This window comes from Paenibacillus gallinarum (assembly GCF_014836635.1).
GTDB classification, from domain to species: Bacteria; Bacillota; Bacilli; order Paenibacillales; family Paenibacillaceae; genus Paenibacillus; species Paenibacillus gallinarum.
The window spans coordinates 115,343-173,013 of sequence record NZ_JACSQL010000001.1; the positions used below are offsets into that span (position 1 = coordinate 115,343).

At 42.7% G+C, this 57,671-nt stretch carries 58 protein-coding genes, 6 tRNA genes and 2 riboswitches (2 of these 66 running past the window's edge); of the genes, 46 read left to right on the forward strand and 18 right to left on the reverse strand.

All coding sequences use genetic code 11. The annotated features are described in order from the left end of the window. Positions 1–811, forward strand: partial view of a Tex family protein gene (locus H9647_RS00500; protein ID WP_191797195.1) — the 3' portion only. Its footprint begins 1,403 nt before the window's first position; 811 of the gene's 2,214 nt are visible here — the last part of the coding sequence; its start codon lies off the left edge, out of view; it ends in the stop codon at positions 809–811. A gap of 68 nt (positions 812–879) precedes the next feature. Here the strand turns inward: H9647_RS00500 and cmpA are convergent, their stop codons facing one another. Together cmpA and H9647_RS00510 are read right to left on the reverse strand one after the other, a co-directional pair. After that, positions 880–1,023, reverse strand: coding sequence for a cortex morphogenetic protein CmpA (gene cmpA / locus H9647_RS00505; protein ID WP_191797197.1), 144 nt, complete (start codon positions 1,021–1,023; stop codon positions 880–882). Between the two features lie 126 nt (positions 1,024–1,149). Continuing rightward, complete coding sequence (locus H9647_RS00510; RefSeq protein WP_191797199.1) at positions 1,150–1,518, reverse strand: hydrolase/acyltransferase; 369 nt, start codon at positions 1,516–1,518, stop codon at positions 1,150–1,152. Positions 1,519–1,632: 114 nt separating this feature from the next. On the opposite strand from H9647_RS00510, the gene H9647_RS00515 reads away from it, so the two are divergent. The 5 genes from H9647_RS00515 to H9647_RS00535 all read left to right on the forward strand — a co-directional run bounded on the left by H9647_RS00515 (position 1,633) and on the right by H9647_RS00535 (position 3,843). Continuing rightward, positions 1,633–2,103, forward strand: coding sequence for a SprT family protein (locus H9647_RS00515; protein WP_191797201.1), 471 nt, complete (start codon positions 1,633–1,635; stop codon positions 2,101–2,103). A gap of 27 nt (positions 2,104–2,130) precedes the next feature. After that, positions 2,131–2,874, forward strand: a complete 744-nt coding sequence (locus tag H9647_RS00520) for an ABC transporter ATP-binding protein (RefSeq protein WP_225228975.1) — start codon at positions 2,131–2,133, stop codon at positions 2,872–2,874. Then, positions 2,875–3,624, forward strand: a complete 750-nt coding sequence (locus H9647_RS00525) for an ABC transporter permease (RefSeq protein ID WP_191797205.1) — start codon at positions 2,875–2,877, stop codon at positions 3,622–3,624. It begins immediately after the preceding gene. Positions 3,625–3,671: 47 nt separating this feature from the next. Further along, positions 3,672–3,747: transfer RNA gene (locus H9647_RS00530), tRNA-Asn, on the forward strand. 7 nt (positions 3,748–3,754) lie between these two features. Next, a tRNA-Ser gene (locus tag H9647_RS00535) sits at positions 3,755–3,843 on the forward strand. 225 nt (positions 3,844–4,068) lie between these two features. Here H9647_RS00535 and H9647_RS00540 read toward each other — a convergent pair. Together H9647_RS00540 and H9647_RS00545 are read right to left on the reverse strand one after the other, a co-directional pair. Next, positions 4,069–4,941 carry a Cof-type HAD-IIB family hydrolase gene (locus tag H9647_RS00540; protein WP_191798586.1) on the reverse strand — a complete coding sequence of 291 codons (873 nt, stop codon included), beginning with the start codon at positions 4,939–4,941 and terminating at the stop codon, positions 4,069–4,071. Beyond that, complete coding sequence (locus H9647_RS00545) at positions 4,941–5,723, reverse strand: DeoR/GlpR family DNA-binding transcription regulator (protein ID WP_191797207.1); 783 nt, start codon at positions 5,721–5,723, stop codon at positions 4,941–4,943. The genes H9647_RS00540 and H9647_RS00545 overlap by 1 nt, the downstream gene beginning before the upstream one ends. Before the next feature lie 228 nt (positions 5,724–5,951). Here H9647_RS00545 and H9647_RS00550 point away from each other — a divergent pair. From H9647_RS00550 to H9647_RS00560, 3 genes are all read left to right on the forward strand, one after another. Further along, a tRNA-Glu gene (locus H9647_RS00550) sits at positions 5,952–6,023 on the forward strand. Between the two features lie 72 nt (positions 6,024–6,095). Continuing rightward, positions 6,096–6,171 (forward strand) — tRNA-Lys (locus tag H9647_RS00555). Positions 6,172–6,186: 15 nt separating this feature from the next. Continuing rightward, positions 6,187–6,269, forward strand: a tRNA-Leu gene (locus tag H9647_RS00560). 187 nt (positions 6,270–6,456) lie between these two features. Here H9647_RS00560 and H9647_RS00565 read toward each other — a convergent pair. Continuing rightward, positions 6,457–7,299 carry a DegV family protein gene (locus tag H9647_RS00565; protein ID WP_191797209.1) on the reverse strand — a complete coding sequence of 281 codons (843 nt, stop codon included), beginning with the start codon at positions 7,297–7,299 and terminating at the stop codon, positions 6,457–6,459. A 228-nt stretch (positions 7,300–7,527) separates the two neighbouring features. Here H9647_RS00565 and H9647_RS00570 point away from each other — a divergent pair, with 228 nt between their 5' ends. From H9647_RS00570 to urtE, 6 genes are all read left to right on the forward strand, one after another. Next, positions 7,528–7,920, forward strand: a complete 393-nt coding sequence (locus H9647_RS00570) for a helix-turn-helix domain-containing protein (protein ID WP_191797211.1) — start codon at positions 7,528–7,530, stop codon at positions 7,918–7,920. 427 nt (positions 7,921–8,347) lie between these two features. Further along, complete coding sequence (gene urtA, locus H9647_RS00575) at positions 8,348–9,610, forward strand: urea ABC transporter substrate-binding protein (RefSeq protein WP_404822561.1); 1,263 nt, start codon at positions 8,348–8,350, stop codon at positions 9,608–9,610. 44 nt (positions 9,611–9,654) lie between these two features. After that, positions 9,655–10,560: an urea ABC transporter permease subunit UrtB gene (gene urtB / locus H9647_RS00580; RefSeq protein ID WP_191797212.1), complete on the forward strand. Its 906-nt coding sequence runs from the start codon at positions 9,655–9,657 to the stop codon at positions 10,558–10,560. Between the two features lie 14 nt (positions 10,561–10,574). After that, a complete protein-coding gene (urtC, locus tag H9647_RS00585) occupies positions 10,575–11,675 on the forward strand; it encodes an urea ABC transporter permease subunit UrtC (RefSeq protein WP_191797214.1) in 1,101 nt (366 codons plus the stop codon). Beyond that, a complete protein-coding gene (gene urtD / locus H9647_RS00590) occupies positions 11,629–12,447 on the forward strand; it encodes an urea ABC transporter ATP-binding protein UrtD (protein WP_191797216.1) in 819 nt (272 codons plus the stop codon). The genes urtC and urtD overlap by 47 nt, the downstream gene beginning before the upstream one ends. Further along, a complete protein-coding gene (urtE, locus tag H9647_RS00595) occupies positions 12,425–13,120 on the forward strand; it encodes an urea ABC transporter ATP-binding subunit UrtE (RefSeq protein WP_191797218.1) in 696 nt (231 codons plus the stop codon). The genes urtD and urtE overlap by 23 nt, the downstream gene beginning before the upstream one ends. Positions 13,121–13,204: 84 nt before the next feature. Here urtE and H9647_RS00600 read toward each other — a convergent pair whose 3' ends face one another. Together H9647_RS00600 and H9647_RS00605 are read right to left on the reverse strand one after the other, a co-directional pair. Continuing rightward, entirely contained in the window at positions 13,205–13,828 is a 624-nt protein-coding gene (locus H9647_RS00600) for a PAS domain-containing protein (protein WP_191797220.1), read from the reverse strand. 234 nt (positions 13,829–14,062) lie between these two features. Continuing rightward, positions 14,063–14,782: an urease accessory protein UreF gene (locus tag H9647_RS00605; protein ID WP_191797222.1), complete on the reverse strand. Its 720-nt coding sequence runs from the start codon at positions 14,780–14,782 to the stop codon at positions 14,063–14,065. A 340-nt stretch (positions 14,783–15,122) separates the two neighbouring features. Between H9647_RS00605 and H9647_RS00610 the strand changes: the two genes are divergently transcribed. Next, positions 15,123–15,205: transfer RNA gene (locus H9647_RS00610), tRNA-Leu, on the forward strand. 61 nt (positions 15,206–15,266) lie between these two features. On the opposite strand, the gene H9647_RS00615 is transcribed toward H9647_RS00610, so the two are convergent. Next, positions 15,267–15,749, reverse strand: coding sequence for a glutathione peroxidase (locus H9647_RS00615; RefSeq protein ID WP_191797224.1), 483 nt, complete (start codon positions 15,747–15,749; stop codon positions 15,267–15,269). Positions 15,750–16,114: 365 nt separating this feature from the next. Beyond that, a riboswitch (cyclic di-AMP (ydaO/yuaA leader) is annotated at positions 16,115–16,333 on the forward strand. Between the two features lie 92 nt (positions 16,334–16,425). Next, positions 16,426–16,595: riboswitch (cyclic di-AMP (ydaO/yuaA leader) on the forward strand. Between the two features lie 145 nt (positions 16,596–16,740). Here H9647_RS00615 and H9647_RS00625 point away from each other — a divergent pair. Next, a complete protein-coding gene (locus H9647_RS00625; protein ID WP_191797228.1) occupies positions 16,741–17,154 on the forward strand; it encodes a hypothetical protein in 414 nt (137 codons plus the stop codon). A 220-nt stretch (positions 17,155–17,374) separates the two neighbouring features. Further along, positions 17,375–18,028 (forward strand): HAD family hydrolase, encoded by a 654-nt coding sequence (locus H9647_RS00630; protein ID WP_191797230.1) that lies wholly within the window; start codon positions 17,375–17,377, stop codon positions 18,026–18,028. A gap of 71 nt (positions 18,029–18,099) precedes the next feature. Here the strand turns inward: H9647_RS00630 and H9647_RS00635 are convergent, their stop codons facing one another. Next, positions 18,100–19,407 (reverse strand): Nramp family divalent metal transporter, encoded by a 1,308-nt coding sequence (locus tag H9647_RS00635; RefSeq protein WP_191798588.1) that lies wholly within the window; start codon positions 19,405–19,407, stop codon positions 18,100–18,102. A gap of 314 nt (positions 19,408–19,721) precedes the next feature. Beyond that, on the reverse strand, positions 19,722–20,510 hold the full coding sequence (locus H9647_RS00640) for a serine hydrolase domain-containing protein (RefSeq protein ID WP_225228977.1): 789 nt from the start codon (positions 20,508–20,510) through the stop codon (positions 19,722–19,724). Between the two features lie 551 nt (positions 20,511–21,061). Between H9647_RS00640 and H9647_RS00645 the strand changes: the two genes are divergently transcribed. The 3 genes from H9647_RS00645 (at position 21,062) to H9647_RS00655 (ending at position 22,530) form a co-directional block, all read left to right on the forward strand. Then, positions 21,062–21,481 (forward strand): organic hydroperoxide resistance protein, encoded by a 420-nt coding sequence (locus tag H9647_RS00645; protein WP_191797232.1) that lies wholly within the window; start codon positions 21,062–21,064, stop codon positions 21,479–21,481. Positions 21,482–21,719: 238 nt separating this feature from the next. Continuing rightward, positions 21,720–21,995 (forward strand): hypothetical protein, encoded by a 276-nt coding sequence (locus tag H9647_RS00650; protein WP_191797234.1) that lies wholly within the window; start codon positions 21,720–21,722, stop codon positions 21,993–21,995. 97 nt (positions 21,996–22,092) lie between these two features. Further along, positions 22,093–22,530, forward strand: a complete 438-nt coding sequence (locus tag H9647_RS00655; protein WP_191797236.1) for a thiol-disulfide oxidoreductase DCC family protein — start codon at positions 22,093–22,095, stop codon at positions 22,528–22,530. Positions 22,531–22,633: 103 nt separating this feature from the next. On the opposite strand, the gene H9647_RS00660 is transcribed toward H9647_RS00655, so the two are convergent. Beyond that, on the reverse strand, positions 22,634–23,512 hold the full coding sequence (locus H9647_RS00660; RefSeq protein ID WP_225228978.1) for a thermonuclease family protein: 879 nt from the start codon (positions 23,510–23,512) through the stop codon (positions 22,634–22,636). A 289-nt stretch (positions 23,513–23,801) separates the two neighbouring features. On the opposite strand from H9647_RS00660, the gene H9647_RS00665 reads away from it, so the two are divergent. Genes H9647_RS00665 through H9647_RS00710 form a run of 10 tightly spaced genes read left to right on the forward strand, consistent with a single transcriptional unit; the run spans position 23,802 to position 34,443 of the window. After that, positions 23,802–24,974 (forward strand): nucleotide-binding protein, encoded by a 1,173-nt coding sequence (locus tag H9647_RS00665; protein WP_191797237.1) that lies wholly within the window; start codon positions 23,802–23,804, stop codon positions 24,972–24,974. After that, a complete protein-coding gene (locus H9647_RS00670) occupies positions 24,971–26,206 on the forward strand; it encodes a CpaF family protein (RefSeq protein WP_191797239.1) in 1,236 nt (411 codons plus the stop codon). The genes H9647_RS00665 and H9647_RS00670 overlap by 4 nt, the downstream gene beginning before the upstream one ends. Then, the gene (locus H9647_RS00675; RefSeq protein ID WP_191797241.1) at positions 26,193–27,023 is read left to right on the forward strand and encodes a type II secretion system F family protein; all 831 of its coding nucleotides are present in this window, start codon (positions 26,193–26,195) and stop codon (positions 27,021–27,023) included. Before H9647_RS00670 ends, H9647_RS00675 begins: the two co-directional genes overlap by 14 nt. 10 nt (positions 27,024–27,033) lie before the next feature. Continuing rightward, positions 27,034–27,909 (forward strand): type II secretion system F family protein, encoded by an 876-nt coding sequence (locus H9647_RS00680; RefSeq protein WP_404822574.1) that lies wholly within the window; start codon positions 27,034–27,036, stop codon positions 27,907–27,909. A gap of 12 nt (positions 27,910–27,921) precedes the next feature. Continuing rightward, a complete protein-coding gene (locus H9647_RS00685) occupies positions 27,922–28,110 on the forward strand; it encodes a Flp1 family type IVb pilin (RefSeq protein ID WP_191797243.1) in 189 nt (62 codons plus the stop codon). Beyond that, complete coding sequence (locus H9647_RS00690) at positions 28,091–28,765, forward strand: TadE family protein (protein WP_191797245.1); 675 nt, start codon at positions 28,091–28,093, stop codon at positions 28,763–28,765. Before H9647_RS00685 ends, H9647_RS00690 begins: the two co-directional genes overlap by 20 nt. Positions 28,766–28,789: 24 nt before the next feature. Then, positions 28,790–30,994: a hypothetical protein gene (locus tag H9647_RS00695; protein WP_191797247.1), complete on the forward strand. Its 2,205-nt coding sequence runs from the start codon at positions 28,790–28,792 to the stop codon at positions 30,992–30,994. A gap of 36 nt (positions 30,995–31,030) precedes the next feature. Beyond that, positions 31,031–32,032 (forward strand): pilus assembly protein, encoded by a 1,002-nt coding sequence (locus H9647_RS00700; RefSeq protein WP_191797249.1) that lies wholly within the window; start codon positions 31,031–31,033, stop codon positions 32,030–32,032. Next, positions 32,029–32,571 (forward strand): A24 family peptidase, encoded by a 543-nt coding sequence (locus H9647_RS00705; RefSeq protein ID WP_318245238.1) that lies wholly within the window; start codon positions 32,029–32,031, stop codon positions 32,569–32,571. Before H9647_RS00700 ends, H9647_RS00705 begins: the two co-directional genes overlap by 4 nt. 60 nt (positions 32,572–32,631) lie before the next feature. Further along, entirely contained in the window at positions 32,632–34,443 is a 1,812-nt protein-coding gene (locus H9647_RS00710; protein WP_191797251.1) for a DUF6382 domain-containing protein, read from the forward strand. On the opposite strand, the gene H9647_RS00715 is transcribed toward H9647_RS00710, so the two are convergent. Both H9647_RS00715 and H9647_RS00720 read right to left on the reverse strand, forming a co-directional pair. Continuing rightward, positions 34,440–35,333, reverse strand: coding sequence for a TIGR01777 family oxidoreductase (locus tag H9647_RS00715; protein WP_191797252.1), 894 nt, complete (start codon positions 35,331–35,333; stop codon positions 34,440–34,442). The two genes, H9647_RS00710 and H9647_RS00715, sit on opposite strands and share 4 nt — an antisense overlap. Positions 35,334–35,657: 324 nt before the next feature. Beyond that, positions 35,658–36,128 carry a DUF2621 domain-containing protein gene (locus H9647_RS00720; RefSeq protein WP_191797254.1) on the reverse strand — a complete coding sequence of 157 codons (471 nt, stop codon included), beginning with the start codon at positions 36,126–36,128 and terminating at the stop codon, positions 35,658–35,660. Positions 36,129–36,477: 349 nt separating this feature from the next. Between H9647_RS00720 and H9647_RS00725 the strand changes: the two genes are divergently transcribed. The 3 genes from H9647_RS00725 (at position 36,478) to tkt (ending at position 41,077) form a co-directional block, all read left to right on the forward strand. Continuing rightward, positions 36,478–37,605 (forward strand): deoxyribonuclease IV, encoded by a 1,128-nt coding sequence (locus tag H9647_RS00725; protein ID WP_191797256.1) that lies wholly within the window; start codon positions 36,478–36,480, stop codon positions 37,603–37,605. 36 nt (positions 37,606–37,641) lie between these two features. Next, the gene (purU, locus tag H9647_RS00730) at positions 37,642–38,535 is read left to right on the forward strand and encodes a formyltetrahydrofolate deformylase (RefSeq protein WP_191797258.1); all 894 of its coding nucleotides are present in this window, start codon (positions 37,642–37,644) and stop codon (positions 38,533–38,535) included. A gap of 490 nt (positions 38,536–39,025) precedes the next feature. Beyond that, positions 39,026–41,077 carry a transketolase gene (tkt, locus tag H9647_RS00735; RefSeq protein ID WP_191797260.1) on the forward strand — a complete coding sequence of 684 codons (2,052 nt, stop codon included), beginning with the start codon at positions 39,026–39,028 and terminating at the stop codon, positions 41,075–41,077. A 78-nt stretch (positions 41,078–41,155) separates the two neighbouring features. Here tkt and H9647_RS00740 read toward each other — a convergent pair whose 3' ends face one another. After that, entirely contained in the window at positions 41,156–42,055 is a 900-nt protein-coding gene (locus H9647_RS00740) for an NAD(P)-dependent oxidoreductase (protein ID WP_191797262.1), read from the reverse strand. A gap of 284 nt (positions 42,056–42,339) precedes the next feature. Here H9647_RS00740 and H9647_RS00745 point away from each other — a divergent pair, with 284 nt between their 5' ends. The 7 genes from H9647_RS00745 to H9647_RS00775 all read left to right on the forward strand — a co-directional run bounded on the left by H9647_RS00745 (position 42,340) and on the right by H9647_RS00775 (position 49,566). Continuing rightward, entirely contained in the window at positions 42,340–43,695 is a 1,356-nt protein-coding gene (locus H9647_RS00745; protein ID WP_160032245.1) for a glucose-6-phosphate isomerase, read from the forward strand. A gap of 203 nt (positions 43,696–43,898) precedes the next feature. Continuing rightward, positions 43,899–44,531 carry a YigZ family protein gene (locus H9647_RS00750; protein ID WP_191797264.1) on the forward strand — a complete coding sequence of 211 codons (633 nt, stop codon included), beginning with the start codon at positions 43,899–43,901 and terminating at the stop codon, positions 44,529–44,531. A gap of 3 nt (positions 44,532–44,534) precedes the next feature. After that, entirely contained in the window at positions 44,535–45,116 is a 582-nt protein-coding gene (locus H9647_RS00755; RefSeq protein WP_191797266.1) for a TetR/AcrR family transcriptional regulator, read from the forward strand. Between the two features lie 215 nt (positions 45,117–45,331). Then, positions 45,332–46,399 carry a sulfate/molybdate ABC transporter ATP-binding protein gene (locus H9647_RS00760; protein WP_191797267.1) on the forward strand — a complete coding sequence of 356 codons (1,068 nt, stop codon included), beginning with the start codon at positions 45,332–45,334 and terminating at the stop codon, positions 46,397–46,399. A 157-nt stretch (positions 46,400–46,556) separates the two neighbouring features. Further along, entirely contained in the window at positions 46,557–48,164 is a 1,608-nt protein-coding gene (locus H9647_RS00765) for an ABC transporter substrate-binding protein (RefSeq protein WP_191797269.1), read from the forward strand. Positions 48,165–48,301: 137 nt separating this feature from the next. Then, entirely contained in the window at positions 48,302–48,748 is a 447-nt protein-coding gene (locus tag H9647_RS00770; RefSeq protein WP_191797271.1) for a hypothetical protein, read from the forward strand. A 32-nt stretch (positions 48,749–48,780) separates the two neighbouring features. Then, positions 48,781–49,566, forward strand: coding sequence for an MBL fold metallo-hydrolase (locus tag H9647_RS00775; RefSeq protein WP_225228980.1), 786 nt, complete (start codon positions 48,781–48,783; stop codon positions 49,564–49,566). A 19-nt stretch (positions 49,567–49,585) separates the two neighbouring features. Here the strand turns inward: H9647_RS00775 and H9647_RS00780 are convergent, their stop codons facing one another. Then, the gene (locus H9647_RS00780; protein WP_225228981.1) at positions 49,586–51,094 is read right to left on the reverse strand and encodes an aminotransferase-like domain-containing protein; all 1,509 of its coding nucleotides are present in this window, start codon (positions 51,092–51,094) and stop codon (positions 49,586–49,588) included. Between H9647_RS00780 and H9647_RS00785 the strand changes: the two genes are divergently transcribed. After that, complete coding sequence (locus H9647_RS00785) at positions 51,088–52,206, forward strand: DMT family transporter (protein WP_225228982.1); 1,119 nt, start codon at positions 51,088–51,090, stop codon at positions 52,204–52,206. The genes H9647_RS00780 and H9647_RS00785 overlap by 7 nt on opposite strands. A gap of 35 nt (positions 52,207–52,241) precedes the next feature. Further along, positions 52,242–52,298 carry a hypothetical protein gene (locus H9647_RS25620; protein ID WP_225229049.1) on the forward strand — a complete coding sequence of 19 codons (57 nt, stop codon included), beginning with the start codon at positions 52,242–52,244 and terminating at the stop codon, positions 52,296–52,298. A 130-nt stretch (positions 52,299–52,428) separates the two neighbouring features. Here the strand turns inward: H9647_RS25620 and H9647_RS00790 are convergent, their stop codons facing one another. Continuing rightward, positions 52,429–52,896, reverse strand: a complete 468-nt coding sequence (locus tag H9647_RS00790) for a hypothetical protein (protein ID WP_225228983.1) — start codon at positions 52,894–52,896, stop codon at positions 52,429–52,431. 223 nt (positions 52,897–53,119) lie between these two features. Beyond that, positions 53,120–54,145 (reverse strand): ABC transporter substrate-binding protein, encoded by a 1,026-nt coding sequence (locus H9647_RS00795; RefSeq protein WP_225228984.1) that lies wholly within the window; start codon positions 54,143–54,145, stop codon positions 53,120–53,122. Between the two features lie 213 nt (positions 54,146–54,358). On the opposite strand from H9647_RS00795, the gene H9647_RS00800 reads away from it, so the two are divergent. The 3 genes from H9647_RS00800 to H9647_RS00810 are packed head-to-tail and all read left to right on the forward strand — an operon-like array spanning position 54,359 to position 57,245. After that, complete coding sequence (locus tag H9647_RS00800) at positions 54,359–55,345, forward strand: FecCD family ABC transporter permease (protein WP_191798596.1); 987 nt, start codon at positions 54,359–54,361, stop codon at positions 55,343–55,345. Continuing rightward, the gene (locus H9647_RS00805; RefSeq protein WP_191797276.1) at positions 55,342–56,385 is read left to right on the forward strand and encodes a FecCD family ABC transporter permease; all 1,044 of its coding nucleotides are present in this window, start codon (positions 55,342–55,344) and stop codon (positions 56,383–56,385) included. The genes H9647_RS00800 and H9647_RS00805 overlap by 4 nt, the downstream gene beginning before the upstream one ends. 38 nt (positions 56,386–56,423) lie before the next feature. After that, positions 56,424–57,245 (forward strand): ABC transporter ATP-binding protein, encoded by an 822-nt coding sequence (locus tag H9647_RS00810; protein ID WP_191797278.1) that lies wholly within the window; start codon positions 56,424–56,426, stop codon positions 57,243–57,245. Positions 57,246–57,353: 108 nt separating this feature from the next. Here the strand turns inward: H9647_RS00810 and H9647_RS00815 are convergent, their stop codons facing one another. Then, positions 57,354–57,671: the 3' portion of a hypothetical protein gene (locus H9647_RS00815; protein ID WP_191797280.1), read on the reverse strand. It continues 285 nt past the right edge of the window; the window shows 318 of its 603 coding nt (coding positions 286–603); its start codon lies off the right edge, out of view; the stop codon is at positions 57,354–57,356.

Here is a 57,671-nt window from a genome sequence, read left to right on the forward strand (position 1 = left end):
TCCAAAAGCCATTGGTGTAGGTCAATACCAACATGATGTATCTCAAAAACATCTGGAGGAAAGCCTGAAAGCCGTAGTAGAATCTGCCGTTAACCATGTTGGCGTCGATGTGAATACAGCTTCTCCTTCGTTGTTGTCTTATGTAGCAGGAGTAAACTCCACAATTGCTAAAAATATTGTGAAATACCGTGAAGAGCATGGTAGGTTTTCTTCTCGTAAAGAATTGCAAAAAGTACCGCGTTTAGGTGCGAAGACGTTTGAACAATGTGCTGGGTTTATGCGTATTTCGGAAGGTGATAACCCGCTGGATAAGACAGCAATTCACCCGGAATCTTATTCTGTAGTTGACCGGGTCTTTGCAGAACTCAAAGTGGACCTGGATAAACTGGGAACGGAAGAACTGACACGGATCTTGGAAGAACAAAGCGCACAAGAACTTGCTGACAGAGTAGAAGTCGGTCTGCCGACACTGCGCGATATTCTTGAGAACTTACAGCGTCCGGGTCGTGACCCGCGTGAAGAGTTGCCGCTTCCTATTTTCCGTACCGATGTACTGAAGATTGAAGATCTGGAACCGGGAATGGAACTGCAAGGTACCGTTCGTAATGTAATTGACTTCGGTGCTTTTGTAGACATTGGTGTGAAAAGTGATGGACTAGTTCATATCTCGCAGCTTAGCAACGGTTTTGTAAAGCATCCAATGGATGTGGTATCTGTAGGAGATAATGTAACGGTATGGGTACTTAGCGTAGATTTGAAAAAGGGCCGCGTCGCTCTTACGATGAAGGACCCAAATCAAAACAATCAGTAAAAATTCGTAAGGACAGCAAAAGCCGATGATGAGAATGTTCTATTTTTGATTCACCGGCTGGCAGCTGTTTAAAGATCAGGTTCATTAGCCATACCATGATGAGCGCCTGGGCGATTACGATAGAAGAACCAGCATTCGTTCAGCAGCCGAATCTGCCTTCGATCTTTCTTATGGAAAGCACGCATGAGTTGGTTACTAAGCCATTGGGGCACTGGGAAATCCCTCCTCCATAGGTTCATTTCTGTACGTTAGCATATGGGGAGAGAGCCCGAATTGTGCCAGTTCACATGAAAATAACCGTTCTACAAGGGATGTAGAACGGTTATTTGTGTCGTTTTTTATAGTGGATGAGTTAGCGTAAGTTCTTCTTCTTCGTACCATTGTTCAAGCTGTGCCTGAAGGGCACGAATCTCGGTTAACAGGGCGATCAGTGGATAGTGTTCTTCTTTTATAGCTGCAAAGGATTTCTCTAGATCGTTAATATAGGCAAGACCTTGTGTAATCGCATAGCGTTCTTCCAGCAGGTCCAGCTGATCACATTCAGCAATGGCTCTAGGAAGTGTAGGAACAATATCGGCGGTCAGCTTATCGATCTCTTTATTCAGCCTAAGATTAAGTGCGCTGAGCTGATAAGCATAATCGGAAGGCATTTCCACAAATTCTAACTGATCGGCGTGTTGCAGAATAACGTATCGCATTTTAGACATACGTGCATTTCTCCCCTTTAGTTCGGTCAGTGGTTCCTTGACAGTGTATCCCAAGGTATACTTACAATCAAGTAGAAACAACGAAAGAAAGAGAGCTGAGCATATATGAATTCCATGACGAACGAAGAACTTCAGACATGGATTGAGCGCATCTCACTTGAAAGTTTTGGCGTTCCATTTCAGCATGAAGCCACGTTTAACAGCAGGCTAACCACGACAGGCGGCAGATACATGCTCCGCAGTCATCGAATAGAGATTAACCCGCATCAGCTTAAGGCTTATGGCAAAGAAGAAGTCGAGAAGATTATTAAGCATGAACTATGCCATTATCATCTACATATACGAGGGAGGGGCTACCGCCATCGCGACCCTGAATTTAAACAGCTTTTAGCAAAAGTAGGGGGAAGTCGTTTTTGTCAGTCCTTGCCAGATGGAAAAGGCCGGAGAACCCTGCCCTATAAATATAAGCTTGTCTGCCAGAAGTGCGGGCAAACGTATCAGCGTAAGCGCAAGGTAGATGTTAAAAAGTATCGGTGCGGCAGATGCGGCGGTCCGCTTGTCATGTCGGAGATAGTCACTCCCTAAGTTTCATAGATGAAGGAGAGTATTCCATTGCAACCTATTTTACGTGTAGAAAACTTGAGGAAAAAGTACGTAGGTCTAGATCGACCTTGGTTATTTGAGCAGGTGACAACAGATGTTTACCCAAATGATCGAATTGCACTGATTGGTGTATCTGGTCAAGGGAAGAGCACTTTGCTCCGCATTTTATCGAGATTGGACAAGCATGACGATGGTGTCTTGGAGTACAGCGGCGTTTCATATGAACAAGTGGACCCGAGAGAGTGGAGGACTCATATTGGTTATGTAGCGCAGCAGGCTGTGATGATCGAAGAAACAGTAGATGATAACCTTCGGCTGTATAGCTCCCTGCATCAGAAAACATATAATGAGGAACTGGCTCATCTTTTGCTAGAGAAGGTGGGTCTGTCTACCCTAGATCTTACTCAAAATGCAAAAAGTTTGTCTGGTGGGGAGAAACAGCGTATTGCGCTTGTGCGATCTTTACTGATGCAGCCTGAGGTTCTCCTTCTTGATGAGATTACGGCTTCGCTGGATCAAGGAAGCAAGAAAAGGGTAGAAGAGCTTCTTCATGATTGGGCGGATACTCACCAAACTGCGATGATCTGGGTTACTCACGATCTGGAGCAAGCTAGACAGGTTTCAAATCGGGTATGGTTTATGGCCCAAGGAACATTGCTTCATGACCAAGGTTCTACTGAATTTTTTAAATATCCGGCAGATGATGAGGTTGCCCGGTTTCTGAATGCAGCGGGGGAAGGCAGGAACATATAAATGTCGATTGTAGCACTTAGTTTTACTCTAATCTTTGTCATGATTACAATGCTTGCTTCGGTATGGCAAAAGGTCGGTCTAGAAAAAGAAATTGCCATCGGAACCATTCGCTCTGCTATACAGCTTTTGCTTGTCGGATATGTTTTGCAATATATTTTTAACACTAAAAATCCTTTGCTCCTGCTGCTCATCATTTCAATCATGATCCTCGTGGCATCTTATAATGCATCGAAACGAGCGAAGGGGATAACCGGGATTGTCTGGCGGATCTTTGTATCGATTGCACTCACGGAGCTGCTGATGATGGCACTCGTACTTGGTCTAGGTATTGTTGAGGTGTCTCCGCGTTACATTATTCCCATCAGCGGGATGACCATTGGGAATGCGATGGTGGTAGCTGGGTTATTCTTAAACCGAATGAAGGAAGAAGTACAATCATCAAGACCAGAGATCGAAACTTTGCTCGCGCTGGGGGCAACAGCCAAGCAGGCAGTACATTCTCAATTGAAAAAAGCGGTAAAATCAAGCATGATTCCTACCATAGATAGTATGAAGACGGTAGGGATTGTTCAGCTTCCCGGTATGATGACCGGGATGATTATAGCTGGTGCAGACCCAGTAGAAGCGGTAAAGTATCAAATACTTATTGTGTTTGCTTTTACAAGTTCTGCGGCAATTACGGCGATTACGTTGTCACTACTGAGCTATAAATCGTGGTTTACAGCTGATTTAAGAGTCAAGGAAATTTGAAGCTTGACTCTTCTTTAAAGTTTTGATAAATTATATGTAGTTAATGTTCCCTGATAGCTCAGTTGGTAGAGCACTCGACTGTTAATCGAGTTGTCACAGGTTCGAGCCCTGTTCGGGGAGCCATTCTTTTGGAGAGATACCCAAGTGGCTATAAGGGGACCCTCTGCTAAGGGGTTAGACTGCGTAAGCGGTGCGAGGGTTCGAATCCCTCTCTCTCCGTTCGAAGAAAACATGGAAAGCCCGAGAGGGCTTTTTTTGTTGTCTAAATTCTAGAGCTGAATGTTTGTATGCTATAATTGAAGGTCTATATTCTAGAATGTATAATTTCGTATTGTTATAAGAATGAGACGATACGAATGTAACTTTATAAAAATTATAAAAAGACGTGATTTATAAAAAGAGCACATGGAATTCGGAATTCCATGTGCTCTTTTTTCATTATATTTACCGATTGTTCACCGGTAGGTTTTTTAATTTTTGTTCAATGGCGTAGGCAACGCCATGTTCTGTATTTTTTAAAGTAACTTCTTTAGCAATTTCCTTGATCTTCGGATTCGCATTACCCATAGCTACAGAATGATGGACCATGGACAACATCGACACATCGTTAAAGCTGTCCCCGATCGCCATTGTATCTTCCATGGATACTCCAAGACGGGATGCCAGTTTACTTAGCGCATTTCCTTTGGATGCTTCGGGATGTTCTACCTCAAAGTTATGATCTGCCGAAATGACCATGGCTACATTCTCGTCGTTTCGGAACTGAGCTCGGCCTTTCTCCAGTTTCTCGGAGTCAAATGAAAGAGAAAGGATATTGTAAATTTCGGCACTCTCCGGGATGTTACGGTAACTCGGAATACGGACGATTCCCGTTTGTTCATATTGTTTCTCTGCGAGCCTTAGCAAACGATCCATACTCTCCTCCGGGTTCGCACTAAGAGCCCGGTCAATTTCTATAGACATGAGTTGATGTCCCTGATTGGGAGAATAGATTGCTTGATCGGTGAGTACTTCATAATAAAATTCGTTCGCTTCCAGCCATTCGAGTATGCTAAACGCGATATTTCGATCCATAGGAATAGATTCGATTTTATTCTCATTTTCATCGTGGGTGGTAGCTCCATTAGCCGCAATAACGGGTGTAACAAGTCCAGCCTTTTTACAGATGGCTCTTACATCAGCATGGGCCCTTCCTGTAGCGATGACTACATGGACCCCATTATTTTGGGCCAAACGGATCGCTTCTGCATTTTCGGAACTAATCTGACTTTCGGTATTCAGCAGTGTTCCATCTAAATCAATCGCAATAAGTTTAATCATGATAATTCCTCCTGTTCTTCACTAGAATCCGGCACTAAAACTTCCACTTGATGTTGTTCAAAGAAATCCATCATGGCTGCGCTCGGAAGTTGATCTGTGATAATGACATCAACTAGGGACCAGTCTGCAAATCGGTAAAAATAATTTCGACCAAATTTAGAATGATCCGCAAGAACGATGACCATTTCGGCTTGCTCCATCATCTTGCGTTTTACTTTTCCTTCTTCATCATCTGCACTGAGTCCGTCTGTAGTAATTCCGCCGACTCCAATAAATGCTTTCTCAACATAATAATTAGATAGAGCTTCGATCACAGAAGAACCATAAACATAGCGGTGTTCCTTATGAAGAATGCCGCCCAGAAGTCGGATATGGACCGAGTCCTTTTCGGATAGCAAATCAGCTGAGTTGATGGAGTTCGTAATCACGGTGCAATGATCGGCATGTAAAAATTCAGCACAGGCTTGAACCGTGGTAGAAGAGTCAAGAATGATACGGTCACCTTTGCGAACCAGAGCGGCAGCAAGTTTCCCGATCTTTTTCTTTTCTTCTGATACAATGACTAGTCGATCTTTATAATTTTTGAATTCCTGAATCGGGGAGGGGAGAAGCGCGCCTCCGCGAGTACGGACAATAAGGTCTTGTTCTTCGAGCTTAATGAGATCACGTCTCGCTGTATCTCTAGATACATCGAACTGATGACAAATCTCTTCAATAGAAATTCGCCCCGCGTTAGCAAGGTGATCCATAATAAGTTGCATTCGTTCTTCCTGATACAATTGGAAACCTCCTAACAATGTGCATCAATATAAGTCATTTTAATGTTTTGTAAGTCAAATTGCAATATTTAAAACAAAATACCTTAATATAATAGGATTGAGCGCCATTTTTATAAGGAAACATAAGTTTTTATTTTTTTAATAAAAAATTTTAAAAAAGGGGTTGTCATGGCTATTTATATTATGTTATACTCTATCTTGTCGCTGAAGAGCACAGAATGTTAATAAGGCCCGTTGGTCAAGGGGTTAAGACACCTCCCTTTCACGGAGGTAACAGGGGTTCGAATCCCCTACGGGTCACTTTTTCTCTTAATGATTTATGAAGAAACCAATCCGTGTTATGGCAAATAACATCATGGAACTTCTCATCAAGAGCCATTAGCTCAGTTGGTAGAGCACCTGACTTTTAATCAGGGTGTCGAAGGTTCGAGCCCTTCATGGCTCACCAGTTATAATCTTATATGCGGTCGTGGTGGAATGGCAGACACGCTACCTTGAGGGGGTAGTGGGTGTATACCCGTGGAGGTTCGAGTCCTCTCGACCGCATCATATCGAAGAAGAGCCTTATGCTTTTAGCATAAGGCTCTTTTTTATATCTTCTCATTGATTTTCATAGTAAGAGGGATCATTTGGCATTAAAAAAGGACTGTTTCCGGAACCGAATGAAGTATACGGGTCAAGAAAAGTCCTATGAGATTAGAAAGGATAATATTAAATTATATTGAAATGAAATTTACTCAAAATAATACATAAACCCAATTGCACCGACACCGGTATGTGTACTGATGATAGGTGAGGTATAACTGATCTCTACATCTTCATAACCAGTAAGCTCATGAATTAAATCTTTCAGCTGAGAAGCGAGTTTATGGTTTTCGGCATGAGCAATTCCGACTTTGTGGATTGTTTTTCCTTTAACATCTTCGGCAAACTGCTTGGCCAAATGTCTTGCGATCTGAGCTTGGCTTCTAAGATTTACGACGGGAGTATACTCTCCGTCAATAAGACAAGCAACAGGCTTGATATGCAGGAGGGAGCCGATCAGTGCTTTTCCTTTACCGATTCGTCCGCCTTTTACCAAGTTATCAAGTGTATCTACCGCGACAAACAGTTTCGTATTCTTTTTGACCTCTTCTATTTTACTTATGATTTCTTCCACTGTTTTGCCTTGCTCTGCCATTGTGGCAGCTTCAATTACTTGATAAGCGAGTGCTTTAGAAGTGAATTCGGAATCGATGACAGTTACTTTAGCATCTGACATGTCGGCAGCCATTTGCGCTGAACGTACAGTGCCGCTCATGCCTCCGGTCATATGAATGGATATGATCTCGTATCCTTCTTCATGAAACCGGTTATATCTTTCTAAAAATTCGCCGGCAGCCGGCTGAGAACTCTTAGGCAGTTCATCGCTTTGGATCATTTTTTGAATGAATTCTTCAGGTGTAATATCTATTTGGTCAAGATAGGTCTCGCCTTTAATAGTAAAAGAAAGAGGCACCACTTCAATACCGTGTCTTTGAGTGACGGAACGGTCAAGATCCAGTGTAGAGTCCGTCACAATTTTAATTTTACTCATTTGTTCACTCCTTCATAAATAGAGGCCATCATATCAAGAATAACGTATTTTTATCGTAATCACCAGTGACAGATATAACTATATAGAGCATCCACAGTAAGTACAAATATCGGACGGAGTACGTGTATGTTGTGTGTTATAATATGGAATTAAAACCTGAGTTATATGACTTGCTAGTCTACGGATTGCTGGACTTTAATATTATGACTTCATGGAAGGCGGTCTTATATGCAATCGATTTACGAAAGAATTGAGCATTTGATTATGAACAAAGGCATGACTAAAAAAGCATTCTGTGAGGAATTAAAAATAAGTACGGGGAATTTAGGGGACTGGAAACGAGGAAAATCAACTCCGAGCACAACGAAACTAATTGAGATTTCTACTTTTTTTCAAGTGAGTTTGGATTGGATCATGCTTGGCAAGCTTGATGAAGAGATTAGAGAGCTGAAAGCTGTCTATCGTATGAAAAATCCTGATTCGAATGTAAACGTAGGGGGGTTAACTACGGAAGAACAGGCTTTCATTAGAGAGTATATTGAATTCACGCAATATCGCAAAAGAAAACAAGCGGAACTTTACGTCGGCAAAGCTCCTGAGAAGGATAACCGGATTACATAAGAACATTAAAAAAATAGTTATTACATAATAGACCATGATCTTAGAGATCGTGGTCTGGTTTGCTTTCCATACGTACTCAAAAGCGGGAGGTATTCCTTTAAAGTCAGTCAGTGATTTCGTTTACGGAACTGAAGAGGAGGGGGAGTGATTTATCCTTTTCTTCTTCTGTCCAGCGCACATGAACTCAACCTTTCAGCAGTGTATTCTAGTTTTCGTGTAAATTATACTCACATAGGATTTGATATATTGTCAATTTAGTTCTTTATTTTTGTTGTTATGCACCATATAACTAGGCATAGAATAAAAATGTGTAAGGTATATTGACACAAAAGATTTCGCCCCTCTATAATGTGAGATACCAAACATTAATGGAAAAACAAGGAATAATTGTTCGGGTTAAACTAACTGATTAAAGGGGATGGGGTTCATGTTGATGCGAAGGTTCGGTAAATGGTTTCCTATGTTGTTAACAGGTGTGATTATGTTGTCCGGCTGTGTATCCGGGGGAGAGGGTCCCGCTGCACAACCGTCTGCTACGGAGGGTAGCGGTACGGTAAGTACTTCAGATGGCGACACAATTAAGGTAGGGATCTTGCACTCTCTCAGCGGAACGATGTCTATTAGTGAAGTATCAGTTAAAGATGCGGAAATGCTTGCTATTGAAGAAATCAATGCGGCGGGCGGGGTGCTTGGAAAACAAATTGAACCCGTTATGGAAGATGGTGCTTCGGATTGGCCAACTTTTGCAGAAAAAGCAGGGAAACTGCTGCAGCAAGATCAAGTGGCTGCGGTGTTTGGCGGATGGACATCGGCAAGCCGGAAAGCGATGTTGCCTGTTTTTGAACAGAATAATGGACTGTTATTCTATCCCGTACAGTATGAAGGACTTGAATCCTCCCCGAACATTTTTTATACCGGAGCTACAACCAATCAGCAGATTGTTCCTTCCGTAAGCTGGCTGCTTGAGAATCGTGGCAAGAAATTCTTCCTGCTGGGTTCGGATTACGTCTTCCCTAAAACAGCGAACAAAGTCATTCAGGCACAGCTTGAGGCAGAAGGGGGCGAAGTGGTCGGAGAAGAATATACTCCCCTTGGTCATACGGATTACAGCACGATTATCAACAAAATCAAAGCCGCAAAACCAGATGTTGTTTATAACACGCTGAATGGAGATAGCAACGTTGCCTTCTTCAAACAACTAAAAGACGCAGGGATCACATCCCAAGATCTAACGACCTTGTCTGTCAGTGTAGCGGAAGAAGAAATACGCGGTATTGGAGCGGATGTGCTCGCAGGTCATTTAGCAGCTTGGAACTATTATCAAACAACGGACACACCGGAGAATACAAAATTTACGGCTGCTTATAAAGCGAAATACGGAGCTGACCGGGTGACTGCTGATCCTATTGAGGCCGGATATACTGCCGTTTATTTATGGAAAGCAGCAGTAGAAAAAGCAGGGTCTGTTGATGTGGCTAAAGTGAAAGAGGCAGCTAAAGGTATTGAGTTTAATGCGCCAAGCGGCAAAGTGACCATTGATGGAGAGAATCAGCATATTTACAAAACGGTACGTATAGGTGAAGTCCAGTCCAATGGACAGTTCAAAGAACTCTGGAACTCGGGTGAGCCTGTGAAGCCTGATCCGTATCTGGAAACCTATGAATGGGGAAAATCACTTGGCGCTAAATAACTTGTTTCTACTATAGATAGATCGGAAGGGAGGCGGCATAATCGATGGATATGTTTTTGCTGCAAGCTTTTAACGGCTTGAGTGTAAGTTCCATTCTGCTTCTGATAGCACTCGGCCTCGCCGTAACCTTTGGACTGATGAATATTATCAATATGGCGCATGGCGAGATGATCATGATCGGTGCTTATGCCACTTATGTAACGCAAAATTTATTTATCTCCTATATGCCCTCAACTTGGTTTAGCACGTACTATCTTGTCGCGCTTCCCGCTGCGTTTCTCCTTGCCGCGGGGATCGGCTGGCTGCTTGAAGTGCTTCTGATCCGCCATTTATACGGAAGACCCTTGGATAGTTTGCTTGCGACCTGGGGAGTAGGAATGATTCTGCAACAACTGGCAAGGACGATTTTTGGTGCCCCGAATGTCGGGGTGACCAGTCCTTCCTGGCTTAATGGAGGGGTAATGGTTACGGAAGGCATCACACTTCCTTATACACGTTTGTTCATTATTTTGCTGGTCGCTGTCGTGCTCTTCTGCATGTACAATTATATTTATAAAACAGCAGCAGGACGCCGGATGCGTGCTGTTATGCAGAATCGAAATATGGCAGGCTGCCTTGGAATCTCTACTCGGCGCGTTGATGGGCTTACCTTTGCCATTGGTTCCGGTATTGCGGGAGTGGCAGGATGCGCGCTTACTTTGCTAGGTCCCATTGGACCATCGATTGGGACCTATTACATCGTAGATGCATTCATGGTTGTTGTTCTAGGCGGGGTAGGGAAACTGATTGGTACCGTGACAGGGGCGCTTGGAATAGGAGTCTTCAATACCTTGTTTGAGACGTACACAAGCGCATCAATTGGTAAAGTGTTGGTATTTGCATGCATCGTTGCTTTCCTTCAATGGAAACCGAGAGGGCTCGTGGCACTTCGTTCACGGAGTTTAGACTAGAGGGGGGACTTAGGATGCCATTTATAAATAGACTGGGAACACGGGGGCAGCGAATTGCCTGGGGAGTAGTGCTGATTCTGATGAGTCTGGCGCCGCTCGTATCCACGGAATTTAGGTTAAGCTTGCTTGCGAAATTTCTTGCTTTGGCGATCCTTGCCATTGGCCTTGATCTGATCTGGGGTTACGGAGGAGTGCTGAGTTTAGGGCACGGAGTATTTTTTGGGCTTGGTGCTTATGCCATGGCGATGTATCTGAAGTTACAAGCCAGCGGGTCGGCACTGCCTGATTTCATGGTATGGAATAGTGTGACGGAACTTCCGTGGTTTTGGGCAATTTTTCGATCTTTCCCTGCTGCGTTTCTACTTGGAATCTTATTGCCCGGATTACTTGCTTTCTTGCTTGGATTGTTCACTTTTCGAAATCGAATTACCGGTGTATATTTCACCATATTAACGCAGGCGCTAGTCATGATCATGGTAACCCTTTTTGTAGGGAAGCAGGAATGGACAGGAGGAACCAATGGGTTAACGGGATATCATCACATTTTTGGGATGGAGCTTCATCGTCCATCAACGACCATTATACTCTATTATGTAACGCTTCTGATTCTAGTCTTGACTTATGTGCTCTGCAAACGAGTTATGCGTAGCAGGTTCGGTCAAGTGCTCGAAGCCGCCAGAGATGGCGAGAATAGAGTGCGATTTCTCGGATATGATCCTGCGTGGTACAAAACAATGGCGTTTACCTTGTCCGGTGCGCTTGCAGGACTCGCAGGGATGCTGTTTGTCCTTCAGGTTGGCATTATCTCTCCTTCGATGATGGGGATTGTTCCCTCCATTGAAATGGTGTTATGGGTTGCGCTTGGGGGCCGGGGAACACTGGTTGGAGCTATGATCGGGGCTGTAGTGCTGAACGCTGCAAAAACAGGAATTAGCGAAGCGTATCCAGAAGGATGGCTTTTCGTTATGGGTGGTCTATTCGTAGCTATCGTATTATTCATGCCTAAAGGTCTTGTTGGTGTATATCACAGTGTAACTGGCATGTGGATCCGAAAAGGAGGTGCGCCAGATGGTCAGTCCGTCCGTAAACGTAAGCATAAACAAGCAACTTCCTAACGAAAAGATCGTGCTCACGGTTCAAGATATCACGGTTTCTTTCTCTGGATTTGTAGCGGTGCGTAATATGAATTTATCCTTAATACAGCGAGAACTTCATTTCTTAATCGGTCCAAATGGAGCAGGAAAAACAACAATGCTTGATGTGATCTGCGGAAAAACAAAACCTGTATCAGGTCAAGTTCTTCTTCCGGATGGAACAGATCTTATTTCTAAGAAAGAACATCAGGTAGCAAGACTCGGTATTGGCCGTAAGTTTCAAGCTCCTTCTGTATTTGGGGGGCTGACTGTACGTGAGAATTTAGAGATCGCACAGAATCCTAATAAAAATGTATTTTCTACGCTTCGTAAACGGCGAGGGGGTTGCCTTACAAATGAGATGAAAGAGGTGGTGGAACAGATTGGTCTAGGACATCGCTTGAATCTAAGGGCGGGCTCTTTATCCCATGGAGAAAAACAGTGGCTTGAGATTGGAATGCTTTTGCTTCAAAAGCCTGAGGTGCTGCTGCTTGATGAACCTGTTGCAGGAATGACTGATGAAGAGACGAATAAGACGGGGGTTCTGTTAACGGAAATTGCAAAAGAGCGATCTGTAGTTGTGGTGGAACATGATATGGAATTTGTTAGACAGTATGCGCAGAAGGTCACCGTCATGCATGAAGGAACACTGCTCACCGAAGGAACGATGCAGGAGGTTCAGCAGAATCCAGTGGTTGCCGAAGTATATTTGGGCAAAAGGAGGAAGAATGATGCTGTTACTGAAGGGGATTGAGTCCGGATATGGGGAAAGTATGGTGCTTCGTCAGGTGCATCTCGATATAAAGCCAGGCCAGGTTGTGTGTTTAATGGGTCGCAACGGGGTGGGGAAATCAACACTGCTGCGAACGTTGATGGGTATTCTGAAGGTGCGAAAAGGCAGTATTCATTGGGATGGGAAAGAAGTGACAAAGTGGGATTCGGCCAAACGTGCTAGGGTCGGAATCGGCTATGTCCCTCAAGGAAGGGATGTTTTTCCGCAGATGAGCGTCAGAGAAAATCTACTACTTGGGCTTGAAACGGCTCCTAAAGGAACAAAGGGGATTCCAGAAGATGTACTCGAAATGTTCCCTGTGCTGCAGACGATGATGAATAGACAGGGCGGTGATCTAAGCGGTGGTCAACAACAGCAGCTTGCCTTCGCCAGAGCGCTTGCTCCAAGGCCGCGTTTGTTGCTGCTGGATGAACCGACAGAAGGGATTCAGCCGTCCATTGTAGATGACATCCGTGATGTTATCATTCAGATTAAGAATCAGGGGAATACGGCGATTTTACTTGTGGAACAGAGTGAAGAATTCGTTCGAAGCGTGGCGGACTATATCTATGTGATGGATAAAGGTGCTATAGCAATGCATGGGAAACCGGAAGAACTCGATCTTGCGAGCTTCGAACACTATCTGACGGTTTAATGAAGAAGTGTTACTAATGTGATGGATATTATACTTCTTTAAGCAGCTCTGCCTTGTTCGGGTGAACAAAGCAGAGCTGCTTATTTAGCATTCGTCTAAAAAATGAGAATACTGAGGGTACACTCTTCTTATGCAATCAGGACATATATCGTGTGTAAACTCGGCGTGTGTGTTTTTTTCTACAAAACTCTCGACGGGATTCCATTCATCCTCTTCGTCTTGAATTCGTTTGCATACAGCACAGATGGGCAGCATACCCCGGAGGGTTTTGATCTGGGAAGAAGCGTGGCTGAGATGGGCTTCCAATGTTTTGAATGGAGTGATGTCATAATACGAGATGACAATACCGATGAAATCGGGCTTAAGAGAAGTTTTGTATAGGGAAGCTTCTAACCGAAACCATGAATACCCTTGATCTGTAAGGGTGCTTAATTCGCAGGCGTAGCCGGTTGATGTACGTTCCAGTACTTTTTGCAGATTAAGAATAATGAGCTGTATATTATGTATGCAGGTTCCTGGAATTTCACTAAGGACCCTATAATAATTCATCTTTAAATAGCTCTCTGCAGGATAGGGGAGAAACTCTAAAATTTTGGAGAGCCATGTTTGATTGTATGAAGAAATAAGTCCCTCTTCATTAATTATTACAGTCGCAGAACGAAATTGATTGTAGGAATCTTCGAGTGTAAGCGGGTTTGCTTCAACCAATGGCAGTCTCTCCCTAATTAAATATTTCGTTCTTGAAAAAAAGAATAAAGAAGGAGTTTTCTTCTTTGTTTTTCCAAAAAAGCATAATTATATTATATACGTTATTACGTCATCTAACAATGATGAATAACTTACATACGTCTGTCTTTTCCGACAATATCAACGATGAATGATGAATAACACGCCGAAATGGATAGTCGGCGTGTTTTGGGGAGGAGTACGGAGAGGGGGTTCTTAATACGAGGTGAGTTTCGATGGAACTCGGGATGCTTTTGTTCCTCCTTCATGAAAAGGGAAGTTAGGAATGAGGGGGTGTATGGTGAAACGAGAACGATGAAACACAGAGGCGTCAGACAGATCCATTTTGTTCCATTCCTGATCCAAGTGATCTCCTAATGTCTTGCGTAGTTGTTCAAGTTCGTTTGGTTCCATAGAAAGAAGTTGTCTAGCGTGGAGGAAGCACACATTCTTAGCGGCGTGGAGATAACCGGATACGGCGTTTAAGAGGGGAACACCAAGCTGATAGTTAATCCAAGCATGTACGACAGGCAAAGAGATGGCAGTGCCATACTGATCGGCGGCTTTTTCAAGAGGGGAAAAGTCCATCCATGGATGCAATGCTTTGGATAACTTGATAAGTCGTTTTCCCGTTGCTCTTGGTGAATTCCGTTGTTCTGCAGGGGAGTGCTGAACATGAAGCATCTTATCGATAAGTGCTATTCTCCGGTAATCTTGCTTAGCGGCAAAGGTGTATGTTCCCTTGATGGCGAGACCTTCGATTCTGATGAGACTAGGGTAAAGTTCGAGGCGCATAAACGTCTCGAGATCCTGCGAAGTACGGATCATTCCTCTCTCAATCTTTGAGTTAAGTCCGAAGGAGTGAGAAAACCCTCCTACCTGAAGTGAGGAATCAAGCAATTTTACGTAGTCGAGCAGCTTATTTCCTCGGTTCATTCGGTTCGCCTCCCTGAATTATGGTGATGATCGAATTTGGTAAGAAACAGCGTTTGATTAGAGTGTTATATCTATGTTATATTAGTGAATTTCCGTTGTATTTGATACCTATTTTGACATACAAAAACAGGTAAAGTCAACAAGAAACTGCATTTTTTCATATGTGTGTTATGTAAATTAACATCAATTTAACGTAAAATGGGTATTTAATTGCCTGATTTATATTTTTATCATGTAAAAAAGAAAATTAAAATTTTTTTGAATTTCATCTTTACAATACATAGGTTTATGTGTATAATATATTTTGTTGGCACGAAAATGTTGCTGATGAACAAGATGCGCGGTCGTGGTGGAATGGCAGACACGCTACCTTGAGGGGGTAGTGGGTGTATACCCGTGGAGGTTCGAGTCCTCTCGACCGCATCAAACATAAAGAGACCTTGAAGTCATGACTTCAGGGTCTCTTTTTTTGTGCTCTTATTACTTAACGTGATAAGAGCTTAGCAATATCAGCTTCAATCTTGTCCGGGGTTGTCTGCGGACTGTATCTTTTTACAATGCGACCTTCTTGATCCACAAGAAATTTAGTGAAATTCCATTTGATCGCTTTCGATCCTAAAATACCAGGCGCCTTGCTAGTTAAATATTTGAAGAGGGGATGAGCTTCCTCTCCGTTCACATTTACTTTCTCGAACATAGGGAAACTGACACCGTAATTCATCTGACAAAATTCAGCGATGTCATCGCTTGTCCCTGGTTCTTGATGAGCAAATTGATTACTTGGAAAACCGAGCACTTCAAAAGACTGTTGATTAAATTTATCATAGAGTTCTTGTAGTCCTTTGAATTGTGGTGATAATCCGCATTTGCTGGCGGTATTAACGATAAGCATAACTTTACCTTTATAAGCTGACATATTAAGTTCTTGGCCTTTCAGGGTGCTGACATTGAAATCATAAATGGACATAGATCGACCCACCGCCTCGTCTTTTTCTTCTCATTATAAGAGAATGGATAAGGGTTTTACAATATTTTCTACAATTAAATTTTAAACAATTAATATAGGAAGTTAAACAATGTGAGGGAAGTTTATATCTTGTCTTCTCGAGATTTAATGAAAGTGTGTGAAATACAGAGATACGAAGAGATTAGAGGATATGGAAGCTTTAATGTTTCGTGTTTTGATTGAATTAAGGGGATTATGGCTTAATATTGACGGAAGTGAGCTCTAGAGTACCTTTACACCATTCTGCTTCGGGTGTATGATTCATATCGTAAATCTTGAGCACAAAGAAAGACGAGATACATTTTATAAAACAATAGAAATTCTCATTACTATGCTTGCTGAATTTTCGTCTGAATTATTCAAACGAAAAACGGGGGAACCAATGATAGCAGGGCTGCTTGAATCGGTGTAAGAGCTGATTTAGGAACTTTGCTGGGGTGAATTCTTTGAAGTGGAATGGCATTTGCCATTTGGTGGATAAGGAAGGGCGGCTCTCACCGTCCGAATCCGACAGCTAACCTCGTAAGCTAATAACTTGAGAGAGGAATGATGAATCTTGTGATCGTTTATCGACCGCAGGGGCGCTAACCCTCTGTGGTTTTTTATTGTTTTCTACGCTGAATTTTTAGATTCATCTATTTATTTTTCGGTGGATCTTTTATAAAAACGGGGGAACCAAACGGGAATGACATTCGAAAGATTGTTTATTCCAAGGGGTGAATTTCCGGGTCGTCAGACTGGGAATAGGGCAACTCTCTCTTGCCCGAATCCGACAGCTAACCTCGTAAGCGTATATAGGGAGAGGCAGCAGAACCGTGAGCACCCGAGAGGGTAATCAGGAATCTTCGTGATTCCTTATTTTCCTATCCGGGTGGGAGAGCGCCGGCATGCCTTCATGATGTAAATGGTGTTCTTTTTTTGTTGTCTTTTCAATCATAGGGAGGCTTACACAATGAATAATGAAATCATTCTGGTTACTGCACCTAATGAAGCAGCTCGAAATTTTATTCGGTTATTAATGTACAAAAAGCTATCCTTTGCCGTTCTCACGAATAGCGCACAGGAAGAAAAAAAGGTTAGACGACTAGGAGTGCAGCATGTTATCCGTATGGATACTGCTTTTGCTCATAAATGGTCGTTGCCAAATGCAGCGGTAGGGCGGATATTTTTGTTTGAAAACAGCATGAATTTAACCTGTCGCTTTCTGCAAATATGCAGACCATGGACACAAAAGCCGATAACGATCATTACTCAACAGAATCATCCTCGCGGTGTATACCGGGGGATGGGGGCGAATCATATCGTTTTCACAATCAAGGGTGAAGTCGGATTCTTGTTGAATGAAGAGCGAGCTGCCGTTAATTAGAATGTTTTTCGTCTGAAATGATAAATGTAGTATTTATTTTGCATCTATAGATGTAGTAGGGGAGGTATCCCTGCTATGATTGCGGAACAAATCTTGCATTGATATAATGAACAAATAAGATGCACGGCAGTGTAAGACTCATGATCATCATGGGTCTTTTTTATATGGAAGATCATTGTAACTTGAAAGGTTGAGACAATAGATGGGAATGTGGTCTGACGTGAAGTGGCTTTTTTTTGATGTAGGGGACACGCTTGTCGATGAATGGATACCTGTGGACCATATTATGAATCAGTTTGTTGAGCGTGCTGCAGATCGAGGTTATTCCATTACGATTCAGGATGTGAGGGAGAAGTTTATCGAAAGTTACTCTAAATTTATTGACTCCCCCATGCAGTATGCTATCTCTCAGTTAATTGAGAAGGAAGAGGATCGGGCTTATATCCGGCCTAGGCTGAAATTCCGCAAAGAACTTGAAGTCCCTTATCCAGAAGCTAAAAAAATTCTTGCTCAGCTCGGAGAACATTATCAAATTGGAATTATTGCGAATCAGAGTCCGGGTACGGCTGAACGGCTTCATCAATATGGTTTTAGTTCCTATGTTGATGTTATCGCTTGTTCCGCAGAACAAGGACTAGCCAAACCGGACGTGAGACTGTATGAATATGCTTTGCAAAAAGCAGGATGTGCTCCTTCGGAAGCAATTATGATTGGTGATCGTATTGATAACGATATCGTTCCTGCTAAATTACTCGGAATGAAAACCATCCGAATTTTACAAGGGTATGGAAGATATCAACCCTCTGCAAGCGCAAGTGATACGCCGGATTATACCATATCCAGTTTAGATGAATTAATAGCATTGCTCTTATAATTCTAAATTGAAAAAGAATGCAAAAAATAGTCTGCACAGTAGAACTCCTACTGTGCAGACTATTTTTTTGCTTAGAAAAGGGTTAATGCGAGCAGACATACATTTAAGATGACAATAATTCCCGCAATGGTCCAAGATAAGATGCTTAGCCATTTTTTGTTGACGAATTCGCCCATCATTTCTTTACTGCTTGTAAACATGACAAGCGGAATGACGGCAAAAGGAAGCTGCAACGATAAAATGACTTGGCTCAGAATCAGTAGATCGGTAGTACCTTTCTCACCTGCAATCGCCGTAACAATGACAGCAGGGATGATGGCAATAAGCCGGGTCGCAAGTCGTCTTAGCCATGCAGGCAATCTGATATTAAGGAAACCCTCCATTACAATCTGACCGGACAGTGTACCGGTAAGTGTTGAGTTTTGCCCTGAAGCGAGTAGTGCAATTCCGAATAAAATACTGGCCATCGTCGTTCCAAGAAGCGGGGTAAGCAGATGATATGCATCCGTTATATCTGCTACATCGAACATCCCTGCTTGGTGAAACGCAGCTGCGGAGACCACGAGGATCGCGCCATTGATAAACATGGCAATCGTCAGTGCGATCGTCGAATCAATCGTCGTATAATGGATCGCTTCTTTTTTGGCTTTGACCGTATTTTCAATCTTACGAGACTTCACGATAGAAGAATGGAGATATAGATTATGCGGCATAACCGTTGCACCAAGAATACCAATGGCTATATAGAGCATTTCAGGATTACGCAGCACTTCGGCATCGGGAACGAGACCATTCATAATACCGGATCTGCTGGGATGCGCCATAAACAAATCAATTCCAAAACAAACCGCAATGGTACCCATTAAGACGATGACGATACTTTCTAAAGTCCGAACTCCCTTGTTCTGAAGGAGCAGAATCAGAAGAACATCGACTGCTGTAATAATAACGCCATACAGAATGGGGATACCAAACAACAAATTAAGTGCAATGGCTGAACCTATGACTTCTGCGAGATCCGTAGCTGCAATGGCTAGTTCTGCGAGAACCCAGAGTACGGCAACAACTGCGGGGTTGAAACGTTCACGGCAAGCTTGTGCAAGGTCTTTACCTGTAACCAGTCCGAGCTTGCCTGAGAGCGTCTGGAGTACAACGGCCATGAGATTAGACAGGACGATGACAAACAGCAGGCGATAGCCAAACTGGGATCCGCCGGCGATATCTGTTGCCCAGTTCCCTGGGTCCATGTATCCAACGGCGACAAGGAAGCCGGGGCCGGTAAAAGCAAGCAGCTTACGAAACCAGGATGCGTCTGTGGGCACCGTAAGAGAACCTGTATAACTTCCATCTCCCGAATCTGCTCCAGATAAAGAGTACATTGAATTTTGTTTTTGTTTTTTAGAAAAACTCATAAGATGTCACCTGTTTCTATTGAAAATGAAAATTATAAATGAATGTTTAATCTTTTTTCAGAAAATATCTTGTGTTTACAAAATATATTGTACTACTTCAAGTTTATTTGTCTAGAGCAACATTTATGCGCGGATGAAATAAATGAAAAATGCGGGACATGTTCATTTTTACATATAAACTTAAATACATATTTTGAATACACAAAAAAACAAGCAAAGAATTGAAAAGCTATCTTTGCTTGCTAAAGTATCTTTCATAGATAGGGTATTAGGTTAAAGCTTCATCCTAATTGTGGATACAATTCAGACCAAATGGCATCCATAATTCCTTGGATATTATTTTCTTCGCTATTGATCGCGATTACCGCTTCTTTATCAGGTAAGACGACAAGCAGCTGACCGTGAGCTCCATCTGCACGGTATGCTCCGTGAGTACACATCCAGAACTGACAGCCGTATCCGACTCGCCAGTCTCCTTCAGCAGGAGTATTTATATGTTTGCGGGTAGCATAAGTGATCCAAGACTCTGGGATTAATTGTTCTCCATTCCATTTTCCTTTGTTCAATAGCAACTGACCGAACCGTGTCAATTCTTCATTGCTGATGTTAAGCCCAGTACAACCAAGTGTAACGCCAAGCGGTGAACTATCCCACTCCACATCATATATCCCCAGCGGAGTAAATAGCCGAGGAACCAAATAATCCCGAACCGTTTCACCCACTGCCGCTTGCACAAGAGCAGATATCATAAAAGTATCTCCGCTGCTGTATGTAAATTGTTCTCCTGGTGCACGGTCCAGAGGTAAAGAGAGATAATGTTTGACCCAGTCTTTTTCTATGAGAGTATTGCGCTCATGGGCCCATAATGGAGGGTTATCATGTCCTGTTGACATCGTCAGCAGTTCATATAGTGTGATTTCTCCAGGGGAAGGGATCATGGGGCTGGTTGATTTATGAGTTGTAGAATAAGAAAAGAAATCACTGAGTTTTGTTTCGAGTGACAATTTTCCTTCTTCTAGTGCAAGACCCACCGCCATACTGGTAAAAGATTTACTGACCGAATGCTGCAAACGACGCTCATCTCTTGTTTAATCCCAGACCCCAGCGGGCTTCCCGCCTTGAAGAATTCGAACAGAGCAGACATGGAGCTCATTAATCGTTACTTGATGAACAAATCCTGTTAGATCAATCGTCATGACAACGTTCCTTTCCTGTTTATTTAGGTCAAGGGAGGATCAGTAACTCATTTCGTAAGACGGAGTGTTCCAAAACACAGGGTTCTAGTTGCGCAAAGATGGTAATACAGGTGTAGAAATAAGTCAATATTGGAATAATAAACCAAAAGAAATAAATAATTAGGGAGTTTATCTTATCAGATGTACAGATAAAGATGAATAGCACCAATAATTCTTCGTACGACGAACATCTATAGTAGATCTCTATATATAGAAGGAATATAACGGGTTGCCCTCGATCCTCAGAAATCAGTTAACTTTATTGAATTTGTTTTATTTTCTGTGAGAAGTTTAAAAATAAATATGCACGAACATCACATCCTAACATAACAAGATAGGAAATAAGATGTTAATAACTAAATTTACTAGGATAAGGAGCGATTAAGATGGAAGCATTGTATACAGCAAGCGCAACCGTACGCGGAGGAAGAGATGGATCTTTTGAAACATCAGATGGTGTACTTCGCCACGACTTATCTACTCCAAAAGAATTGGGCGGTGCAGGCGGAAACGCTACTAATCCAGAGCAACTATTTGCAGCAGGTTATGGTGCATGTTACGAAAGCGCACTGAGCAATATCGCTCGTAAAGAAGGCGTGAAATTAAGTGATGTAGAAATCACAAGTAATGTAATGATCGGGAAGGATCCGAAAGATGACGGGTTCCAGCTTGCCGTTCGACTCGATGTGAAGATCCCAGGTATAGACCGTGCGAAGGCAGAAGACTTGGCTAAGAAAGCACATGATTTCTGTCCTTATTCCAAAGCTACACGCGGTAACATTCCCGTTGAACTTAACGTCATTTAAGTATATAAAATAGGATCTTGCAGAAAAATCGTGTTTAAATAGACGATCTTTCGTGAGATATAAAAGAGACCTTGGTGGGTTCGCCAAGGTCTCCACTTTTATAGGTGACTTTACGATCCATTTAAATATTGTTTTAATACAGGGGTATATTGATTTGACATCAGGGTTAAAATTCTTTAATATGACTAAGTACTAATATGTACGTGGCATGAATAAATTTGAAATCACAGGTGATTACATGTCTTATAGACCCCAGATTGTTGACTTAACAACTGCTAGCCGCAATGAAGAATCGGGACTTTACGAATTTACAATGAAGCTTCAGGATGGAACGCTTTGTCGTGTATTTTATTCCAACAAACCGGAATGGCACATGACTAGCATCAGCCGTCTTCAGAAGACTCCTTGCCCGATTTGCCGTAAGGATTTCATCTGTAAATGTATGGAGAAATTTGCAGGCGATATTCATGAGCAAATTATGAATGATCAATTGATCGAACAAGCTATCAAGTAGGAATAGCTTGTTATGATGAGCGTCCGTGAGATCACGGCGCTTTTTTTTCTATATACTTATAGTCTAGAGTGGTTAAGTTCAACTAAGGGGTGGAACCATGAAGAGTGAATCTCAGTGTGATATGAAACCATATATGAATCTTAATATTGTGCTCATTGACGGAGTGTGTCATTTATGTCAAGGACTCACGAAATGGATTATCCAGCGAGATGGCAAGGGGGATTTTCACTTTGCTTCACTTCAATCAGAGATCGGTCAGAAACTGCTTGAACATGGTGGATTATCTCTTCATTCTATGGATACGTTTGTATTTATTGAACAAGGGGAGTACTACACTCGTTCCACGGGCGCACTGCATATAGCGAAAAAGCTGGGGTTCCCTTATAAGCTTGCTTCCGTATTCTTGATGATTCCGGCTGCGGTTCGAGACCGGGTATATAATGTGGTTGCTCGTAATCGTTACCGCTGGTTTGGCAAAGATGAAGATGATGCTTGTATGTTACCTACTCCAGAGATCCGTAAACGATTTTTATAAATAGGATGATAAATAAAATAAGGCAGCCAGTAGTCGTAACTGTACCTCCATCTGTTAGTGAGATCTAACAAGTGAAGGCAGTTCACTATTTGGCTGCCTTATTTTAATTTTTAGGAGCTCTATAACCAGCAGCTACCGCTTCCGCTTCTGTACAAAACCAAGCCTCTGGTTGGGTTGATTTGTAGTTACGAGATGCAGTGGTGTGGTAAATTTTCTCTCCCTTAGCATTGATATTTCCTTTAATGGTACAGGTATTGTTAGGCGGAGTAGAAGAAGTACTATTCCCATTAGAAGATGCAGTTCCGTTAGTCGTGCTGTTTGAAGTAGTACTGCTGTCTTCCTGATATTCAGTAGGATGAAATCCATCTTCTTGTGCATAGTTCTCATATTTCCAAATACCTAACGCTTGTTTTTTGCTTTTGTTCTGAATGGCTTCAAACTGATCCACATAACGAACATTCGGCGGATAGATGTAAGCAACCCTTGCATAACCCTTCTTAAGCAGTGATTCTTGGAGCATTACGCCATCCACATAGACGTAGGCAAGCAGTCGAGAGTATTTATCCCGGTTGGGACCGATATCAAATTCAAGTTCGATTTTCTTTGCTTTTTCTAATACTTGTTTCGTATATTGCTTTGCTTCTTGACCAAGTGGTTGTACACCGAGTTTGGGATGGGATGTCTCGGGTGTGTCGACCAGCAGCAAGCGGACAGATTGGCTCTTGCCTTCGTACATCACTTTCAAGGTATCTCCGTCCACAGCACGGTCGAGAGTGACCGGCACTCTTGGATATTTATAATCCGCAGTTGATTGATCTGATGTATTATCTGTACTTGATGTTCCAGTAGAAGTACCTGTATTTGATGTACTACCTGTATTCGTATCAGTGATAGAATCTCCTAACTGAATCTCACCGCAACCAGCCGTAAGAACAGTGATACTCAGGACAAGTGGAATCATCCACCGTCTCAAAAAAGACATGAAAAACACTCCATTCTAAGATGTATAGTATGTATGCGTGGACCTCTATAAGTGTACTATATCCGTAAAAGAAAGGGAACGAACGTTTGCTAAACTTACATTGTATTCTTCGCTTTTTATAAAAAGGATATAAGGGAATCGAAATTTGTTCTTGATGCTTGTGGAAAATTGTGCTAATCTAGCGTTAACTTAATCAGCACGTGACGGAAGCACCGTCCATATATCGCAGGGAATCTTGCGGTAATGGGCGGTGCTTTTTTGCTGTGGAAGGGGAAAGGTATGATGATTGATGAATAGAGTGCTACTTGCAAGCAGCAGTTTGGAATATGTTGAGGCGCTGCTAGATTTCATTCAGGGGAGTTCGTATTCAGCCGTATTTCAGGTGACCGCTTTTTCGCAGCCGGAAGCAATGTCTAGATACATAGAGGAACTAAGTCCAACCTCTACGCCGGACTTAGTAGTAGTGGAAGAGCAATTTATTGAAAAATGGATCTCCAGTCCTTTTGCAGATAAAGTACCTGTTCTTCTATTTACAGAGCAGTTTGTTTCTGAAGAAAATCAAACGGAAATTAGGAAGTATCAGCCTTTGCCCGCCATCTTAGCAAAATGGGAAGAAGTGCTGCTAAGTTCGAGTAGACGAGAGAAAGGTAGATTCAACGGTGAACAAACATGGGTGATTGGGGTCACTTCGGCTTCCGGGGGCTGCGGTAAAACAACCGTTGCGCTCAATCTAGCTAAGCAGCTCGGGCGGTCCGGTTATTCGGTATTTTATCTGAATCTAGAAACCATCGATAGTACGGGGCCATTTTTACATACAACATCTATGGAAATGCAATCCGAATCAGGAGGAGATTCTTTTAGTCAATTATTGTATCAGCTAAGAACTAATAAGATACCAAATAGCAGCTTTCATGGGGAGAAGAAGGACCGGATCGATCTAAAGTCGTATACGATTCGGAATGAACGTATTCAAGCAGATTGTTTTATTCCAGCAAAAAATCGCAAAGAGCTGCTTCAGATGAACAAATCAGATACGAGTGAATTGATTCGTCTCATTACGGAGTCAGGTCAATACCATTTTGTTATTACAGATCAAGATTCGGTGTGGGACTTGCGCTCGGAAGCGGTGATGGAGGAATCTCAGTTGCTGATATGGCTGTTATCTGATGATATTCATACGATGAATAAATACAAGGAATGGATGAAGTTTCATAAGCAGCTTGATCCAGAACAGTACGAGAATAGGATGCGAAAAACATTGCATGTCATTAATCGTTATATGGGGAATATGGCAAACGAGCTTCCGGGCGAAGAGATGATGGCAGAACATTATCTACCTTATATCCCTTCTTGGAAACAGATGCGGGAACCTGATTTACTGCTGAGCTCACCGATATATCAGAAGGAAATGAGTAAGCTTTGTGAAGCTATTGGCGTACTGAACAGGGAGAATACAGCATGAATGAGGCATGGTTTAAGGAATTAAGAAAGACGGTGCGTTCGGGACTGGATGTGACTTCATCTGCGGGGGATTCGGAACTCATGGAGCACATCGAGCGCAGGGTGCTTTATCATCCAGATCTGGTACATCTGACTTCCGGAGAAAAGCAGACCCTAATTAGACGATTATATGATTCCTTTCGAGGACTTGATGTGTTGCAACCGCTTGTAGATAACCCGAATATTACAGAGATTATGATTAATAGTCATCACGAGATTTTTATTGAAGAACGTGGTGAAGTTAAAAAGCTGCCCATCGCATTTGAATCCGCAGATCGGCTCGAAGATATTATTCAGTCGATTGTCTCCGGGGTAAACCGCATCGTTAATGAGTCTTCTCCGATCGTGGATGCGAGGCTGAAAGATGGGTCCCGGGTGAATATTGTTTTACCGCCGATTGCTCTGAAGGGTCCCACAATGACCATCCGTAAGTTCCCAGAGAAACCGATGAGCATGGAAGATCTAGTTTGTATGGGTGCTCTCACCGAAGAGGCAGCACAGCTGTTGCAAAAGCTCGTAAAGAGCAAATACAACATTTTTATCAGCGGTGGAACCGGATCGGGGAAAACCACTTTCCTGAATGCCTTGTCTCAATATGTTCCTAGCAGTGAGCGAATCATTACGATAGAAGATTCAGCGGAGCTACAGATTGTTACTGTGCCGAATCTTGTATCGCTCGAGACACGCAATGCCAATACGGAAGGCAGAGGGGAAATATCAATCCGTGATCTCATTCGATCTTCTCTTCGGATGAGACCCAATCGAATTATTGTAGGAGAGGTTCGGGGGAGTGAAGCCCTAGATATGCTGCAGGCAATGAACACCGGGCATGATGGATCGTTATCAACAGGACACTCAAACAGTATTGTCGATATGGTGAGTCGTTTAGAAACGATGGTACTGAGCGGGGCTGACCTGCCCATTGTTGTCGTTAGACAGCAGATCAGTTCGGCTATCGATATATTTGTTCATCTATCAAGACTCAGAGATCGTTCACGGCGGGTTACGGAGATCAGTGAAGTCGTCGGAATGGAAGATGGGGAGGTGAGGCTGAATCGTCTATACCAGTTTCAGGAACGTGGTGAAGCAGAAGGGCGCATTGTAGGTGAACTCGTTCCGAACTCCTCTTCGCTTGTACATGTGGACAAATTGCGGGCTGCCGGCATCCGTTATCCATTTAATGAAGGTAGTTAAGAGGGGGAGGAAAGTGAATTTGAGTAGGAGGGTTATCCAGAACAAGGACCTAGCACAGGCAGAGCCTAGTAGCAAACTATCTGACTATTCAGTACATCGTTTAAGCTCGCGGCAAAGGACATTATGTATGATTATCAGCGCCATTCTTTTTTTCAGTATCGGTTACTTATTCTATCATCACTTAGTGATGAGTAGCATCTTAGCCTTAGCAGCATTCTTTATCCCTAAATACTATAATCAATACCTGCTTGAGAAAAGACGATCGGCACTCAGTCTTCACTTCAAGCAAGCACTTTATTCTTTATCTTCCTCTCTTGCTGCCGGAAAGTCCGTAGAAAATGCATTTAGGGAAGCTGTACTGGATCTTCGAATGCTTGATCCGCAGGCGGATCATGATCTGATTCGAGAGTTCACGATCATCTGTACACGAATGGAATATGGTCAGCCGATTGAGGAAGCTTTATTAGATTTTGCAAATCGTGCTCATATGGAGGATATTACGAACTTCGCAGATGTATTTGTTACTTGTAAACGCACAGGCGGTGATCTGGTTGAAGTCGTAAGAAGAACTTCTTCGGTCATAGGAGAAAAACTAGATATTCAGCAAGAAATAGCAGTAACTATCTCTCAGAAAAAGTTTGAGTCAAAGGCGATGTTTGCTTCTCCCTTCGTGTTTTTGTTAGTACTTAGTGTCACGTCTCCAGATTTCCTTACACCTTTATATAGCCCAGCCGGATATCTCATTTCAAGTGTATCCATTATCGTTTTGTTTGCTTGTTTCTTGTGGGTAAACCGTATTATGAATATTCGGGTGTAGGGGGTGAGGACTGTTGATGATTATTTGTAGTTTGATGGCTGCTTTGCTTGCCTTGTGGTGGATTTTTGCCAATCGGACAGCTAAAACGAGGTATCTGAAGCTGGATCAGGTGGAGATGACAGGACTGCGATTTCGCAAACTGCATGCCCCATTTATTGGCCTGATTGAACGATTGGACTTCGTAAGAAAGTTTCCAATGTTTGTTTACCGTGTGCAGCATTCGATTCAGAGAGCCTATGGTCCTAAACATGGTCATGAGAAAATGATGTTGTTTCTTGCGGAGATGTTTGTATACAGCTGGCTTGCGCTAATTGGTGGGTCGGTAATGACGCTGGGGTTAAAAGGAGAAATGATGGGAATTGCGATCGGATGCATGCTTGCCATTATTATTCCCTTTGCACAGCTGAAGGATCTTCATGAGAAGGTGAAGCTGCGTGAACAGGATATCTTAATGGAACTGCCAGAATTCCTTAACAAAGTTGTCTTGCTTGTTGGCGCAGGGGAGACCGTCCAAAAGGCAATTATTCATTGTACGGAGCGTAAACAGAGTTCTGACCATCCTTTGTACATAGAACTCAGGCAAATGATTGCAGAATGGAACAGTGGGTTTTCATTTCAACAAGCCTTTGAGCAGTTTAGTAAACGATGCGGCGTTCAGGAAGTATCCATTTTTACAACGACCGTGTTACTTAACTTTCGGCGGGGAGGCAATGATTTTGTACTCTCTCTAAGAGAGTTGTCGCGAGTATTGTGGGAGAAGAGAAAATCACTCAGCCGTACTAAAGGGGAGCAGGCTTCATCTAAGCTCGTGTTTCCAATGGTAGTTATTTTTTTAGTTATTGTAATTATGGTAGGTGCACCCTCGTTTATGATGATGAATTTATAGGAGGAAATATAAATGATAACAACAGTTAAAAACAAAATAATTAGTTTTTGGAAGGAAGAGGATGGTCTCGGCACGCTGGAGATGATTTTAATTATTGGGGTCATTATTGTAATTGGTCTTATTTTTAAAAATCAAATTACTGCGATCGTCGACAAATTACTAGATCAGGTGAACACAAAAAGTGACCAATTTTTTAAATAGGTATCATAAATTAAAAAACGACGATGGGAGCTTCACCCTTGAAGCTTCTCTCGTGTTTCCTGTCATCTTGTTTACGCTATGTTTATTAATGTTCTTTTGCGTGTTGCTGTACCAAAAATCGATGTTATCACAGTATGCGTCTGCATCTTCGGAGCGCTCAGTTTATAGCTGGGAGAACAGTCATAAGGAACCGAAGACAGGAGCATTTCTAGAGGATGAATATGACAGGTTGTACTGGAGATTGGCTGATGATCATATGCTTGGTTCGCTTTTTGGTACGTTTGGAGCAGAATCTACTTCTTCTATATCTGTTCCAAGTGAGGTATTAGAAGGCACACTTACATCACAGAAGATGAGTCAGACAGCTGCGTCGCTTCCACCAATGTACAGCGGGACGATGGAGTATGAGAATAAATTCATGAATCGGCAGATAACAACGAAAATAGATCAATTTGTATCTTTACCCATGGTGGGTTTCTTACTTAATCAAGATCATAAAATTCATCATTCAGGGAAAGCAACAGTGGTTGAGCCCGATGAGTTCATCCGCAATATAGAGTTGATTCGATATTATGGAGCACGATTTTCGGGGATGGGAACACCCGGGGATCCATCAGAAATCGCACAAATTCTCGGAAAGCTGACGGGGAAATAACTGTAGGATGCGGGGGAGGAACGATTGTTTAAGAAAGGGGAATCGGAGTCTGGAGCAGTAACTATTTTTCTGGCCATGGTGCTTGCTGTCATCTTCATGTTTGTTGCTGTATTTATAGATTATGCAAGAATTGGAGCTATGAAAGTTCAGACAGAGAGGTTATCTCATGCTGCTGTTCGTTCTGTAATGTCCTCCTACATGCCGGAACTCCAGCAAAGATATGGGTTGTTTGCACACAGCGGTGAACAAGGAGATTTCATCATGTCTAAAGTGCTCAATGATAGTACAAAGCCCATTCCTCATCGGGATGGACTCGCCATTATTCCTATGCAACTGGATAGTTCAGGTCTTGTATTTGAACGTGAACTGGGCAGGTATGATCATTTTAATCAACAGATACAGGAAGAGATGAAATATAAAGCACCGATCGATTTTTTATATGATGCGGTAACTAGATTTAAACCTCTCTCAGAGGATCTAAAGCAAGCGGCTCACAGTGTAGACGTACTGCGGAAGTTACAGAAACTGTATGACAAGCGTGAAAAATCGCTTGAGCAAGCTATTAAAAAGAGAAGAGAAGCTGCGAAAACGTCGGAGATGGTTGCAAAACTGGTTATGGACCCTCCAAGCAACTATTTCAGTGACAGCCCACTGGGTGGAAACATTCGCTCATTAGCGGATGGAGCATCAAGGTACTCTGATTATTACTCTAAATTCACTGAAGATGAAGCAAGAGAGCCTCTCCTCAGAATATATGGTTCGGAGCTAAGCGAGTATCGGATGGATCTCACAGGAGTGTTGCTTCGTCTTGGAAAAGCGAGAACAGATGCAACAAGCACACACAAGCAGAAGATTGAAGAGGCAAATGATCTGATCGAAGAGGCGAAGCAACTGAATGAGCAAATGAAACAGGTCATTAAAGATGGTGAGGCGAGAGCCGCTAATCAGGCTTATGACAAAGTTGGTCAAGCAAACACACCAGGCAAGGGAGTATCATCATCTGGAAATTTAAGTGGGGCTGAATTACGTAAGAAGACAGAAGAACTGGTGCGGAAAGATACGGAGTTTGCCGCTTTTACTAATAGTCAGAATCAACAATTAACAGATTTCACAAATGCACAACAAAAAGTAATGACTGCTGAAAATTCGCTTCGCAACCTAACAGGCGGTGATACCTATCATAAAAGAAATGAAGTTCTTTCCGCGAACAAGGAAATTCAGCGATATATGGACCGCTACGTAAAATCTAGCAGCAGTAATGTAATAGATCAGTCTGCAGACCAGATCGATGATTATAGAGCAGCTGATAAAGAAAGAGCAAAGGTGGACAAGCAGTCACAGCAAAAACTGAATGAAGTTCAAAATAAAATCAAGTTATTAGTTGCTACGGCCGGTCTAGAAGAAAGTACAAAACAGTTTGCTGAACTGGAAACCTATTTTAATGAAAGTATTTCCTTTAACCAGACGAGTAGTGAAGAACCGGTTAGCTCAGAAATGTCTGACGACCCCTATGATGCGGGTGGAGATGCGATGACGAACATGGATCAGATGTTTGGAGGCATGTCCGGGTTTATTGATATTTTGGGTGATGAGCTGTTTCAGAATGAATATGCAATGCATTATTTTTCATCCGTTGATCTTTCAATGTTATCGGGCAGCAAGACGAACACGAGTACGCTTGAACCGGAATCGTTTTTTCTACCGGAAAGTCAGGAACTGGAGTATATCATTTATGGGTTTCATAATTCCTATGGAAATATTACAGCGGCCTATGGCGAAGTGTTTACAATAAGGCTTGCGATTAGGACGATGGAGGGTCTTGTTGAGAGCAGTAAGCTTGGTAATCCACTGCTTATTCTTTCAAAAGCAATTCTGTATGGACTTGAACATGCACTTGCTGATATGAATTCTCTTGCTGATGACGGAAAAGTAGAATTGTCCAAATATGCAAAGCAGATATCGGTAACCTACCGTGATCATTTACGGTTTTTCTTGCTTGCGCACAGTAATAACGAGAAGAAGATGTCCCGAATGATGGCTTTGATCCGTTTGAACACGGATATAGATCTGACGAAATCATATACCTATGCATCAGGGCAGACAGGAATGAGGATGAAATTATGGTTCTTACCTGGAATAACCAAAATGTTAGGGACTATATCAGGCAGTGCTGATCGTGTAGAGAATGGTAGCGTTTATATCACGATTCAATCGGATTACTCCTACTAGAATATCCAGTTCAGATTAATAGGGGCTAATAAAACTATGAAAATTCAGAAGAAATGGAAAAGAAGAAGGAGAAAGATAGGTGGTAGTCTTAGGTCGGACAAAGGGAGTATTGTACTCGATGCTTCTCTAGTCATGCCGATCTTTCTCTTTTTTATCGTCTTTCTTATTTATTTTGTTCAGATGACGTTATTTGTAACGGCTCTGCAAACCACTGCCTCAGAAACAGCGAAAAAAATCTCTGCACATATGTATCCTGTAGTGCTTGCAGTTGATGCGGCAGGCTCAATAGATTCAGGATTAGATGGCTTGGACATCCCAGGGACGGGGGAGGGAGGGATTTTTCCGATCCCTGAATTGTCATTGACTGATTTAGTTGCAAAATATGCTTCTGCTCTGCCCGAACCGATTGGTGAGTGGGCTTCTATGGCAGCAGCTAGCGGAGAAGCACCACTACAGCATCTGCAAAGTTCAGTTTCGGAAGCTATTTTAGACCCGGTAATTAAGCCGCTCCTCTCTCCGGTAATCGAGAATACCGTACTTGAATATGACCGAATTCATGTTAACGGCATCGACTTACCGAACCTGAAAGAAAAAACAAACCCTTACTTCGGGATCGAGCTAACTTATGAGATGCCGCTCAAAGTTCCTTTTACAAAGAAAAGCATTCGAATCCAGGCCAGCAGCAAAGAGCGGATCTGGATTGGGGCTACAAATGAGGGAGCTACAGAAGGAGACGGAACCACCGCTGCGAAGGGAAATGTAGCGCTGTTATCCAAACCGGAACCTGCCTATATTGCGAGACAGGCTACCATCAGGGCGAAGATTACTCCGGGTGCTTCGGCAAATTTGTCGGTATTTTATAAAACAGGAGAAAGCACCGCCAAACATGTAGGATGGGCTACGGCTGATGAGAATGGTTATGTGGAGTGGACATGGTTTGTCGGCACAAGAACGACAGCGGGAACGTGGCCTTTTGTCATTGAAACAAGTGATGGAGCTAGGTTAGAAGTGATGTTTGAAGTTGCTTCAAAGACGTGAAGGAAGTGAATGTGATGGAACTTGTTTATTATGGATGTGGAATTTTTGTGGTAGCTGCATTTATTACAGATGTCAGATCGATGCGAATTCCTAATCTGTTATCTTTGTCCGCTATCATTAGCGGGCTGATCGTACATTTATGTATAGGCGGATTTCAAGGTTTACTCGCGAGTATCAGCGGATTTGGTACTGGATTTGGAATTATGTTGGTGCTTTATCTCGCTGGAGCTGTGGGAGCGGGGGATGTCAAAATCTTTGGCGGAATTGGGGCATGGACCGGGGCCTTGTTTACAGTTCAAGCGATGGTGTACTCCATTCTCATTGCAGGCGTAATTGGTTTGATTATTTTATTATGGAAAAAACAACTGGTTCAACGATTGGGTAAGCTCATTCTATATATAGTTGGTAGAGTGATTCCTGAGATTGGGATAATAAATTCAGTCCATAGTTACAGCCCACTGAAGGAAGGACTTCGGTTTCCTTTTATGATTGCTGTGTTGCCGGGGTTTATTAGCGCATGCGGAATATATGTATTATAAAAAACTTTGTTTTACTATACACGGTGGATAGAACAGTGAAGTGTCTAAAGGAGAGACGTTATGATTAGCTTGAAACGAGATTTTATACATAACGGTAAAGCAATGATGACGATTGATAAAACAGGCGGATTTGTTCGCAGTGAACTGAGTGAGGTACAGCTGCAAATGCTGATGTCCAATGTTATTTCGGGTCATCTAGCAATGTCTATGAAAGAGATCAATCAAGAAATTACGTTTCATTATGATATAACAGGTAAAAAAATGCTTTCCCAGACAGCAAGACATGAGAAATTATCTTTAACGGGCCTATTTCAATTACTGCTGCAGATCACTCAGACATTACTTACTTGTCCGCAGTATATGCTTGACGAGCAAAGGTATGTATTACATGAGGATTATATCTTTACAACCGAAACTCTTGAGAAAGCAAAAGTGTATTTATGCTATATACCGGCTGTACTAGAAAAAGAAGCAGAATCTATACCTATTCAATTAAGTCAGATGATGAGCAGAATGATGCCTTATGTCAAAGCGCTTGAAGGCACGGGGATTCAAAGAATTTTGCAGTTATGTAATGACAGGGATTTTCAGCTTGGTGACTTGCGGGAACTATTGAATGAACTACTTATGTCTGAGACAGGTATAGGAAGTAAGTCTTCTGCAAAAACGGATAGCGCAGCTGGTGTATCTTCTTCGTCTTCTAAAGATGATCATTTTCAGGGGGAATCACGGCCCCTCATAAATCAACCAGGTGATGTTATATCTGATTTGCAGAGACTTCATAGACCTACACCTGCACCCAAACCCAGACAGATACCGGTCTTGTCTAGTCGCTCAAGTGAGAGTCTAGGTTCGTCTGTTCCACATAGCCCACTCGGTCGTTCTCCATTTGAACGGATGGATGAGAATAAACCTGATCTAGCTCTGGGTTCTATTCCGCACCCTATTTTTTCTATGAAAGATCCCCTTGAATCGAGTGAATATTACTCTGATGAAGGACAAGAGAAAGAGACTGAAAAACCTGCAAAGCCTATTTATTACTGGCTGGGTGGGATGCTCCTTGCCTCCGTGTTATGGAGATTTCTTTATATGGATGAGCCAACGACAATTAGGCTTACGATGTGTTTGGTTTTAACCATAATACTAGCTGCAGCTGCTTATGTGCTATCTACAGGAAAGTTCGCTGGGCTAGGCAAAATTTCTTCTTCCTCCTTATTTCAGCAGAAAGATGAGACTGACTTTCCTGGGAAGAGGGGGATTTTCGGTGGTGGAAATAAAAACAAAGAAGATGCGGAACCGTGGCGTTGGAACTCACCATCTAAGCTAGCGGAATCTGATAATGAAATCAACATTCCTTTTAAACAAATAACCTCAACGTCAGATTCTAACTTCCCTTTTACTGCACCTAAATCACTAGACAATGAGGAGCATGAGACAACAGATAGTTACTATGAGTCTTTGCGTCATAGCACGCAGATGTTAAATTCATCTCATGTCCAGGCTACGGTACTTCTTACTGATTCAGAATCAGTTTCAAGCCTACCTGGTAAGTCAGCTGTGGTGACCTTCAAAAAGGGGATGTTGGAACGGCAAGCACCCCAAACTGCACCTGAACAAATGGAGTTAGGTACAGCAAGTTTTATTATTGGCCGCTCACAGGAAGTGTCTCAATTCGTAGAGGAAGGGAAGGGGACATCCCGGGCACATGTAGAAATCAGTAAGTCCAAAGATCAATACTATATTAAAGATTTAAATTCGATGAACGGTACACTATTGCTTGATCAGCCGATGATTCCTTATAAAGAATATCCCTTGGAAGAAGGCGATTTCTTTATCATTGCAGAATCGAAATATACTTTTCGTTATGTCTAGCTGTTTTTCAACTGACGAATCGCGTCATCCAGGCGAGGATAATCGAATTGGAACCCACATTCCTGCGCTTTGTCAGGCACTGCTTTTTGACCTTCCAAAATGAGAATGGACATTTCGCCAAGCATTGTTTTGAGCATAAAAGAAGGTACTGGAAACCAGTGAGGACGATGCAGAACTCTTCCAATGGTCTTTCCAAAATCTCGATTCGCAACAGGGTGCGGAGAAGTCGCATTCACAGGACCGCTTATATCAGGAGTTCGCACAGCGTAATCGATCAGTTTCACCATGTCATTCATATGTATCCACGAAACCCACTGTTCTCCATCTCCAATAGGGCCGCCTACCCCTAATTTATAAGGTAACTGCATGAGAGGGTAGGCTCCCTTACTGCCCAGAACTACGCCTGTTCTGACAAGGACTAGCCTTGTATTATTAAACCTTTGCAGGGCTGCATTTTCCCACTGTACGCAGACGTCAGATAGAAAATCGATGCTCGCTACCTCAGAATATTCATTATAGGTGTCCTTTCGAGAGGTGCCATAGATTCCAACAGCTGAGGATTGAACGACTACTTTCGGTTTATTCGTGAGCCGATCCAGAATATCTCCTAATCGGTGAACCGAATCCAGGCGAGATTGCCTTATTTTTGACTTTGTATCCTTTGTCCACCGCTGATTAAGCGATTCTCCAGCCAGATTAACGATAGCATCCAGTGACTCCAGTGGATGGGGATTGCTATTTAAATCATCCCAAGTCACATATTTAATGGATTCTGGATGATGATCACTTGCTTTTCTTGTCACAATAATGACTTCATGTCCTTGCTTTGCCCAATACTCAGAGAGATGACTCCCTATAAAACCTGTACCTCCGCAAATCGCAAGCTTCATATAATGATCTCGCCCCTCTCTTTTGACCAACGTAAAAAATGACAGCCTATACCACAGTTCTATTTGTTTATTACACGATTTTGGTTCGTTTACTCTCTTCTTTACACCAAATTCATTATAAAATCCAGTTCTCATGCCAAAATGGCTAAGCTTGACCGAGGAGCTTCTTTAGTGAAATAACAATAAAGTATCTTTTTGATAATCGTAAAAAAGCCTTCTGTACTATTACTATAGTAAGAAGACTTTTACTTCATGCACTTGATGATTACATAAATGCATAGAAATGCGTTAATGCTGCGAATAGACACAGGCTGCTTTTTACGTCTATTTGTTCAATAGATGCTTGTAAGGCTTATAGTCAATCTGCTTCTTGTCAAGAAAGGTAACGAGGAAGCGGTTGTCTCTTTTTGGTGTAGCCACAATATATCCTTTAATACAGTGATCTCTTGTTACTTCTTTCGCCTGATTCTGAAGAGCAATCTTACCAATCTCGGCAGCTATGGAATGCTTGGCAATATCACGAAAAGGACCAGGTACAGGCTGAACCAGCTCGTCTAAGAAACTTTTTGCTTCGTCTGTCCAAAGATGACGGCTTGCTTCGACCCAGTGATTCTGCCAATCTAGCTTGGATTTACCATCGGCTTTAGGAAGAACTTTCAAGAATTTACGAAACATAAAAAAACCGCCGATTACCATACTTCCCAATAGAAGAAAGGTCCAGAACGCGATAGAGTTCATAAACCAGTTGCTAGGCATCGCCGAACTAAGCTTACTGTTAATCAGGATTACATCCATATCAATCACCTCAGGGATAGAGTAAAATAAAAATCGCTAAATTAAATGAAAGAGTTTATAAATATGAATCTGTGATTTCTGTGTTTAAAATGAAACGATGCTGTGAATGAATTCTTAATGAGGATTCGTTTTCTAAATTTATCCTTTTATTGAATTATAACGTAGATATGAATATATTTCGATAGTTAACAAATAAGATTCTCACTCCTTTTCTAGTTGTTCCTATAGAATAGCGAGATAAAGATGAAGGTAAGATGAGAGATGCATGTTACATACGAGGATCGTATTGCTTGGCTTTCATAATCAAGTTACAATAAACTTTACATTCTAAAATCTAGGGGGATAAAAGATGCTTAAAATCGGTTCCCACGTATCCTTTTCGGGCAAGGGTCTACTGACAGCAACAGAAGAAGCGGCATCGTACGGTTCTTCTTCGTTTATGATATATACAGGTGCTCCGCAAAATACGCGCCGTAAACCAATGGAATCTATGTACCTTGAAGAAGGTAAAAAAGCAATGCAAGAGGGCGGATTTGAAGAGATTGTGGTGCATGCACCTTATATCATCAATCTAGGTTCTTACAAAGACCACACTTATGAACTGGCAGTAAGTTTTCTACAGGAAGAAATTCGCCGTACGCATGCGATCGGCGTGAAGAATATTGTGCTTCATCCCGGTGCTTTTACGGATAAAGATGCTGACTATGGTATTCAGCGTATTGCAGAGGGACTAAATGAAGTATTAAACGGAGTCCAAGAAACAGATGTGAATATCGCACTAGAAACGATGGCAGGCAAAGGAACAGAGATTGGACGTTCTTTTGAAGAACTGGCCCGAATTATTGATAAGGTTGAACGTAATGAACGTCTGACTATTTGTATGGATACTTGCCATATTCATGATGCTGGTTACGATATCGTAGGCGATCTAGATGGTGTTCTTGAACAGTTCGATCGTACGGTGGGTCTTGACCGAATCGGAGTCGTGCATATTAATGATAGTAAAAATCCATCGGGAGCAAAAAAAGATAGACATACGCCGATTGGTGCAGGTTGGATTGGTTTTGACACCATTAACCGCGTTGTCCATCATGAACGGCTCAAAGGTCGCCCGTTTATACTTGAAACTCCATGGATCGGAAAAGATGCCAAAAAACAGCGTCCTATGTACGAAGCAGAAATTGCTTTGCTGCGCGGAGATGTGGCGGGACGTTTTGGAGAAGGTTTCCTTGAAGATGTGGAGAGACTCCATCATTTCTTTACAGGGGAAGATATTGAATCCCGCCGTTTTGTGCTGGACACATGGACACTCCTCAAAAATGATGCAAAAGCGAAAAAAGCGGATCCTCGCGAACCGCTCGAGCGCTTGTATGATATGGTTGTAAATGCAGCCTTGTTCCCTGAACTTACAGAGGAACAATTAAATCATCGTTTGATTGGATGGCTTGCTGGTAAAGAAGCGTTGGTGAAAGTTTAGGTTTTTGATCTAAATCAAGGGGGAGAAATTTGACCAATGGATATTCACACAAAACACACACAAGTTAGACCTGCACATATCGATCGTGCCCGTATGCTGATTTCTTGTCCAGACGCTCCGGGTATTGTCGCTACGGTTTCGAAGTTTTTGTTCGATCACGGGGCAAATATCATTCAATCCGATCAGTACTCGATGAATCCGGACGGAGGCATGTTCTTTATGCGGGTGGAGTTTGATCTTCCGCAGCTGTCTAGTCGTTTGCCTAAGCTGGAATCGGACTTTGGATCTATAGCTGAACAGTTTCAGATGGAGTGGTATATTTCCGATGTCTCAAGACGTAAGAAGCTTGCCATTTTTGTATCCAAAGAAGATCACTGTCTTGTTGAGCTTTTGTGGCAGTGGCAAGCGGGAGATTTGGATGCGGAGATCGGCCTTGTCGTGAGTAACCACCCGGATATGAAAGATTACGTTGAATCCTTTGGTATTCCGTATCATCATATTCCTGTTACGCCTGATACGAAGAAAGAAGCTGAGGAGCGTCAGCTTGAAGTGATTGGTGAAGACATTGATGTGATTATCCTGGCTCGCTATATGCAGATTATATCGCCAACGTTTATCGAACATTACCGGAATCGTATTATTAATATCCATCACTCCTTCTTGCCGGCCTTTGTGGGCGGTAAGCCTTATGCTCAAGCTTATGGCCGCGGTGTAAAACTAATTGGAGCAACCGCTCACTATGTGACGGAAGAACTTGATGGCGGTCCGATTATTGAGCAGGACGTTGAGCGTGTAAGTCATCGGGATGATGTCCCTGAGCTAAAAAGAATTGGTCGTACAATCGAACGTGTTGTACTTGCCCGCGCTGTAAAATGGCATGTGGAAGACCGAATTCTCGTTCATGAGAACAAGACGGTAGTCTTTAACTAAAGGAAATAAATGAACGATAATTTCATATTTCATGATATGTAAAGATTTACAAAAGACTGTTTCCTAACTAATTTAGGGGACAGTTTTTTTATTTAAATCGGTACAATAAACCAGGTTACCACAACTCAAATGGAAAATATTTGATGTTTTAAAGAGCCCGGGCAAGTCTAAGAGTATATAATAGGGATGGCATTTTGCGTGTAGTTGTCGCCTTTTTTGTACAAGCTAACCGCTTTATTGATTAGGTATGCTTTTCCTTACAGAGGAAATACTTTGTTGGATGCCTTATATGAATTTTTTATGTATCGAACAAGAAGGCTATGGAAAAATGATGTATGAGGTGTTACAATACTATTGAATAAGTCAAATTGAAACATTCAAGCGGATTAACTTGCATAAATTTTTTTGTTTTAGCGGGTACCAATCCCTGAGCGTAAGTCCGTTTGCTTATCCTGACATCTTTTTTTAGAGATTATGAGGAGGATGAAACATGACTGATCAACAAACTAAAGACCAAAGCATTAACAAAGATGAAAATTCAACAATCGATAATTTGTCTATTACTACTGTTCGTACCTTGGCAATCGACGCAATTGAGAAAGCAAAATCCGGACACCCGGGTATGCCGATGGGCTCTGCACCAATGGGCTATCAATTGTTTGCCAAAACGATGAATCATAATCCGGAAAATCCAACTTGGATCAACCGTGACCGTTTCGTATTGTCCGCAGGACATGGATCTATGCTGCTTTACAGCCTTCTGCACCTGAGCGGATATGATCTTCCGATGGAAGAGATTAAACAATTCCGTCAATGGGGAAGCTTGACTCCAGGACACCCTGAGTTCGGTCACACCGCTGGTGTGGATGCAACGACAGGTCCACTTGGACAAGGGATTGCAATGGCTGTAGGTATGGCAATGGCTGAAGCTCAGCTCGGAGCTACTTACAATAAAGATAACTTTGATGTGGTAGACCACTATACTTACGCAATTTGCGGTGATGGTGACCTTATGGAAGGTGTTTCTCACGAAGCAGCATCCCTGGCATCTCACTTGAAACTGGGTAAACTCGTGGTTCTTTATGATTCCAACGATATTTCCCTTGATGGTAAACTGGACCTTTCTTTCTCTGAAAGTGTTCAAAAACGTTTTGAAGGATACGGCTGGCAAGTGCTTCGCGTAGAAGATGGTAATGATCTTCCTGCAATCGAAAAAGCGATTAAAGAAGCACAAGCGGTATCAGATCGTCCAACCCTGATCGAAGTGAAAACAGTGATCGGTTACGGTAGCCCGAACAAACAAGGTAAAGGCGGCCATGGCGGTACTCACGGTTCTCCACTAGGTCCTGACGAAACAAAACTCACTAAAGAATATTATAAATGGGTATATGAAGAAGATTTCTTCGTTCCAGACGAAGTACGTGCTCATTTTGCAAAAGTGAAAGAACGTGGTGTAGAAGCAAACAAAGCTTGGGAAGCTAAATTTGCAGAATACAAAAAAGCGTACCCTGAACTTGCTGCTCAGTTCGAAACAGCAATCAGCGGCGGACTTCCTGAAGGTTGGGATCGTGACTTGCCGAAATACAGTGTGGAAGACAAAGCGGTATCTACTCGCGTAGCATCCGGTAATGCATTGAACGGTCTTGCTCACAATGTGCCTAACCTGACTGGTGGATCTGCTGACCTTGAAAGCTCAACAATGACTCACTTGAACGATCTTGCTCAGTTCACTCCAGCGGATTACTCCGGCCGTAACATCTACTTTGGTGTTCGTGAATTCGGTATGGCTGCTGCAATGAACGGTATGGCGCTGCATAGCGGTGTGAAAGTATTCGGCGGTACATTCTTCGTATTTACCGATTACCTTCGTCCAGCAGTTCGTCTGTCCTCTATCATGAAACTGCCAGTAACTTATGTGCTGACTCATGACAGTATCGCAGTAGGTGAAGATGGTCCTACGCATGAACCGATTGAACAACTCGCTTCCTTGCGTATCATTCCAGGTCTTACTGTTATTCGTCCAGCGGATGCTAACGAAACTTCTGCAGCATGGGCTTATGCAGTTGAGAACACTTCGAATCCGGTAGCACTTGTTCTTACTCGTCAAAACTTGCCAATTCTTCCGGGTACAGTAGAAGGCGCTCGCGAAGGAATCAAACGTGGTGCTTATGTAGTATCTGATGCGAAGAATGGTAAAGCAACAGCGCAAATTATCGCAACAGGTTCTGAAGTTCAGTTGGCAGTAAAAGCTCAAGAGGCTCTTGCTGAAGAAGGTATTCACGTACGTGTTATCAGTATGCCAAGCTGGGATCTGTTCGAAAAACAAGATAAAGCATATAAAGATTCCGTTCTGCTTCCAGACGTAAAAGCTCGTCTTGCAGTAGAAATGGCTCATCCAATGGGCTGGGAAAAATATGTGGGTGATGCTGGTGATATTCTCGGCATCTCTACGTTCGGTGCATCTGCGCCTGGCGACACTGTAATTAAAGAATATGGCTTCACAGTAGAAAATGTAGTAAGCCGCGTTAAAGCGCTTCTGTAGTTCTATTGTACCCATATGAAAACAAAAAAAGGGTGAAGCAGCCAAATGGCGCTTTACCCTTTTTCATCCTATCTTTATCTATGCAAGCGGCTTGCCGTTAATCTGTTGTTCTATATAGGCTTCGTAGATTTTAACGACAGCTGATAAGTCTTCCTCACCGTATCCTTTTGCGGCACCGGACTGGAACATGCTTTTTGCCAGATTCAGCATAGGGGCAGGCACGCCAGTATTGTCTGTTAGAGATGACGCAAGCTTTAAATCTTTGAGCATAAGAGCGAGGGAGAATTGATTCGTAAAATCATGATCAATGATTTTGCGGCCTTTCAATTCAGCTGCTTTACTGCCGGCAGAACCCAACTTTACAAGATCCAGGAATGCATCAGCCGGGATGCCCGATTTTGAGGCAATCGCAAATCCTTCCGCTAGTGCTACATTGTTAATTCCAACGATCGTATTATGGGCAAGTTTCGCTACGGCACCATTTCCGTTTTCGCCCATAGGAATTACTTTTTTACCGAGCGTTTCGAATACATCCATCTGACTTTCGATGGTTACGGCATCACCGCCGACCATAAATACTAATGAACCATCAATGGCTGCAGGTTTGCTGCCTGTAACAGGTGCATCCAGAAAAGAACAATCAAGAGCCGTAGCATCAGCTGCGAGTTTTTTTGCAAGGTCAGGGGAAATGGTACTGCAGTCCATAATCGTAGTCCCGTCGATGACACCAGCAAAAACACCGTTCTCGCCATAATAAATATCATTGATGGATGCGTCATTACTTACCATAGTTATGACTAGAGACTGACCGTGGGCTGCTTCTTTTGGCGTTTTGGCTGCTACAGCACCTTCGGCTACGAGTGGGCTGCATTTTTCTGCAGTTCGGTTATATACAGTGACTTCATAGCCTTTTTTAAGAAGATTGGAAGCCATGGGTCCGCCCATCGTACCCAATCCGAGTACAGCAATCTTTTTCATGAACTTATTCTCACCTTTCATTGTTTAATCAAACGTTCATTAGGTCTTCATCATATCATGGAGACAGGGGCAAGCCAAAAGGCTTACACTTGAAGAGAATAAAGCGTAAAATGACTCGGTCAATAATTCACCACGCTTGTCACGTTATCGAAATTACAGTATTCTATTTCATAAGTGAAGGCGCGGTAGTTAACAATAACGTATAAACCGGACAGCCATAAGACAAGCTTTCAAGTGAGAACTAATTCTCGCTAATTATTAAAAATAGTGGAGGTTTTATAATCATGGCTAAAAAAGTAACTTTTGATTACAGTAAAGCTCTTGAATTTGTAGGTCAACATGAAGTGGACTATTTGGCAGAGCCAATTCGTCTTGCTCATGAGCAGCTTCATAATGGTACAGGCGCAGGTTCTGACTACCTGGGCTGGATCGATCTTCCAACGAACTATGATAAAGAAGAGTTCTCCCGCATTCAAAAAGCAGCTGCAAAAATCCAAAGCGACTCCGAAGTACTGATCGTAATCGGAATCGGCGGTTCTTATCTTGGCGCGCGTGCAGCGATTGAAATGTTGACTCACTCTTTCTACAATGAGTTGCCAAAAGAAAAACGTAAAACTCCAGAAATCTATTTTGCAGGTAATAACATTAGCTCTACATATGTAAATCATTTGCTTGAGCTGGTTGAAGGTAAAGACTTCTCTGTCAATGTAATCTCCAAATCCGGTACAACAACAGAACCAGCGATTGCTTTCCGTATCTTCCGTGCTGCACTGGAGAAAAAATACGGTAAAGAAGAAGCACGTAAACGTATTTACGCGACTACAGACAAAGCACGTGGTGCACTGAAAAAACTCGCAACCGAAGAAGGTTATGAATCCTTCATCATTCCTGATGACGTAGGTGGTCGTTATTCCGTACTGACAGCAGTAGGACTTCTGCCAATCGCTACAGCAGGTATTAACATTGAAGAAATGATGCAAGGTGCGGCTGATGCTTCCAAAGAATTTGCTAACCCGAACGTTGCAGAAAACCAAAGTTATCAGTACGCTGCAGTACGTAATGCGCTGTATCGCAAAGGCAAAGGAACAGAAATTCTCGTGAACTATGAGCCATCCTTGCACTTTGTATCCGAATGGTGGAAACAGTTGTTTGGCGAAAGCGAAGGAAAAGACTTCAAAGGAATCTATCCTGCTTCCGTTGATTTCTCAACAGACCTTCACTCCATGGGACAATTCATTCAAGAAGGAAGCCGTAACATTTTCGAAACGGTTATCCAAGTGGAAGAAGTGCCAAGCCACATCTCCATTGAAGCAGATCCAGACGATCTAGATGGTCTGAACTTCCTTGAAGGAAAAACAATGGATTTCGTTAACAAAAAAGCATTCCAAGGAACACTGCTGGCACATACAGACGGTCAAGTACCAAATCTTATTGTAAATGTTCCAGATATGTCTCCATATTCTTTCGGATATCTGGTATACTTCTTTGAAAAAGCATGCGGAATCAGCGGATACCTGATGGGTGTTAATCCGTTTGACCAACCGGGTGTAGAAGCTTACAAAAAGAACATGTTTGCTCTTCTTGGCAAACCAGGTTATGAAGAAGAAAAAGCGAAACTTGAAGCAAGACTTACTGAATAATAATGGAATGATCTGTTAAATATCAGAAGTCCTATCTGTTTCATAAATATAGTAATACAATCAAGCTGCCGCAGGTTGTTTGATCATAAGAAGCAGTTCACCCGCATTTGGATGGACTGCTTTCTTACAAATATAAACCCTATTACATCTAAGAATAGAACACCTATAGGTGTTTTCTTCACATATAGAAAGGTAAGAGAGCAATGATTGAGCAGTACAGAACCGTTCGAGCAGCGGGGAACAAGGAAATTGTAATTAAGAAATCTCGATTTATTGGTTACGTTATGCCTGTACAAAATGAAGAAGAGGCGATCCAATTTATTGAAGATATTAAGAAAAAACATTGGAACGCCACTCATAATTGTTCAGCATATATGATTGGTGAACGGGATGAGATTCAGAAGCAGTCTGATGATGGAGAGCCAAGCGGGACCGCAGGGAAACCTATTTTGGAGGTGATCAAAAATCAGGGACTAAAGAATGTCGCTATCGTGGTAACGAGATATTTTGGCGGTATTATGCTGGGTGCCGGGGGACTGATCCGTGCTTATACGGATGGAGCAGTAGCTGCGATTGAGGCCGGAGAAGCGATAACGAAAGTGCTGCACCGCGAAGTTTTCGTAGAACTGGATTACACATGGCTAGGAAAAGTAGAGAATGAGCTGAGAAACAGGCAGGTTCGCATGGGAGAGACTACATTTACTGACAAAGTCAAGCTGACATGTCTGCCGGTAGATCGTGAAGCAGAGCGATTCATGGAGTTTATGACAGATCTAACACAAGGTCAATCTGTGATCACGGAGGGACAGCAGCTTTATTTTATTGAAGGAGAATAAGATATGGCTAGAAGAGCAGTGGAGCAGGAATTGTCGAGAGAACGAATTTTGGAAGCGGCCAGGCATTTGTTCGTTACTAAAGGATATCGATCTATTTCAATGCGTAGTATTGGACAGCATCTAGGATACAGTCACGGCTCTTTATATTATCATTTCAAGGAAAAAGCAGAATTGTTTTATGCCATTGTAGTCGAAGATTTTAACCATTTGGGGCAGCTGCTCCTGCAGGCCATGGCTAGAAGTTCTAAAGATGGACTTACGAAACCAGAGCATGTCATGATGGAATTTATACGCTTTGGTCTGCAAAATCCCTATCAATATGAAATTATGTTTATGATTCGAGACGAAGAGCTGCTTGCTTATTGCCGGGCAGAACAGAATCGTTGTTATGAATTATTCGCCACCATTATCCGTCATCATATGAACCACAAAAACTACACAAACGAAGAACGGATCCAATTACCCCACAGTTTATTTTTATCCATTCACGGATTCATCTCTTATTACATCCAAGACCGCTTGCCATTTGAAGAAGTTAGGGCTGAAGCAGCTTCGCATGTAAACATCATGTGCAGTCGTCTGTAATCCCCTTCATTTGGTATATGTCAACACCACGTCACGCTTACATACTTCAAAGCGGTAAACTATCATAACGTTACATTATCATAACGGTAATATGCGAAAGTGTTTTCTGATCATCAGACGAGAAATGATTGACGAAATCCCCCTATATTTGGTAAAGTATCAAATAAAGTAATTCCTACCTAAATAATAGGAAATATGTGATGGGGGATGGCGTCATGCATGTGGAAGTCCGTGGTCTAAACAAACATTTTGGCAGTTTTCATGCAGTTAAAGATGTTTCTTTTGATATAAAAAAAGGTCACCTCATTGGTTTACTCGGTCCAAGTGGAGGAGGCAAAACCTCCATACTACGTATTTTGGCTGGGCTTGAAAATCCTGATGCGGGTGAGATTCGCTTGCATGGACAGCTAGTTAACCATCTTCCGCCCCAAGAACGGGGAATCGGATTCGTCTTTCAAAACTATGCGTTATTTAAACATATGACCGTATTTGATAATATCGCGTTTGGACTTAAGGTGAAGAAGCAGTCCAAATCACAGATACAAAATCGGGTCATGGAACTTGTTGAACTGACAGGGCTCAGCGGCTTTGAGAAAAGATACCCTCACCAGTTATCTGGAGGACAAAGACAGCGGGTTGCGTTTGCAAGGGCACTGGCTCCTGAGCCTCAGCTGCTTCTGCTGGATGAACCTTTTGCTGCGATTGACGCCAAGATTCGGCATGAGCTGAGATCATGGCTACGGGAACTCATAGAGCGCGTAGGTATTACCTCGATCTTCGTCACGCACGATCAGGACGAAGCGATTGAAGTCGCTGATGAAATCATGATTATAAATGGGGGAGCGCTCGAACAAAAAGGCACTCCATGGGATATATATAAACAGCCGGAAACGCCGTTTGTAGCCTCTTTTATTGGTGAATCAACGATTGTTGAGCATGCACGGGAACTGAAGGGATTTGACAAGTTAACAGGTTCTGCTGTTGAAGCGAAGGCTCTGATTCGTCCGGAATATATTGAGGTAGGCTCAGAACATGAGTTTACTTTACTATCGGCTACCGAAAAGGGGAAGGTTCGCGCCTTGCACTTCCGCGGCAGCGAATGGCTTGTTGAAGTCATGGTCGGGAATAACAAGTTAATTACGTATCGTTCATTAGAGAAAGAGACGCTATCTGTAGGTCAAGAGGTGCGTGTCCTTGTTCACAGGGCTTATCTTTTTAATGATCATGAGAATTGGATGGTCGAAAATCACCTAAAGAGTGATCCGATGCCAGTATCTATATAGGGAAATTCACTGTTACCCTGAACGTTAACTGACGTGCAGGGTTTTTATTATGCGTTTTATTATTTTTGCTTTTTAGATGAACCTTGTTTATACTACATTCATATTATTGGCGAGGATACCTAAATGCTATTTATGCATCAGGAGGATAACAACAAGAATGAAATATTTAAAATGGATTCGAAATATGTTGCCGCTTCTTCTCATCTTAGGGTTACTGCTGACTGCATGTGACAAGCAAGAAGATCAGACTAAAGTCGGGAATGCTGGTAATGAATTAACCGGCGAAGTAAGCTCACCTGAAAGAGGAGGCAGTATCAACATCGCCGTACAAGATGACCCGAAGGTAATGAATCCCTTATATGCGACAGATCGGATTACGCTTACCGTGAACCAGTCGCTCTATGCACCGCTCTTTTATATGGACAATGGAAAGAAAGTTTACGCCTTGGCTGAGCGTGCATATGCTTCAAAAGACTATAAAACTTATTTTATCAAGCTGAAAGAAGGACTTACATGGCATGATGGAAAAGCCATTACTGCCGATGATATTGTGTTTACAGTCAATCAAATCATAGATGAAACGCAGAATAGTCCTTTCCGAAGCCAGTATGATTTTGATGGACAACCAGTGAAGGTAATAAAGATCGATGAGCTGACTGTCAAATTTGTACTACCAGAAGCAGCTCCTTCATTCGAAGGTGCATTAATGTATCTTTATCCGATCCCGAAGCACATTTATCAAGGCGAGAAAGATATCGCCCATAGTTCTAAGAATGATCACCCCATTGGGTCGGGTCCTTTTAAGTATAAGGAATATGTATCAGGTGAGCATCTAACTTTGGAGCGTTTTGAAGACTATTATGACGGTGCAGCCTACTTGGATACGATTTCGTATCAAATCATGGACTCTGATACAGCGGATCAGGCACTCCATGAGGGTGCTGTGCAGATGTCGCTAATTGATACCCAGGAATATGAGACGCTGAATGAATCAGGGGAATATAACCTCGTAACTTATGCCGATGGACGTCTCGAGTACATGGTATTTAATATGAATACACCGGAGATGAAAAAGAAAGAAGTCCGGGAAGCGATCGCCTATGCTTTGGATAAAGAAGAAATGATTCGAATCTCGTATTTGTCGAGCAGGTTTGCAGATCAGGCTTCTTCTATATTTACACCAGATACGTTGTATCATACTTCCGAAGTAAGGACCTATGATTATGATCCTGAGAAATCTAAGGAATTGCTAGAACAGGCTAATGTTTCAAATATAAAAATACGTCTTGCTTATGTTAAATCCAGCAAAACACAAATGAATCAGGCCCTCTACATCCAGCAGAAACTAAAAAAGGTTGGAATCGAAGTCGAGCTAAAACCGTTGGAAGCATCCGTGTATGAAAAACGGAAATTGGATAAAAACAATACTGATTTTGAGCTTTCGCTTGCTGGCTATATCCTGGGTCCAGATCCTGTTAGTTATGAGTCTCTCTATAAGAGTAGTGGGGTATATAATGAATCACACGCTGAGAACGAAGATCTGGATACACTTTGGGAACGCGCTTCAGTAGAAGTGGATTCGGCTGCTCGCCAGAAGTTATATGTACAGATTCAACAGAAGATTGCAAAAGAACTTCAGGTTTTGCCGATTGCTTATACGAAAAGTGTCATCGCAGTAAGTAAAGGTTATGGAGGACTAGAAGATGCGATCGCTCAGCCGATTGTTCTCTTCCGTGATTTATCCAAAATTTATTTAATTAAATAAAGAAGAGGAAACGACCGATATAGGTCGTTTTTTCTTTTGCAGACATCGGTTGATCTTGAACAAGGTATGAAGAAAGGTCTACAATAAATGAATACAAACAAAAAATTACATTACCATTCGAAGAGGAGTGTTACCTCATGAACCAGGAAGTAAAACTGTCGCAGTACACTGCTATATTACTAGAGAATGCAAGAAGAAGCGGGCTTACAAATGAGGAGATCTTAGAAGCAGTACAAGCGGAGAATACGGAGCTGTTAAAAGCCGCCGAGCGTCCACATTATACATACGAGTCTTTTTTCTCTTATGCGAAAGAACATGGCGAAGATATAGAGAAAGCAATAAAGGAAGGGTACCGGATTACGTTTAATACGAATAATGGTCTTAAAAACTGGATTGCAACTGCATTTCAGCTTGATCCTGGCAAAGATTTCACCTTAGGAGAGGGACGGATCGAAGGTCTGATCTTGTCCGAACCGCAAGTAGAAAAACTGGAGCATGCTCTTGCATTTAATTGGGAGATAAAAGAGATTCGGCAAACAGCAGACGGGCGCAAACAGCTTACGCTGGGCATTCGCGGGCAATAATGAACGCGGGACACAAGAAAGGAGAATGATCCATGACAAAATATAATAAGCTGACCTTTCTTGGTACGGGTGACGCTATGGGTGTGCCGAGGGTATATTGTGATTGTAAAGTGTGTGAGGAAGCAAGAACAACCGGGATGAATCGCCGATATCGCTCTTCGGTGATTGTAGAGAGTGACCAGGGGGAGTTTTTCATCGATGGAGGGCCAGATTTTCGGCACCAGATGGAGATGCTGAAGAAACATAGATTTCAGACGATGCTAGTGACACATCCTCATTTTGATCATATTGGCGGACTTCCTGAGTGGGCTGATGCCTGCCGGTGGCTTGGAGAGAAGGGTGAGCTGTACGCACCGCAAGAAGTGCTGAATGCGATACAGACACAGTTTCCTTGGCTCCAAAACCATATTAAGATGAAACCGGTTGATCTGGAGAATGGCCTTGCGCTTGCGGGATACCACATTCGGGCCTGGAAAGTAAATCATGGGAAAAACGGTTACTCGTATGCGTATCGTCTTGAGAAAGATGGGTACATATGGGTATACTGTTCGGATTCTATTGATCTAAGCGAAGAAGAACAAAAACCGCTGTATGGTCTTGATCTCCTTGTGCTGGGTACAAGTTTTTATCATGAGGAAGCTGCCTTTGAAACTCGGTCGGTATACGACATGGTGGAGGCACAAGAACTCATTGCCAAGGTACAGCCAAAACAAACGATTTTTACTCATATGTCTCATGACGTTGATCTTCGCAAAGACTATACGTTAAGCCCAGATATCAAACTTGCTCATACCGGGCTAACGCATTCGTTAAAATAAGTTTTTCTCTAATTGGTGTTCATATTGTGTGTATCAAAGAGTCGTAAGCATCTATTAGTCTCTGCATTCCTTCTTCGATCTGACGCTCGCTTGTATAACAGTAGCTCAGCCTAATACTTGAGCTGTGATGAACAGCGTCAGGTTCGCAGAAGGGACCAGGTACGAAGGAGACAGATAAGGCAAGGCTTCTCCGTAATAGTTCCACGGACGACACACCTTCGGGTAACTGAACCCACAAATCGAGTCCGCCTTTTGGGGGAGTCCACTCCCAATTCGTCTTCGCAAGACATCTCTCCATAGCTTCCTTCCGCAGTGACAGAGCAATACGCAGCTTCTCCATGTGGGTCTGCATCCTGGAAGAAGTGAAGTAATGCATAAAAATTTTCTGCCCAAGGAGAGGGGAACCTCCATCTGCCAGTGATTTTAGAGTTAATAAATCCTTCATGAGCCAAGGACTGCACAGAACGGCCGCAATCCGCAGACCTGGTGCTATATATTTACTGAAACTTCGTATATACATGACAACACCTTCTGTATCATAGCCGTAAATAGGCAGGGGAGGTTCCTCTTCAAAATACATATCATAAGTCGTGTCATCTTCCGTAATTAGAAAATGATATTCTTCTGCAAGCTCCACAAGTCGTTTTCGCTTTGATGCAGGAAGTACATAACCCGTTGGATTATGAAATGTAGGGGTTACATACATCATGCGCGGTTTGTAATTACGAATGATGCTCTCAAGCTCGTCCATATCATATCCGTCCGGGAGCATAGGGATCGAAATGATATGTGCGCCTTGCTGACGAAAAATATCGATGGCCCCACTGTAAGTCGGACGCTCCATAATGATGGTATCTCCTGGTTTTATCATGAGTCTTGCGATAAGATCAATCGCCTGCTGGGCACCGGAAGTAATGAGTATATCTTCAGGAAGAAGAAAGAATTGATGCCGTTTTTTGAAGTATTCTGCAAGAGTCACCCGAAGTTCTTCATCCCCTTGAACTGTAGAGTAAGTACCGAGAAGTTTAGGATAGAGATCAAACACTTTTTTTACATATTCGGACATATACGCATTGGGCAGCAGAGCCGGATCTATGAGTGCTTTGGAGAACTGGTAATCCACATGATGTGCCTGAAGCTCAGACAGCATATTGGTACGAAGCGGTGAGCTGACAACAGGCGGTTTGAAATTGATGCCGGCTAGAATGGGAGGAGATAGTAACTGCTGTATGCTCCGTGTGCCATCGTAAGACTTATCGCTCACTGAAGCTAGGTTATGCAGAAGGTTACTATCTTTCAATTCTTCCTGTATGCAGGGCATTACATAATATCCAGACCGATCTTTGGCATATATTTTGCCATTATGTACGAGCTGTTGATAGGACTTAAATACGGTCAGCCTGTGCACCCCGAGCTGCTGCGCGAGTGTACGTACCGAAGGCAGTTTGTCATGAGCGGTATAGTCTCCGCGATCAATTCGTATTAGAAGAAAATCAGTAACTTGCTGAGAAAGAGGTTGCTTTGTCAAAAAATCATGGTGTTTATTTTTCATGGGTTCCACCTTCTTCTGTGGTTGCTGTGAGTTCATTGTACGATACATTCCTGCTTGATCTGTTCTATTGTAGCACTTCTGTTCTATTCCCAGCAGATTACAATGAGCAGATAGATATGAGGAGGATGGATGGAATGAAACGATTGCTTACGGCGTATACCGTTATGTGTTTAATCTTTGGAACGACTTTTTTAGCTATAAAAATCGGGAATGACGCGGGTGTACCGCCTTTCTTTGCTGCGGGTGTGCGGTTTACGCTTGCGGGTTCCCTATTATTTTTATTTTGTTTGTGGAGAAAAACAACCACCTTGTCTTTGCTTTGGCGTAAAGAGGTGCTGATCATTGGAAGTTGTCTGACGTTTCTAACGTTTGCAGGTTTATATTATGGGGAAAAATATATCAGCTCCGGAGTGGCGGCAGTGTTATCCGCAACCGGACCGCTTATGATTATATGGATTCAATCCGCTATGACGAAAAAAAGACCGCACGTCTTGTCAGCGCTGGGATGTATGACTGCTTTTGCAGGTGTTGTGTTAATTCTCGTGCCTGAACTATCTATTCAAGCAGGAGGCATGTGGCTCGCCGGGGCTGTAGCTGTGCTGATCGGAGAAATCTTTTATGCCTCTGGGTCTGTATATTCTGGAAGAACAGCATCAAGGCTAAGAGAGCACGCCTCGATTGCCGTTAATGGTGTTCAGATGTTATATGGCGGGGTGATGTTGTTACTGCTGTCTGCGATCACCGAGCAGCCGAAGGTAGAAGTATTATTTCACCCGTCAGCTGCCGGATCTGTTCTGTATCTGACAGTATTCGGTTCTATGATTGGTCATAGTCTGTTCTATTACCTTGTTACGCGTACGAATCCGCTATTTCCGTCTACATGGCTGTATATCTCCCCAATGATTGCGCTCGGAATCGGGATGTTTTTCTATGGAGAGCATGTGAGCTGGTTAACCCTGTTCGGATCGGTCATTATCATTGGAGGACTGATTCTGGCGAATTGGCATACGTTAAAAGGACTTTTGCAAACGAAAAAAGAAATCAAAGCAGTAGGATCAAACCAAATTTCAACCGAAACGGCATCATAAAAAAATTCGAGAGAGATAAGGACCGAGATTACTTTATGAGTGCAGAAGAGGTCGTGGAATATGGGCTTGTAGATAAGATTGTTGCAAAATAAATCAAGTAAGGCAGAAGATACCCTCTGTCTTTTTTATATACACAAAACAGACCTCTTCTCGGTGTAAGGAATGAGAGAGGCCTGTTTTGTTTTAAATAATTATGTAATATCACATTATGTACATTATGCATTAGTAAGAATGTTTTTTTGGACGGAAGAGCGTATAAGCTCCAGCAACGATGAGCAGAAGAGCAAGGATTGGCTGGATAATGGAGAACTGATGTAGCATGGAACCAATGGAGAATGCGATAAAGAAAATGAAGGATAGTACAGCCAAAATATTAATGGGAATCAGCAAATATTTGTTTTTGTTACCGAACCAGTAAAGTTCGAATAATCCGACTGCTACCGCCAGTATAAAACCAGGCCACATGGTAATCCAGCTGTCCGTAACAATAGCGATCTGGCAAGTCAGTCCTGCGGTGAGCAGAATACCTCCCGGAACGAGAAGCCCGATCCCGCGGCCGATCAGCGAGAAATACATCCAGTGGAAAAGTACCCCTAGCGGAATAAGGAAGAAAGTCGGCCAGAAGTAGGCAAAAATAGAGCCAGTTCCGATATCCTTACCGGAGTTCAGAAGCAGAAAAATACCGATCAAAATGAGCAGCGGGGCTACAAGATTTTGTTTCCTTAATCTCAGATGAATCACTCCTTTCTATAAATTCAACTAAACGTATCATAGCAAATAAGAGTGAAGGTGTAATCGGTCTAGAGCAAGTGAATCATACTAGACTTAAGTCCAGTTGTGAGAAGAATATGAAGTGATGTTTATAAGAAAAAGGCACAGTTCTTAGAACTGTACCCATGAGCTAAGTATTCTGTTATTCTGCAATCTCATAAAATCCGTAGAGTTCATCAAGGAGTAAGTTTGCGGCTAGAATACCTCCGGCTGTATTCCATACAGCATCGTCTACTTTATACGCACGGCCATTCTTGACGGCACTTAGGTTCTGCCAAAGCGGGTCTTGTATCATCTCCGTTTCGGTATCGTTCCCTTTGCCGTCGCCTGTGTCATAGGTGAAGTAGAAAAGTCGATCTGCATCAGCTTCCGGCAGACGTTCCTTCGTAATTTCATCTACGAATTCAGTTGCATTTTGGGTAAGTTCCGTCCGCGCTAGTCCTATTTTTGCAAAGATGTTACCTGTGAAAGTATCGGTATGATAAATTCGGGTTTTGCCAGCCATAAAACGAACCACAGATACCGTTTCATTCACTTTATCGCCTGCTTTAGATTTGAAATCCGCAATGCGATCATTGAATTCGGTGATCTTTGCTGCGCCTTCTTCGGTTTTATTCAGTGCCTCTGCATAAAGCTTGAAGTTGATCTCCCAGTCACCGCGAAGATCCTCAGCCATAACAGTTGGTGCAATCGCTTTTAACTGATCATAGACTTTCTCTTGGCGCATTTTATTACCGATAATCAGATCAGGCTGTAAACCTGCAATGAGTTCAAGGTTCGGTTGACTCTCATCTCCGACTACCGTTACACCTTCCATCTGATCTTTAATATGTGCGTACCAAGGATCTCCTGTCCATGATTTAACCGCCCCGACGGGTGTAACTCCTAGAGCAAGCAGTGCCTCTGTTCCTTCATTGGTAAGAATAACGACCTTCTGGGGCGTTCCTTTGATTTCTGTTTCATCCATTGCATGTTTTACCGTGTATGTACCTGTGCCTGTTGTTTCTTCATTTGTGGTATTGCCAGAAGCAGGCTGGGAAGATTCATTGCCCGCGCCACCTTCCGTTGTCTGGCTTCCACAACCAGCTAGAACGAGAATAAGCATGAGCATTGCCGCTCCGAATAAGCGTAAGCGATGTTTCTTTGTATGTACGTTTAAAGCCCCCATGTAACCAGTTCCCCCTGAAATAATATATTGATAATGATTATCAGTTAACAACCATGAATATATAACCAGTTTCTACCATTGTCAAGCATTAAATGAGAATGATAATCAAAAAGATTGACAGTTCTTTCTTTCTTCTACTAAAATTGCGGAGTGAACTATTAGATGGAATTTTATGAATAAAATGATATATACAAAATGAGTAGGGGATTAATGATGCGCATCTTGGGGCTGGCCTTATCTATTGGACTACTTATTCTTGCCATGATGAGTAGCGTTATTTTTGGTGTTACCCGCATTCCTCTGTCAGTTATTTGGCAGGCAGTGACGGAACCAAATGGAAGTACCGAACACTTAATTATCCAGACAGCAAGGATTCCTCGTGCGCTGATCGCTGCAACAGTTGGCGGGAGTCTAGCTGTTGCCGGAGCTGTCATGCAGGTTCTCACTCGTAATCCAATCGCTTCTCCGAGTACTTTAGGTGTGAATGCGGGAGCAGCCTTTTTCGTTGTTGTGGCTACAGGCTGGTTAGGTATATCTGGTCTTCAGCAAACAACTTGGATTGCTCTTTTGGGAGCAGCAGTTAGCGGCGGGGTTGTGTTTTTTCTTGGAAGTATGGGCCGGGACGGAATGACACCTGTGAAAATCACACTAGCCGGTGCTTCCATGACTGCCTTTTTCCATTCCCTCACTCAAGGTTTAATGCTGTCAGACGGCAAAATGTTTGACCAGGTACTGATATGGCTTGTCGGATCTGTTGCTGGCAGGGAACTTGATCAGCTCATGGCTGTTGTTCCTTACATGGGGATTGGACTAATTATTGCACTCCTGCTGTCAAGACATCTTAACGTATTGTCCATGGGGGACGATATTGCGGCAGGACTCGGACAAAAGACGGCTATGATTAAAATTCTCTCTGCCGTCTCTATTATTCTACTAGCGGGTGCATCGGTTGCTGCTGCGGGTCCTATTGCATTTATAGGTATTATCATTCCGCATATTATGAAGTTTTTTCTTCCGAATGATTATCGCTGGATCTTACCGTATAGTTTCGTATGGGGTGCTGTACTCCTTGTTTCCGCAGATGTGCTGTCCCGCTACATTGCGATGCCCAAAGAGGTGCCGGTTGGCGTTATGACGGCGATCATCGGCGTGCCGTTCTTTGTCTATATTGCAAGAAAGGGAGGGCGGCAAGGAGCATGAGCAAATACAAGTCATTTCAAACGTCTAACGGCAAACTTTCATTTCTAATTGAAAAAAGAACCGTGTGGGTTACGTTCATTCTGTTCTTCCTATGTGCTGCATTCATGGTGATCTCAACGGGAATTGGAAGTCAGTACATTTCTCCGTCGCAAGTGATCAGCTCCCTATTTGGTCAAGCAGATCCAACCGTAGAAATCATTGTAGAAAAACTGAGACTGCCGCGTATTCTGACTGCCGTACTGGTTGGATCTTCTCTTGCGGTTGCAGGGGCCGTGCTGCAAGGAGTAATTCGAAATCCACTTGCATCACCAGACGTTACGGGAATTACAGACGGTGCCTCACTTGGAGCGGTGCTTTTCATATTTTTCACATCAGGTACGATTTCAATAAAATATATGCCGCTTGCCGCGATTCTGGGCGCTTTTCTAGTGACAGGACTTTTATATGTACTGGCTTGGAGAGGTGGCGTTACGCCTTTGCGCCTTGTGCTAGTGGGTACAGGCCTTGCAGCTGCGCTTAAATCGATCTCTTACATGTTTATCATTGCAGGTCCGATGCAGCTGGCGGAGCGGTCTATTACCTTTATGACAGGGAGTATTTATGGAGCTTCATGGGATTCGGATGTGTTTATCCTGCTTCCTTGGGTCGTTATCCTTCTACCATTAACCTGGTTTCAAGCGAGAAAGGTTAACATTCAAGCACTCGGAGACGAAGTAGCGGTAAGTGCAGGGGCGCATGTGCAGAAGCATCGGCTGCTGCTCATCGTGCTCAGTGTGGCACTAGCAGGATCGGCAATAGCAATTGGCGGTGCCATTGCATTTATTGGGCTGATGGCACCGCATATGGCGAGGAAGCTGGTGGGACCTTCCTTTGGAAGTGTGGTGCCGGTAAGTGCACTGCTCGGAGCCTTGATTTTATTAATAGCTGATTTGGTGGCACGAACTGCATTTCTCCCTGCGGATGTTCCGGCAGGCGTATTTACAGCAGCCATAGGTGCTCCGTTCTTTATGTATCAGCTATATAAAAGTCGCAATCATTGACTCTATATACTAGTAATCTGAAAAGGAATGAATGCCGAATGGATATCTTGCGCGCCGAGAAGCTGGGGCTTTCGTACGGAGATGCTTACATTTTTGAAAATATGGATTTATCCATTCCTAAAGGGAAAATAACGGTGTTCATTGGGAGTAACGGCTGCGGAAAATCGACGCTGCTGCGTTCTCTTGCAAGACTACTAAAGCCACAGCAAGGGGCCGTCATTCTTGATGGTGAACAAATCGTAGGTATGAAGACAAAAGATATTGCACGTAAGCTCGCTATATTGCCCCAAGGACCTGTTGCCCCGGAAGGTCTTTCGGTGCTTCAACTGGTGAAGCAAGGGAGGTATCCTTACCAGAACTGGCTAAAGCAGTGGTCACCGGAAGATGAACAGGCAGTAGATAAAGCTCTGATCTCTACGAGAATGAAGGAACTCAAGGACCGCACCGTTGATTCTTTATCTGGCGGCCAAAGACAGCGGGCGTGGATTGCGATGACGCTGGCTCAAGAAACACCGGTCATTCTGCTGGACGAGCCAACGACCTATTTGGATCTGACCCATCAGATTGAAGTGCTGGATCTGCTGTATGATTTGAATCGATCAGAGCAGCGGACGATCGTAATGGTGCTTCATGATATTAACCTTGCTTGTCGTTATGCAGATCATATCGTAGCGATCAAGAACGGAGGCATTGAAGCGGGAGGGCATCCAGCTGCCGTGATTAATGCGGGACTGATGGAAAAGGTATTTGATCTAAAGTGTCATATTATTCCTGATCCTTTATTTGGTACTCCGATGTGCATCCCGCATGGTAAAGGCGGACTCCGTAAGCCTCCTAAGGAGACGGCGAGCATAAAATAACCAAATGATCTCACAATAAAGGAAAGGAACCACGAGGATCGTGGTTCCTTTTTTTAGTTAGTATATTTAGCGAGAACTTTTTTTAGTTTATTAAATCTTGCTTCAATTTTAATCCCCACCATATTCAATTACCTCAATCTTATTTAGCATAGCTCTTGGCATTTTTGACATAGCTTCTTCAAGTGTTGAATATTTCTTATTATTCGATAGTAGATAGATTGTGTCTCCATCATGGCCAATGTGAAAAATACTAGCATCTTGTATATCACCAAGAATAATAATATCAAACTCTCCATGATCCCCAACTTGTTCAACCCGGCAAGGATTTATTTTTGTGCTGAGAATGCTTAAATCATTCGAAGACATAGAAAATAACTCTATCAATTCTGCAATTGAACATAATTCTTCTTTATTATTTGCCTTTAC

Excerpts from the sequence above, each read along its gene's own strand:
- H9647_RS00510 (WP_191797199.1), bottom strand. The coding sequence starts at position 1,518 with ATGTCTAAAATGCGATACGTTATTCTGCAACACGCCGATCAGTTAGAA.
- H9647_RS00515 (WP_191797201.1), top strand. The coding sequence starts at position 1,633 with ATGACGAACGAAGAACTTCAGACATGGATTGAGCGCATCTCACTTGAA.
- H9647_RS00525 (WP_191797205.1), top strand. The coding sequence starts at position 2,875 with ATGTCGATTGTAGCACTTAGTTTTACTCTAATCTTTGTCATGATTACA.
- H9647_RS00565 (WP_191797209.1), bottom strand. The coding sequence starts at position 7,299 with ATGAGTAAAATTAAAATTGTGACGGACTCTACACTGGATCTTGACCGT.
- H9647_RS00570 (WP_191797211.1), top strand. The coding sequence starts at position 7,528 with ATGCAATCGATTTACGAAAGAATTGAGCATTTGATTATGAACAAAGGC.
- urtA (WP_404822561.1), top strand. The coding sequence starts at position 8,348 with ATGTTGATGCGAAGGTTCGGTAAATGGTTTCCTATGTTGTTAACAGGT.
- urtB (WP_191797212.1), top strand. The coding sequence starts at position 9,655 with ATGGATATGTTTTTGCTGCAAGCTTTTAACGGCTTGAGTGTAAGTTCC.
- urtC (WP_191797214.1), top strand. The coding sequence starts at position 10,575 with ATGCCATTTATAAATAGACTGGGAACACGGGGGCAGCGAATTGCCTGG.
- urtD (WP_191797216.1), top strand. The coding sequence starts at position 11,629 with ATGGTCAGTCCGTCCGTAAACGTAAGCATAAACAAGCAACTTCCTAAC.
- urtE (WP_191797218.1), top strand. The coding sequence starts at position 12,425 with ATGCTGTTACTGAAGGGGATTGAGTCCGGATATGGGGAAAGTATGGTG.
- H9647_RS00605 (WP_191797222.1), bottom strand. The coding sequence starts at position 14,782 with ATGAACCGAGGAAATAAGCTGCTCGACTACGTAAAATTGCTTGATTCC.
- H9647_RS00615 (WP_191797224.1), bottom strand. The coding sequence starts at position 15,749 with ATGTCCATTTATGATTTCAATGTCAGCACCCTGAAAGGCCAAGAACTT.
- H9647_RS00625 (WP_191797228.1), top strand. The coding sequence starts at position 16,741 with ATGAATAATGAAATCATTCTGGTTACTGCACCTAATGAAGCAGCTCGA.
- H9647_RS00635 (WP_191798588.1), bottom strand. The coding sequence starts at position 19,407 with ATGTACTCTTTATCTGGAGCAGATTCGGGAGATGGAAGTTATACAGGT.
- H9647_RS00645 (WP_191797232.1), top strand. The coding sequence starts at position 21,062 with ATGGAAGCATTGTATACAGCAAGCGCAACCGTACGCGGAGGAAGAGAT.
- H9647_RS00650 (WP_191797234.1), top strand. The coding sequence starts at position 21,720 with ATGTCTTATAGACCCCAGATTGTTGACTTAACAACTGCTAGCCGCAAT.
- H9647_RS00655 (WP_191797236.1), top strand. The coding sequence starts at position 22,093 with ATGAAGAGTGAATCTCAGTGTGATATGAAACCATATATGAATCTTAAT.
- H9647_RS00660 (WP_225228978.1), bottom strand. The coding sequence starts at position 23,512 with ATGTCTTTTTTGAGACGGTGGATGATTCCACTTGTCCTGAGTATCACT.
- H9647_RS00665 (WP_191797237.1), top strand. The coding sequence starts at position 23,802 with ATGAATAGAGTGCTACTTGCAAGCAGCAGTTTGGAATATGTTGAGGCG.
- H9647_RS00670 (WP_191797239.1), top strand. The coding sequence starts at position 24,971 with ATGAATGAGGCATGGTTTAAGGAATTAAGAAAGACGGTGCGTTCGGGA.
- H9647_RS00675 (WP_191797241.1), top strand. The coding sequence starts at position 26,193 with ATGAAGGTAGTTAAGAGGGGGAGGAAAGTGAATTTGAGTAGGAGGGTT.
- H9647_RS00685 (WP_191797243.1), top strand. The coding sequence starts at position 27,922 with ATGATAACAACAGTTAAAAACAAAATAATTAGTTTTTGGAAGGAAGAG.
- H9647_RS00700 (WP_191797249.1), top strand. The coding sequence starts at position 31,031 with ATGAAAATTCAGAAGAAATGGAAAAGAAGAAGGAGAAAGATAGGTGGT.
- H9647_RS00710 (WP_191797251.1), top strand. The coding sequence starts at position 32,632 with ATGATTAGCTTGAAACGAGATTTTATACATAACGGTAAAGCAATGATG.
- H9647_RS00715 (WP_191797252.1), bottom strand. The coding sequence starts at position 35,333 with ATGAAGCTTGCGATTTGCGGAGGTACAGGTTTTATAGGGAGTCATCTC.
- H9647_RS00720 (WP_191797254.1), bottom strand. The coding sequence starts at position 36,128 with ATGGATGTAATCCTGATTAACAGTAAGCTTAGTTCGGCGATGCCTAGC.
- H9647_RS00725 (WP_191797256.1), top strand. The coding sequence starts at position 36,478 with ATGCTTAAAATCGGTTCCCACGTATCCTTTTCGGGCAAGGGTCTACTG.
- purU (WP_191797258.1), top strand. The coding sequence starts at position 37,642 with ATGGATATTCACACAAAACACACACAAGTTAGACCTGCACATATCGAT.
- tkt (WP_191797260.1), top strand. The coding sequence starts at position 39,026 with ATGACTGATCAACAAACTAAAGACCAAAGCATTAACAAAGATGAAAAT.
- H9647_RS00740 (WP_191797262.1), bottom strand. The coding sequence starts at position 42,055 with ATGAAAAAGATTGCTGTACTCGGATTGGGTACGATGGGCGGACCCATG.
- H9647_RS00745 (WP_160032245.1), top strand. The coding sequence starts at position 42,340 with ATGGCTAAAAAAGTAACTTTTGATTACAGTAAAGCTCTTGAATTTGTA.
- H9647_RS00750 (WP_191797264.1), top strand. The coding sequence starts at position 43,899 with ATGATTGAGCAGTACAGAACCGTTCGAGCAGCGGGGAACAAGGAAATT.
- H9647_RS00755 (WP_191797266.1), top strand. The coding sequence starts at position 44,535 with ATGGCTAGAAGAGCAGTGGAGCAGGAATTGTCGAGAGAACGAATTTTG.
- H9647_RS00760 (WP_191797267.1), top strand. The coding sequence starts at position 45,332 with ATGCATGTGGAAGTCCGTGGTCTAAACAAACATTTTGGCAGTTTTCAT.
- H9647_RS00765 (WP_191797269.1), top strand. The coding sequence starts at position 46,557 with ATGAAATATTTAAAATGGATTCGAAATATGTTGCCGCTTCTTCTCATC.
- H9647_RS00770 (WP_191797271.1), top strand. The coding sequence starts at position 48,302 with ATGAACCAGGAAGTAAAACTGTCGCAGTACACTGCTATATTACTAGAG.
- H9647_RS00775 (WP_225228980.1), top strand. The coding sequence starts at position 48,781 with ATGACAAAATATAATAAGCTGACCTTTCTTGGTACGGGTGACGCTATG.
- H9647_RS00795 (WP_225228984.1), bottom strand. The coding sequence starts at position 54,145 with ATGGGGGCTTTAAACGTACATACAAAGAAACATCGCTTACGCTTATTC.
- H9647_RS00800 (WP_191798596.1), top strand. The coding sequence starts at position 54,359 with ATGCGCATCTTGGGGCTGGCCTTATCTATTGGACTACTTATTCTTGCC.
- H9647_RS00805 (WP_191797276.1), top strand. The coding sequence starts at position 55,342 with ATGAGCAAATACAAGTCATTTCAAACGTCTAACGGCAAACTTTCATTT.
- H9647_RS00810 (WP_191797278.1), top strand. The coding sequence starts at position 56,424 with ATGGATATCTTGCGCGCCGAGAAGCTGGGGCTTTCGTACGGAGATGCT.